The organism is Kribbella monticola, assembly GCF_003261635.1.
Lineage (GTDB): Bacteria > Actinomycetota > Actinomycetes > Propionibacteriales > Kribbellaceae > Kribbella > Kribbella monticola.
Map to the genome: position 1 here is coordinate 57,672 of NZ_QFXK01000037.1, position 55,541 is coordinate 113,212.

Sequence of the window (55,541 nt, forward strand, 5' to 3'; positions counted from 1 at the left end):
GTCCCGGGCAGGCCCGCGTTCGGATAGAGGTCGACACCGACGAAGCCGACCGCCTTCGCGAACCGCGCTCCCCCGAGCCTCGCCAGGTCCTGCCAGAAGGCGGTGAAGACGAACGGAGCCTCGATCTCGTCCATCCCGATCTGCAACCTGCGCAGGCCGATACGATCGGCGGCCGCCCGCGCGGCGATGACGCCTTCCACCAATGCCGTGTTGCCGTTGGGAACCGGCAGGTAGTTCTGCTCGAGTGTCACCGAGATCGTGTCGGTGACCGGACCGTACAGTCGCACCTTCTCCCGGAGGCAGGCCGTCCAGTCCGCCATGTTCTCACCCGAGTAGGAGACCACCAGATCAAGCCGGCGGCCGGGCTTCAAGAGAGCAGTGGTGGAATCCGGGTACGGCGAATCGCAGGCGATGTAATCGCGCAGCAAGAACGGCGCACGTCCGTTCTGCAGCCGCGCCAGCGCCTTGCCGATCTTCACCGGGTCGTCAGGTTTGCCATCGTGGAGCCGCCGCCCGCGTAGCCACCGGGATAGATCCCAAAGGTCAGCGGAGGCGGAGTGATAGCGCGCGGCGCCGCGCTCGCCGTACTCACCGTGGCCGGAGCCGTTGCGAGTACGGCGGCGGTAGTTGCCGCGATCATCCAGTTGCGGAGCTTTGTCATGGCTCCACTCTCGCTGCCCCACGGGTCCACAGCCGATGACAGATGTCATGTTCCAGCAGCGACATCCGCCACTGACGCATGATGTTGCTGTCAGCAACTAACGTGTCACGCCTGCTTAGGGTGGACAGCGAACATGACGGCCAGGATGAAGGACGGAACGATCAGGGCCCAGCGCTGGTTGATGCCGAGCAGGACGGGAGCGAGGCAGAGCAGCAGCAGGTCGAAGCCGCGGATCGGCTGAGAGAAAAGCCCTGGCGGGATCGCGCCCATCGGCGAGGCGACCAGCGGTCCGCTGTACGACGGTGGCCGCGCGGACGCTTGACGCACAACGCCGGTCAGGATGCCGACCCCCACCGCGAAGGCCGCCGAAGGACTCCCGATCGCCGGATAGGCCAGCAGCACCCACACCAGCACGAAGAGCGCCGGTACGACGGACATCGCGACCCGCAACTCGCGCAAGGTCATCCCGAGCGCGCGGACCAACCCGATGGAGCGGCAGACCGACCGCAGTCCATCCATCAGCGGCCGGACCGCTCCGAAGCCGGCCAGCCCCGCCGCGATCGGCACCAGTACGTCGTACCCGGTGCCCGCCACGGCGTACGGGACGACGAGCAGACCGAAGCCCACGATCAGCCGACGGGGCCAGCGCAGGATCCGGAGGAACTCGCGGTAGATGACGGCTTGCGCCAGCGAGCCACGACCGCGGCGCGAGTGCACCCGGCCCACCGTGCGCCAGTGGCGTCCGGCAACGACATCCGCCAACAGGCTGATGTCCATCGTGATCGCAGCACCAGCCATGCCTGCCAACAGCTCCCCACCGGCGATGACGCTCGTACGACTCAACCGATTGAGCGACCGCGCAGTGATCACCACCAGCAGTACGGCAAGAACCAAGCCGATGACACCAGTTACCAGCAGTCTGATCTGGTCAGAGGTCAGGAAAGGCTCAGTGACGCTGTGGCTGCCTAGAGCGCTGAGGCCGAGCGTGACGCCGCTGGAGCTCTCGTCCTGCGTAGACCGCAGGGCCAAGACGATCGCGGGGATCGCAGCGATCACCAGGAAGCCGTCGGCCACCCGCAACGCCCCCCGCGTTCGCCCAGCGGTCTGTTGCGCCCACACCGTCACGCAGGCCGTGCAGATCAACAGCACCGTTGTGAGCACGGCAGCCTCGCCGACAGCCGACCAAGCCGCTCCGAACAGCGCGAACCCAACCAGAGCAGCGACGGCACCTGCAATTGCCGAGACGATCATCACCAGCCGGTACGACGGTCGCAGGAGCGATGCGCGATCTACAGGTGTGGCTAGTAGCCAGAAGCCAGTGGCGCGCGATGCTGATACCGGGCCGACGCTGAGCAGGACTCGCAGCAGTGTCGACACCAGTAGCGGCACCAGGATCCACGGCACTGTGTCGAGGAGCCACGAGCACGATCCCGTAGTACAGGCTGCTGAGCGGTCGTTGAGCTTCAGCAGGACGTTGCCGCCGGTCGCGCCGAGCATCGCAAGAGCGAACGCGACGACGTAGATGTCCTCGAGCTGCTGCCAGATCGTGCGGTCCGCCTTGCCGCGGCGGACCTTCCGCATCCAGCGGCGCAGTTCCTTGGAGCGCGGGATCGCGCCGAAGTCCGCCGGATCGAAGACGACCGGCCCGTCCGCCGTGGTCATGGCAGCGGGGTGAGCGCGACGGTTTCGTCGGCGACGGCGTCCACCAGCGTCGTGTCGTGACTTGCGAAGAGGATCGACGTACCGGCCTTCTTCTCTTCCTTGAGCCGTTCCGCGAGCCATTCGACACCCGCGGTGTCCAGCCGCTGCTCCGGCTCGTCGAGCACGAGCAACTTGCGCGGCCGGACGAGCGCGGTCGCCAGCGCGAGGCGCCGGCGCTGACCCGACGACAGCGAACCCGGGAGCTGATCTGCCGCGGCCAGCAGGCCGACATCGTCGAGCAGGGTGTCGACGAGATCCTCCGGCTCCGGGTTGCCGTGCGCCCGGGCCAGCAGGTCCAGGTGCTCGGCCGCGCTGAGGTCCGGGAAGAAGTCGAGGTCGTCGAGCAACGAGGCGACGTCACGGCGTACCGCCTCGGCGCGCTCGTCGATCGGCAATCCGTCCAGCAGGATCTTGCCGGCCGCCGGCTCGGCCGAACCGACGATGCACTTGAGCACCGTGGTCTTGCCTGCGCCGTTCGGGCCGACCAGGGCGATCGCCCGGCCGGCCGCGAGGGTGAAGGTGAGATCCTCGATCACCGGGCGGTCGGCGTACAGGTGCCTGAGGCCCTGTACGGCGAGCCGGGGCGCGGCTTTGCTCATCGCTTGCGGACCAGGGTGAGCCCGTCGCCGATGCCGAGCATCACCACGTCGACGCGGTCGTCCTGGGCGATGTGCGCGTTGAACTCCTTGCGGTCGACCGGGTCCTGCTCGTGCTGGCCGACGACCCGGCCGCCGGCGAGCGTGTTGTCGAATAGCAGCAGGCCGTTCGGGCGGATCCGCGGGACGAGGTGCTCGAAGTACTCGATGTAGCCGGGCTTGTCGGCGTCCACGAAGGCCAGGTCGAACTCGCCCTCGAGCTCGGCGGCCGACTTGTGCGCGTCACCGATCCGCAGGTCGATCTTGTCCGCCACCCCTGCCCGCTGCCAGTAGCGGCGCCCGATGGAGGTCCACTCGTCGCTCACGTCGAGGCAGATCAACTGTCCGTCGGCCGGCAGGCCGCGCGCGATCGCCAGCGCGGAGAAGCCGGTGAAGGTACCGATCTCCACCGCGCGCCGGGCCGAGATCAGCCGGGTCAGCGTGGTCAGCAAGGCAGCCTGGTCGGCCGTCGTCAACATCTCCGCGACACCGCCGAGGGCCTGCGTCTCGGCCACCAGTTCGGTCGCGATCTCGTCCAGTGGCATCCCGTGCGCGACCATGTAGTCGTGCAGTTCACCGGTCACCTGTACCTGACTGCCCATCGAATCCCGCCGTCCTCTTCGTCGTGGTCCGTTCGCCTGTAGTCTCTACGGGTTGCCCCGACGCTCGACACCCACCCCTTGTAGGAGACCCCAGCATGCAGATCGCCGTCGCCGGATCGATCGCGACCGACATCCTGATGACGTTCCCCGGACGCTTCAAGGATCAGTTCCTCGAAGAGCAGATGCACAAGGTGTCGCTGTCGTTCCTGGTCGACGAACTGGTCGTGCACCGCGGCGGTGTCGGGGCGAACATCTGCTACGGGATGGCCCAGCTCGGCCAGCGGTCGCTGCTGATCGGGTCCGTCGGCGCCGACTTCACCGAGTACGGCGCGGCGCTCGCCGAGGCCGGCGTGGACGTGTCGCACGTCCGCATCTGCGACAACGTGCACACCGCTCGCTTCACCTGTACCACGGACCTCGACGCGAACCAGATCGCGTCCTTCTACACCGGCGCGATGGCCGAGTCCCGCGAGATCGACCTCGGTGCCATCCACGCCGCGACCGGCGGCATCGACCTGGTCCTGATCGGCGCGGACGACCCGGACGGGATGCTCAAGCACACCGCGCTGGCCAAGCAGCACGGCATCGACATCGCCGCCGACCCCTCGCAGCAGCTGGCCCGGATGGAGGGCGAGCAGATCCGCGAGCTGATCGACGGCGCGAAGTACCTGTTCAGCAACGAGTACGAGTCCGGCCTGATGGTGCAGAAGACCGGCTGGAGCCACGGCGAGATCCTGGCCCGCGTCGGTGTCCGGGTCACCACTCACGGCGGCGACGGCGTGGTGATCGAGAACGCGGACGGCATTCTCGCGAAGATTCCCGCCGTACCGACGCCGGGCCTGGTCGACCCGACCGGTGGTGGCGACGCCTTCCGCGCCGGGTACCTGACCGGCCGCGCCGCGGGCCTCGACCACGAGGCGGCCGCCCAGGTCGGCTGCACGCTGGCGACCACGGTGCTCGAGACCGTCGGCACCCAGGAGTACACGCTGGACCGCCCGGGCTTCCTGACCCGCCTCGCCTCGGCGTACGGCGACGAAGCGGCCGCCACCGCCGCCAGCACCCTCAAACTCGGCTGATCCCCCACCCGCTCAGACGGACGCCGAACGCGCCCGTCTGAGCGGAATCGCACCAGCTGCTCAGGCGGATCGGCATGCCCGCCTGGACCGCTGAGCTAGTTGCTCAGGCGGGCCAGGGCGCCTGTTTGGGCGAGCAGGGCGAAGCGGTCGGGGCAGCCCCAGTGTTCGACGATGCGACCGTCGACGACTCGCGCCACCTCGAACAGGCGGATGTCGACCTGCGCCCCACTCGGCGGCCCGAAGAACGGTCCCGTCGCGGTCCCCCGCGCCCGGCCACGCGCCCACACCGTGTCGCCCTGCGTGACCGAGTCCTCGATCGTGTAGACGACGTCCGGCATCATCGCGTGCACGTCCCGGATCGCCCGCTTGACCTGTGCGATCGCCTCCGCGCCCGTCCCGGCCAGCCCGAACTGGTGCTCGACCAGCTCCGGCGCGCACACCTCGTCGACGATCGCGTCGTTCCCGGTCGCGAACCCTTCCTGCAGGATCCGTTCCAGGACAGCCAGCGCCTCGGACTGCGCCGGCAAAGCCTTCGAAACTGACATCAGCCGTACCCCCTGATCATCTCGATGCACTATTCGTGCACTCGTTGCAGTAGTACTGCAGTGAACGCATTGATAGTGTGCCCGTATGGCCGAAGCTGTCAAGACCTACCGCCAGGAGCAGGCCGAGGCGACCAAGATCCGGATCGCCCAGGCCGCCCGGCGCCTGTTCGCCACGTTCGGGTACGGCGCCACGAGCATCGACGCGATTGCCAAAGAGGCCGGCGTGGCGACCCGGACGGTCTATTCGGCCTTCGGTACCAAGCGCGAGATCCTCTCGCTGATCTGCGACCTCTGGCTCAAGGACGCGGGAGCGGTCGAGTTCGCGGGCGAGGTGCTCGCGTTGGCCGAACCGGCTGCTCGGCTACGAGGCGCCGCGCAATGGCTGACCCGGCTCTACTCGGCCGGCTTCGACGTCGTACTGATCTTCGATGCCGCGACGGACGAGAGCGCCGAGACCCGCGCGCTGCTGCGGTCGAAGCTGGCCGGACGCAACCAGGTGATGGACGCGATCATCGCTTCCTTGGAAGCAGAGTTGAGGATTCCGCTCAAGCAGGCGCAGGCCGTCTACCGTGCGCTCGCCGCACCGGGGGTCTATCAGGAACTCGTCGACGAGTCCGGCTGGACGCCCGCGGAGTTCGAGCAGTGGGTCGCCGATTCGCTGGAGCGCCAACTTCTCTGAGCCCACGCCGTCGGGTTGGAGTCCGGACGATCTTTCGCTAGAGTGAACTGTACGTTCAGTTCAGTTAGGAGATCGACATGACCGATGCAGTTGCGGCGGCGTCCGGCGAGTTCACCATCGGCGGAGACCTGACGGTCCGCCGACTGGGATACGGCACCATGCAGCTCACCGGCGACGGCGTCTGGGGCGATCCACGAGATCCCGACGAGGCGGTCCGGGTACTGCGTCGTGCGGTCGAGCTCGGGGTGAACTTCATCGACACCGCCGATGCCTACGGCCCGTTCACCGCGGATCTCCTGCTGAAGAAGGCCCTGCATCCGTACGCCGACGATCTGGTGATCGCGACCAAGGCCGGCTTCGCCCGGACCGGTCCAGGCGGCTGGGAGCCGATCGGCCGCCCGGCGTACCTTCGCCAACAGGTGGAGCTCAGTCTGCGCCACCTCGGCCTGGAGCGGATCGACCTGCTGCAGTTGCACCGGATCGACACGGAGGTCCCGCTCGCCGACCAGATCGGAGAGCTGGCGACGCTCCAGCAAGAGGGCAAGATCCGGCACATCGGCCTCTCCCAGGTGAGCATCTCGCAGGTCGAGGAGGCCGCGGCCATCGCCCCGATCGTCTCGGTCCAGAACCTCTACAACCTCAGTCAGCGCGACGACGAGGACCTGGTCGAGTATGCCGAGAAGAACGGCCTGGGCTTCATCCCCTGGTTCCCCCTGGCCACCGGCGAGCTGGCGAAGGCCGGCGGACCACTCGCCAAAATCGCCGAGAGCCACCATGCTTCGCCCTCCCAGCTCGCGCTGGCCTGGTTGCTCAAGCGCTCCCCCGTGATGCTGCCGATCCCCGGCACTTCGTCGGTCGCCCACGTGGAGGACAACATCAACGCGGCGAAGGTCGAGCTGACGCAGGAGGAGTTCGACCAGCTCACGACGGCGGTCGGCCGATGAGCGTCTGGTTCGTCACCGGCGCGTCCCGCGGCTTCGGCGCCGGGATCGTCGCGGAGGCGCTTGCCCGTGGCAACCAATTGGTCGCCACGGCGCGCCGGCCAGAGGAGATCGAGCGGACGGATCGGTTGCTCCCGGTGGCGCTCGACGTCACCGACGAGGGGCAGGCCCGAGCAGCCGTTGACGCGGCCGTGCGCGAGTTCGGCCGGATCGACGTGGTCGTCAACAACGCGGGACGTGGCCTGCTCGGTGCGGTCGAGGAGGCTTCCGACTCGGCCGCACGGGCGGTCTTCGACACCAATGTCTTCGGCGTCCTCAACGTCCAGCGAGCGGTTCTTCCGGTACTGCGCGCCCAGCGCAGCGGCCGGCTCATCCAGCTCAGCTCGGTCGGCGGGTTCACAGGTACGCCGGGGTGGGGGCTCTACTCGGCGACGAAGTTCGCCGTCGAAGGGTTCTCCGAGGCGCTGCACGGCGAGCTCGCACCGCTCGGCATCCACGTCACCATCGTCGAGCCGGGGCTGTTCCGGACCGACTTCCTGGACGAGTCGAGCCTTCAGCAGGCAGGCGAGATCGCCGACTACGCCGACAGTGTGGGCACGATGCGACAATCGCTCGCCGACTGGAACCACGCCCAGCCGGGCGATCCGGTGAAGGCTGCTCGCGCGATCGTCGACCTGGCCGAACTGCCCGATCCGCCACTGCGCCTCCAGCTCGGCGGGGATTCGGTCGCCCGGGTCGAGGCCAAGCTCGACCAAGTGCGGACGGAGCTCGAGCGGTGGCGGAAGGTCTCGCTGTCGACGGATCACGACGATGCTTGAGCAGTCTTCGCATCCGCGCAGCGTGCGGGCGAAGGATTCGGTGCTCGCGGCAACGAAAGAGTTGCTCGACGAAGGTGGGCTCGGGGCGGCGACGGTTGACGCGATCAGTGCGCGCTCCGGGGTGAGCAAAGCGACGATCTACAAGCATTGGCCGTGCCGGACGGCGATCGCGGCCGAGGCGTTCGGGCGGCGGATGGCGGACTCGATCCCGTTGCCGAACGAGGGCAACGTGGTCGACGATCTCACCGAGCAGGTGCGCCGGGTGAGCAAGTTCTACGCCGGGCCGAACGGCAGGGTCTTCGCCCAGTTGCTGGCGGCAAGCGTCACCGACGAGGCGGCCGCGCCGTACTTCCGCGAGTTCTTCCTCGACGCCCGCCGCGCCAACGTCGCCGAACTCTGGGAACGAGCCCTGCGCCGCGGCGAGGTCAACCCGGCCATCTCGGCCGGCACCGCCACCGACCTCCTCTTCGGCCCGCTCATCTTCCGGCTGCTGACCGGGCACGCCCCGCTGACCGAGCAGCAGGCGGAGGCAATCGCCACGGCCGCCCTCCACGGCCTCCTCAAAGCCAACCCTGCAGACGACTAGTTGACCGGCTACTGATCCTGGGGGCCGGCCCAGAGGCCTCGGACGTGGCCTATGTGGCGGCGCATGAGGTGTTCGGCGCCGGCGGCGTCGCGGGCTTCGATGAGCTCCATCAGTTCGTGGTGTTCGGCGGCTGATTGGCCCAGGCGTCCGCTTTCCACCAGCGGGGTGAGGCCTAGTAGGCGGGTTTGGGACCGGAGGTCTGAGACGACGTCGACGAGGCGGCGGTTGCCGCTGTAGGCGAGCAGCGTGACGTGAAAGACCCGGTCCGCCTCGATGTAGTCGATCAGGTTGCCGGCCTCGGCAGCGACGACGATGTCCTGGGCGAGGGTGCGCAGGTGGGGGAAGTCGCCGGCGGGGATCACCGGTACGACGTCGCGGATCGTCGGTGGTTCGATCAGCTGCCGCAGCGCGGCCAGGTCGTCGAGGTCCTCGTCGGACACCTCGGTGACGCGGAAGCCCTTGTTCCGCAGCGAGATGACCAGGCCTTCGCGGACGAGATCGAGCATCGCCTCGCGGACCGGCGTCGCGGAGACGCCGAACCGGGCGCCGAGCGTCGGCGCGGAGTACACCTGCCCTGGTTCCAGCTCGCCGGAGATCACCGCCGCCCGCAGCGCGTTCGCCACACTGTCCCGCAAACTCTCCCGCTGCTCCAACGGCCGCACACTCGGCTGCACCCCAATCGACTGCGCCCCCATCCCGTCACCTCCCTCGCTCGAACCGTCCGTGGGACCACATTCTGATCCACCCCGCCACCACAACCACCAACGCCCTGCCGCTCCCCCCGATCGCCGCCGAACGAACGCCCACCAACCCGATCCGCCCAACTTGGACACCACCTAGCAAACGCAGATCAACCCGCCCAGCTCCGACACCCCCAGTAAATGCAGGTCAACCCGTCCGGGCCGGCACCACCGGGCAAAAGCCGGAGCGACTCGATCAGCCCGGGCGGACTCCGCCGCCGGTTGAGCGGACCAGGTCGAGCAGATGGGTGAAGACTCGGTCGGAGCCGATGCCGTCGTGTTCGTACTCGTTGGTGACCCAGGCCTGCAGGTTGCCGACGCGGGCGGCCGTCTCCAACTGCAGACCGGAGTCGACGTACATGTCGTCGTAGTACACCGCCGCCGCCACCGGAACCTCGTTCGCCGCGAGCCGGTCCAAGTCGTACAAAGAACTCCACCGGGGACGCGAGGCCAACAGTTCGACAGCTGCCCGGAACGGCCGTAGTACGCGGATCTCCTCGAACATCCACGGGTACATCATTTCGCCGGTGAACAGCAGCGGCCGGGCCGTCTCCGCGAACTGTGGTCGCGCCGACCGTTCCCGCTCGGCCGCCCAACCAGTTGCCCCCTCCCCCGACCCATAGCAAGCCTCCTGCAGCACAGCGAACAACGGCCCATCGCTGTACGACGAACGCACCATCACCTGGCTCAGGAACGTCTCGGACAACTCATCTCCCGAGAACGCCTCGTCGACGAGCCAATGCATCCGCTCGTACCCCGGCTTCATGCCGAAATCGATCCCGAGCGACTGCAAGCGTCGTACGGTGAGCAGGTCGCCGTCCGGCAGGCGTACCTCGCCTGCCGCGAGGCGGTCCGCGATCGCCGCGACGCGCTGCTCGTCGTGCGGATACCGCCGGTAGTACTCCCGGTTCTTCGCCTCGACCCGCGGATACGTACGCCGGTAGACCTCGGAGGCGTCCGGCTCGACCGAAGCCAGGCCGCCCGTGACATAACAGGCCGTCAAACCCTCAGGAGCCCTCGACAAGTAGGCCAGCGTGATGAACCCACCGAAGCTCTGGCCGAGCGTCGACCACTTCACCCCACCGAATACCGTCTTCCGCAGATGCTCGGCGTCGGCCACGATCGAGTCGGCACGGAAGTGCGCGAGATAATCCGCCGCCTCGCCAGCCGTGTCGAAAGACTCCATCCGGCGCCCGTCGACCGGCGTACTGCGGCCCGTGCCGCGCTGGTCGAGCAGGACCACCCGATAGGTCTTCAACGCCTGCCCGATCCAGCCCTTCGCGTCGATCGGCCGAGGTGACTTGCCTCCCGGTCCGCCCTGCAGGAACACCAGACACGGCAGGTCCTCGTCCCGGCGCACCGGATCGACCAACTCCCGCGCGAACACGCTGATCCGCTCGGAGCCATCCGGATCCGACCAGTCGAGCGGCACCGAGATCTCGTGCTCACGGACGTGCATGCCGGGGATCGTGTACGTCGTCATACGCTCGCCTTCCGCTCCGGTTGCGCCGATGCCAGTTCCGCTCCAGTACCGTGTGACATTGCACTGACCCTAAGACGCTCATCCGGTTACCGCCAGGCATTACCGGAAGTTGTCCGAAGGCTGACCATGAGGGACTGGGCAGCCTGCCGCCCGCTCAGTGGCAGGCGGCAGGTGGTCAGAGGCGTGGGTCTACCGGTTCGGACTCCAGGGCCAGGACGGCGAAGACGGTTTCGTGGATGCGCCAGAGAGGTTCGCCACGGGCGGCTCGGTTCAGCGATTCGAGGCCCAGGGCGTACTCGCGGAGCGCCATCGAGCGTTTGTGGCCGAGGTTGCGGTTGCGGAGGCGGTCGAAGTTGGCCGGCTCGGTGTAGTCCGGGCCGTAGATGATGCGCAGGTACTCCCGGCCGCGGACCTTGAGCCCCGGTTGCGCGAGGCCCTTCTTCGTGCGGACCAGGTTCGCGGCCGGCTTCACCACCATTCCTTCACCACCCGCGGCCGTGAGTTCCTCCCACCACGCGATCCCCGCCTCCCACGAATCGAGGTCGACGAACAGGCGCCGGGTCGCAGTGACCAACGCCGGACCGGCCGCGACGAGTCGGTCCGCGATCGCCAGATGCCAGGCGTGCGGCTTCTCCTCGTACGTCGTTCCTTCGGACGCGAGCACCTGGAACGGCGCGATTCGTACTCCGTCGAGTCCCTCGGTCGGCCAGCAGTACCGTCGATAGGCAGCGCTGAAGAGTTCGGCATTCACCGTACGGCGTTGCGTCCGGGCGAGCAGGTCGCCGACGTCGAGCCCAGCCGCTACGGCTGATTCCAGGCCGACCATTGCCGCAGGCAACGAAGTACGGGCTGCCGCGCCGACTGCGGCGTACTGGTTCTTGAGGAGTTCGATCGCCTTGGCGCTCCAGGGCAGGAGTTCGGCGTCGAGCAGCAGCCAGGAGGTGTCGAGTTCGTCGAAGAGCCCGGCCTCGGAGGCGACCGCTCGCAGGCGCAGGAGCAGTTCGTCGGTCAACGTGGTGTCGAAGAACGAACGGCCGGTACGGGTGTGGACCGCACCCCGCCCAGCAAGACCGAATCGCTTCTCCGCGACGTCGTCGTCCCGGGTCAGCAAGACGACGGCTCGCGAACCCATGTGCTTCTCCTCGCACACCAGTTCGGTCACGCCCTCTGCCTTGTACGCCTCGAAGGCCTGTACCGGATGCTCCAGCACGCCAGGGATCGGCGACGTGGCGACGGGGCTCATGGTCGGCGGCAGATACAGCAGGAAGCGCGGATCGATCGCGAACCGGCTCATCACTTCCAGCGCGGCACCGGCCTGCTCCGCGCGAATGCTCAACCGCCCGTGCGTCGCGGTCTCGATCACCCGGCGACCGGTGACATCGGTGATGTCCAGTACGTCGGGCTCGCGGCCGGGAGCGGTTGCCGTGTGCAACGGCTTCGCCGGCTCGTAGTACTGCTCGATGGCTTCGACCGAGACCAGTTCGCGCTCGGGGTAACGCAGGGCGGTCAGCGAGCCGCCGAAGACGCAGCCGGTGTCCAGGCAGATGGTGTTGTTGATCCACTCCGGGACGGGCGTCGGGGTGTGGCCGTAGACGACCATCGCGCGACCGCGGTAGTCGTTGGCCCACGGGTATCGCACCGGCAGGCCGAACTCATCGGTCTCCCCCGTCGTCTCGCCGTACAGGCAGAACGCCCGGACACGGCCGGAGGTGCGACCGTGCATCCGCTCGACCAGGCCCGCGTGTGACACGACGAGGTTGCCGCCGTCGAGGACGTAGTGTGAGATCAGGCCGTCGATGAACTTCTCGACGTCCGCGCGGAACTCCGCCGGCTCGGCGGCGAGCTGCGCCAGCGATTCCTCCAGACCGTGACTGAGCTTGACCTTCTTGCCCCGCAGGGCTTTGAGCAGCTTGTCCTCATGGTTGCCGGGCACACAGAAAGCGTTGCCCGAAGCAACCATCCCCATCACCAAGCGCAGCACCCCGGGCGTATCCGGGCCCCGATCCACCAGATCCCCGACAAACACCACCCGCCGCGCCGGATCGCCGGCCGGTTCCGCCTCCGGCTCCGCGCCGGCCACAGAAGCGGCCCCCGGATCGCCTGCCGGTTCCGCTCCCGCCCGACTCCCACCGTACGCGGCATCGATCGGTCGTCCGTCGGCATCGCGGGTGATGGTGTAGCCCAGCCGGCCCAGCAGCTGTTCGAGCTCGGCGCGGCAGCCGTGGACGTCGCCGATGATGTCGAAGGGGCCGGTCTGGTCGGTGAGGTCGTTGAACAGCCGGGTGCGTTCGATGCTGACGGCATCGATCGCCTCGACGCTGTCGAGGACATGGACGCTGCGGAAGCCTTCCCGCTTCAGGTTCCGCAGCCCGCGCCGAAGCTGCTGGCGCTGCCGTTGGACGACCTGTGGGCCGAACTGGCGATCCGGCCGCAGGGCGTTGCGGTCGATCGCCACCCGCTCGGGTACGTCGAGCACGATGGCGACCGGCAGTACGTCGTACTCGCGGGCCAGGGCGACCAGTTGCTTGCGCGATTCCGGTTGCACGCTGGTCGCGTCGATCACCGTGAGCCGCCCCGCCGCGAGCCGCTTGGCAGCGATGAAGTTCAGTACTTCGAACGCGTCCTTGCTGGCGGCCTGGTCGTTCTCGTCGTCCGAGACGAGGCCGCGGCAGAAGTCGCTCGAGATCACCTCGGTGCCGAGGAAGTGCTTGCGCGCGAAGCTCGACTTGCCCGAGCCGCTCACGCCGATCAGGACGACCAGGCTCAGCGCGGGGATGCCGATGCGGTCCATCAGACGGCCTCCTTCAGGCGGAACAGGGCGAGCTGGGTCGGCGGGCCCACCTCGGGGTCGTCGGGTCCGACCGGGCGGAACGACACGTCGTACCCGTAAGCCGCGCAGACCGACGTGGCCCAGTCCTGGAACTCGGCGCGGGTCCATTCGAACCGGTGATCCGGGTGGCGGAAGGCGCCGGCCGGCAAGGTCTCGAAGCGCACGTTGTGCTCGGAGTTCGGTGTGGTGACGACGACGTTGCCCGGCCGGGCCGCGCCGAAGACCGCGTGGGCGAGAGCGGGCAGGCGTGGCGGGTCGACGTGCTCGATCACCTCCATCAGTACGGCGGCGTCGAGGTCGGCCAAGCGCGCGTCGGCGTACGTGACGGAGGACTGGAACAGCCGTAGGCGCTCACGTTTGCGGTCGGACATCTCGTCCACGTGCAGGCGGCGCTCGGCGTACGTGAGTGCTCGCGCGGAAACGTCCGTGGCCACGACCTCGGTGAACGACGAGTCCTTCAGCAGTTGGGCAACCAGCACTCCCTCGCCGCACCCGAGATCCGCGACCCGCCGCGCCCCGATCTCGCGCAGCAGCTCGACAACCGCAGTACGCCGCTGCACCGCCAGCGAAACCGGCTGCTCCGAATCGCCGGCGAGGTCGTCACCTACTTCCGCTATGGGCTCGTCGGGAGACGTCTCGACCTCGACGCCGTCCGATTCGACGAGGCGGTCCAGGGCCTCCAGGGCGGAGTCGGTCAAGCGTTTGCGATGGGCCAGGTAGCGCCGCGAGATCAGCTCGCGATCCGGGTGGGCGCCGAGCCATCCCTCACCGGCGCGGACCAGTTTGTCGACCTCGTCGGATCCGACCCAGTAGTGCTTCGCGTCGTCGAGCACCGGCAGCATCACGTAGAGGTGGTGCAGCGCGTCGGCGAGCCGGAGCTCACCACGCAGCCGCAGATCGACGTACCGCGAATCTCCCCACGCCGGGATCTCGGGGTCGAGCGGCACCGGCTGGGCGTCGACCGACCAGCCGAGAGGGCTGAACAGCCGCTCGGCCATCGTCGCACCACCGCGACACGGCAGCGCCGGCACGTGGATGTCCAGCAGGATCGGCCGGGTGGTGAGCTCGGGACGCGCGTCGCAGCGGCCGATCATCGCAGTACGGAAGAGTTTGCCGACCGCGACGGCGAGCAGGCTGGACGCGGCGTACGGGCGGTCGTTCACGTACTGCCCGAGGGTGAAGCCCTCGGCGGCGCGGCCTCTGCCGGAGCGGACCAGAGCGATCGGATCGACCTCGAGCAGTACGGCGACCGTGCATCGCTCGTCGGTCGCCTCGGGGTAGAACACGTGGACCGTGCCACCGGCCACCTCCATCGACTGCGGTCGCGCCGGATTCTTGTGCAGCAGGAATCCGAGGTCGGTCGCAGGGGCGCCGAGGCCGGCCGAGGTGGTACCGATCGTCAGGAACACGTCCGCATTCGATCACGCCTGCCGTCCAACGGCTCGTCATTTGATCTGCGGCCGGACGCCGAGACACGCGGCGAGAGGTCTGGCGCGCGAGCGGATTTGGTTCTAGCTTGTTTTGCAGCAGAAAAGTCGCTACAGACCGTCCTTCCCCGCTGACAGTCCGTACCGGTCCCCGGTTTGTGGCGAAGCCATCCCACCACGCCGACACGGGGAAAGGACCATGGCATCTCCCTCAGGCCAACCCAAGGCCGACCAGCCCAACCCAGTACTCACCACCAGGACCGCAGCGCACCTCGCCCGCAGCAGAGGGGCCCGCCGGTGAAACCCCAGACCTTCGAACTCGTTCGGTACGCCGACGTCAGCGGAGTCTCCGGCACCGGGACAGTGGCCGAAGGATGCGTCTTCACCGACGGATCGGTCGCCCTGCGCTGGCACGGCCAGAACCCCTCGACGGCGGTCTGGCCGGACCTCGACTCCATCCTCGCCGTCCACGGCCACTGCGGCGCCACCGTCGTGCGCTGGCTGGACGTCTCCGAGATGGAGACCGTCCCGGGCACGGACCTCCTGCCGGGCGAGGTCTCGCACATCCTCGCCACCGGCCGGCACACACACCATCCACCGGTGGTCGCCACAGCCTGACAGCCCGTACTACGTGCCGCGCGCCGCTCGAGTTGGCGCCGGGTGACGACTCAGGAGTTGCTGCCGGCCAGCCTCTTGAGGTCGGTCAGGAGTTGATTCCGGTCAGGGCGAAGAATTCCTGGCGGGAGCTCGGGTTGTCGCGGAGCATGCCGTGCAGGGACGACGTGACCGTCAGGGCACCCGCGGCACGGACGCCGCGCAGCGACATGCAGAGGTGCTCGGCTTCGATCACGACGCCGACGCCCTTCGGCGCAAGCTGGCCCTGAAGCCAGTCGGCGACCTGCTTGGTGAGCCGCTCCTGCACCTGGAGGTCGCGCGCGAAGAGTTCGACGACGCGGGCCAGTTTGGACAGCCCGAGGATGCGGTCACCCGGCAGGTAGCCGACGTGCGCGACGCCCTGGAACGGCAGCATGTGGTGCTCGCAGAGCGACTGCACGGGGATGTTCCGAGCCAGCACGAGCTCGTCGTACCCCTCGTCGTTGGGGAACGTGGTCAGCTCGAACTCCCGCGGCGTCAGCATCTCGGCGTACGCGTGCGCCACCCGGCGCGGCGTATCGGCCAGGTGCACGCTGTGCGGATCGCGACCGAGCGCCGTCAGCAGATCCGCGACGGCGCGTTCGGCCGCCGGAAGGTCGATCTCGGCGCGTCCTGCCACCACGTGCAGCGGCACCACCGCATCGGGCAGGCCGACCACCTCGTCGGTGAACGGCTCCGCCTCTGACCGGATCATCGTCATCTGCGCTCCTCACAGCGTCAGTCAGGCTGAGCCGCCTACGGTAGGACCCCGCCAGCTATTCCGTCAACGAGAGTTGTCGATACAATACCTCGGTGGACCCCAACCACCTCGCCGGCGTCCAGGCGATCGCCGCGCTCGAGGAACCGACCAGGCGACAGCTGTACGAACTCGTCGTCCGCAGCCCCACGCCGGTCGGCAAGGACGAGGCGGCCGCCGCAGCCGGTGTCCCTCGGACCACCGCCGCCTTCCACCTCGACAAGCTGGTCGGCGAAGGACTGCTGAGCGTCGTGTACGAGCGCCGCTCCGGCCGGCACGGTCCGGGCGCCGGCCGGCCCGCGAAGCTCTATCGCCGCTCGGACCTCGAGGTCGAGGTCTCCCTCCCCGAGCGCACGTACGACGTGGCTGGTCGCCTGCTCGCCGCGGCGCTCGAAGATGCCGAGTCCACCGGAGAGTCGCCGGTCCGCGCCCTCGGGCGGCATGCTGCTCGTTACGGCAGAACGCTCGGCGAAACGGCGCGCGGGACCGGAGATGTCGTCCAGGTGCTGGAGCGGCAGGGCTTCGAGCCACGGCAGGACGGCCCGGACATCCTGCTGGGCAACTGTCCCTTCCATCAACTGGCGAGCGAGCACCCGCAGTTGGTCTGTGGAATGAATCTGCAGCTGATGGAGGGTTTGCTGGACGGCCTGGGCGACGCCGACCGCGAGGCACTGCTGGCTCCCAGTGCGGGGCATTGCTGTGTGCGGCTCAATCAGAAAGCCTCCGCCGACTAGGCTGTCGCGGTGGCAAAGAGCAAGCAGATCGGCCAAGGCACCCCGGCGACCGTCGCACTGACCAAGGCCGGCCTGCCATTCACGACACACACCTACGATCACGACCCAGCCGCCAAGTCGTACGGCCTGGAAGCCGCCGAGGCGCTCGGACTCGCGACGGCTCAGGTGTTCAAGACATTGCTCGTCGAGGTCGACGGCAAGCTAGCGGTCGGCGTTGTGCCGGTCGACAGGCAACTCGATCTCAAGGCCGTCGCCGCCGCACTCAACGGCAAGAAGGCCACGATGGCCGACCCGGCAGCCGCCGAACGCAGTACGGGCTATGTCGTCGGAGGCATCAGCCCGATCGGACAGAAACGAAACCTGCCCACCGTCGTGGACAGCTCCGCCACCGAACACGACACCGTCTACGTCTCCGGCGGCCGCCGCGGCCTCGACATCGCCCTCACCCCCACCGACCTCCTCACAATCACCAACGCCCACACCGCCCCGATCGCCCGCTGAGGGTCTACCCGGTCCAGATCGAGCTCAGGTGATGCAGGCGCAGGGACTCCAGGTGGAGCCGGCCGTTGGTGAACAGCTCCACGCCGTGCCCACCGGGCAGGCTGTCGAAGTTCACGTTGTGGCTCTGATAGACCTCGCCGTCGTTGCCGAAGACCTCGAGCTGACCCCGATCCACCAGCAATCTCACAGCGATTCGGCCGTCGTGCGGGATCAGCGTTGCACCGTCGAGCTCGTTGGCCGAGGCGTCGTAGGTGACCCCGCGAGCTGACCGGCCACCCGGACCTGTGCGCAGCCGGAAGCCCAGGCGCGTCGCTTGCTGGATGTCGATCACGGCCTCGATCTCGTAGGTGTCGGCGGTGATTGCTGCCAGCAACCGTTGCGCTGCGGCGCTGTCCAGCGTCAGGTTGTCCCAGCTCTGCGTGGCGATCCGCAGTGAGGCGATCTCCGGTACCGGGGTGCTCAGCAGGCGCGGACCGGACGGCGTCGACTGCAATCGTTGCTCGACCGGGAACGTCGCGTTGCCGGTCCACCTCGAGCCCTTGTTGCCGCCCTGCCAGGCCATCGACACGACCCGGTCGGTAGGCAGGTTCGCGAAGGTGAGTGCCGCGTAGTAGTCGCTCCCGGCGTACGTGTCGATCTGGTTGATCTTCTGCGGCGCCGGCCAGGACGTCCTGAACGTCGTGCCATCGAAGTCGCCGACGACGTACTTGCCGCTGCCTGCGCTGAGCACCCAGGAGAAGGCGTCGGCGAGCGGCATCCGGACCAGGTCGGGGCACTCGAAGAGCCAGTCCGCTTCGTACCGCGATGCGAAGGTCCAGTCGAGCAGGTTGACCGAGGTGAAGAAGTCGACGCCGTTGCCGCCCTGATCCGACCACACCACCATGCCCCAGCGCTGCGAGCCCGGATCCCAGAACACCTTGGGATCACGGCTCGTCTCCGCTGCCGGCTTCACGACCTTGCGGCCGTTGTCGAAGGAACTGAAGGTGTTACCGCCGTCGAGGCTGTAGAAAAGGGTGACGCCGTTGGTTCCGGAGTACACCAGGATCGGGTCGTCGTCCCCCGCCTTCAGCCCGGTCACGTTGCCGAGGTCAACGACCCCGCCGCCGGACCAGAGGTCGCCGGGGTGCACGGCTGGATCGAGCGCGATCGGTTTCTGCTGCCAGTGCACGAGATCCGGGCTCGTCGCGTGTCCCCAGTGCATGGTGTCCCAGGCCAGCCCGTGCGGGTTGTGCTGGTAGTAGAGGTGGTAGACACCGCGGTAGTACAGCGGCGCGTTCACGTCGTTCATCCAACCGGCGCGCGAGCTGAAGTGGAACTGCCCGCGATTGTCCTCCTGATAGTTCGTCTCAGGATAGGGAAAGTCCGGGTGATCCACAGTCGCTCCCTGCTCGAACGCCTACGTCCGAAGAACTGTAGTTGCCTTCGGACGTAGGCGCTCTGTTCAGCCTGTGACGCTGGGACGACCTGTTTCCAGGTGGCCGGTGAGGCGGCGGCGGTAGGTGGGGTCTTCGGCGGTGGTGACCTCGACGTCGTACCAGCCGTGGTCGGTGGGCCAGGTGAGGGTGCGGAGGTGCCGGCCGCGGAGGTGTTCGTTGAGTGTGCGGCCGCCGTAGCCGCGGGCCTTGAGCTTCACGGTCAGCGGTTTGGTGCCGGTGTTCTCGAGCTCCACGTGCAGGGAGCTTCCGGCACGGCTGATCCGTACGTCGAGACCCGCTGCGACGCCGTCGGTCGAGCCGGCCAGCTCGACCCAGAAGCGGTTCGGTCCTTGAACGGAGAGCTCGTACGGACCGGACACCGCGATGTCGCGGAAGAGTTGTCCGCGGACGTCGACGTGGGCCGGCGCGGGCAGCTCACCGCCGTACGGATAGATGGTGAAGTGCGCGGCCTGGTCCGCTTTGTTGCCCAATCGCAGTTTCAGCTTGCCATCGGCAACAAAGCCCGAAACCGACGGCTGATAAGGCAGAGCGCGAGCCGGACGCCGACCGGGCTCCTGCAGCGGCAGGGCCTGGGTGGTGGGCGGAGTCGGCTTCCAGCGGCTGACCGGAGCCGGTACCGGACCGGGTGCGTCGACCGTCGGCTGACGGTACGACTTCGTGAAGTCGAACGCCGACAGCAGGTCGCCGCAGACTGTCCTGCGCCACGAGCTGATGTTCGGTTCCCGTACCCCCGTCCAGCGCTCCAGGAACTGGATCACCGAGGTGTGGTCGGCGACCTGCGAGTTCACGTGGCCGCCGACGGTCCACGGCGACACGACGGTCATCGGCACGCGCGGGCCGAGACCGATCGGCCGCCCGGAGTACCAGTCGTCGCCCTCACCCGAGGCGGGCCGCGGGGCGACGGGCGGCGGGACGTGGTCGAAGTACCCGTCGTTCTCGTCGAAGTTGATCAGCAGCACGGTCTTCGACCAGGTCTCCGGATCCGAGGCGATCGCGTCGAGCAGGTCGTAGACGAGGTTCGCACTGCCGACCGGTGTCGACACGCTCGGGTGCTCGGAGTCGACTGCCGACGGGACCAGCCAGCTGACCTGGGGTAGCTTGCCGGCCTGGATGCCCGCGCGTACCCGGCGTACGAGTGACTCCGGCTCGCTGCGGTACATCGCCTGGTAGAACAGCTTCTGGTCCTTGGCCGGCTGCAACGCGACAGCAGCCTTCAGTTGAGCGAGCGCCTCGGCCCGCTCGGCCGGAGTCTTGTCGAACAACCGGTCGTAGAACTCCTCGGTGGTCCGGTAGCCACCCGGAACGGTACTGAGGATCCGGTGCCCGAGCTCCTTGAAAGTCTTGAAGTACTCGACGGCGTTGTCGGTGAAGTTGTCCCATTCCTGGTAGATCTGCCAGGACACCCCGGCCGCTTCCAGCCGTTCCGGGTACGCCGTCCACTCGTAGCCGGCGTGGTCGTAGTCGTACGCCGCGTTGGTGACCGCGCGCTGCGTAGTACCCGGTTCGTAGCCGGTCGTACCGGACCACAGGTAGTTCCGGTTCGGGTTGGTCGAGCCGTTCACCGAGCAGTGGTAGGCGTCGAGGATCGTGAAGGTCTCGGCCAACTCGTACTGCATCGGGATGTCGCGACGCTCGTAGTGCGTCATCGTGGCGGCGGTCTTGGCCTGCACCCAGTCGTCGTTCCAGCCGTTGTTCCAGGCCTGGGTCGCGTCACCGAAGCCGTGCGCGAGCGCGCCGAGGTACTGAATGTCGTCCGCCTTCCGGCCCGCGTCGGCGGCGGCCTGGCGGATCGAGAACGGGAGCACCTCGCCGCCGCCGGTGACCGGCTGCCGGAAGACCGGCTTGCCGTTGCGAAGGCGGAGCGGCTGACGGTCGCCGTACCCGCGCACGCCGCGCAGCGTGCCGTAGTAGTGGTCGAACGAGCGGTTCTCCTGCATCAGGACGATCACGTGCTCGACAGCCCGCAGGCCGCCCGGTCGCATCGGTTGGGCCATCGCGGTGTGCAGCGACGGTGGGAGCAGCGAGAGCGCTGCCCCACCGGCAGCTGAACCAAGCACGAGACGGCGGGAGATCTCAGTCATGCGTCGGACGCTAATTCACCATCACAGCCTGGCGGGATGGCTGTGAGCGTTGATTCGCCTGAAGTTCACGCGCCCGTACTGCGGGGCGCTGACACCGTGTCGGCGAAGTCACCTCACGCATTCGTGGTGCGTCGGGCGAGGACCGCGTCGTGGAGGTTGGTGAGGGTGGTTTCGGTGGTGTCCCAACCCATGCAGGCGTCGGTGATCGACTGGCCGTAGGTGAGTTCGCGGGTCGGGTCGAGATCCTGGCGGCCCTCGACCAGGAAGGATTCCAGCATCACGCCGACGACCGCCTTGTTGCCATTGGCAACCTGTTCGCCGATCTCGGTGGCGACCTCGGGCTGACGGCGGTGGTCCTTGCGGCTATTCCCGTGGCTCGCGTCGATGACGACCCGCTCGGGCAGACCGGCCTTGCGGAGCAGTTCTTGAGCACCCGCGACGGAGTCGGCGTCGTAGTTCGGGCCGGCGTCCGAGCCACGCAGTACGAGATGGCAGTCGGGGTTGCCGCGGGTGTGCAGGATCGCGGGCGCGCCGTCGTGGTCGATGCCGGTGAAGACGTGCGGTACGGCGGCCGCCTTGATCGCGTCGACCGCGGTACCGATGCTGCCGTCGGGCCGGTTCTTCATCCCGATCGGCATCGACAGGCCGGACGACAACTGCCGGTGCACCTGGCTCTCGACGGTCCGCGCGCCGATGGCACCCCAGCCGACGGTGTCCGCGATGTACTGCGGCGTGATCGGGTCGAGGAACTCGCAACCGACCGGGAGCCCTTGGGCCAGTACTTCGAGCAGCAGGGCGCGGGCGGTGCGGAGGCCCTTGTTCACATCGCCGCTGCCGTCGAGGCCGGGGTCGTTGATCAGGCCCTTCCAGCCGAGGGTGGAGCGCGGCTTCTCGAAGTACACGCGCATCACCACGAGCAGGCCGTCGGAGAGTCGCTCGGCGATCGGCTTCAGGCGCTCGGCGTACTCGAGGGCGGCCTTGGCGTCATGGACGGAACAAGGGCCGACGACAACCAATAGGCGGTCGTCGGTGCCGTTGAGGACGTTCGTGACGGCCTGTCTTTGCGCGACGACCGCCTCGGCGAGGCTGTTGCTCAGCGGGAGTTCGTCGTGCAGGGCCAGCGGGGTGATCAGGGGGACGGTTTTCTCGATCCGTCTGTCCACGACCGCTGGTGGGGTGGCCTGCGTGGGGAGGGTGTTCATCGGTGGGGACCTTTCCGCCGGACTTCCGCGGTCGATCCCGTGGTCAGCGCCGGCTGCGAATGAGAAAAGGCAAGGACGGATGTCCTTGCCTCGAGCCGGCTGGGTGGATCTTGTCAGGCGTCAGCGATCGGCTGAGTCGCCCGGCACCACAGCCGGCCACTCAAAAAATCGCCAATAGCAACGCTTCACGCCCGAAACGATAGCACCCACCCAGCAACGCACATCCCCAACGCCCCCGCCTTCCCTGCCCCAGCCCTCGCCTGTTGGCTCCCCTTCGTCTCCCGCCTTCCCTCAGGTCAGCCAACAGCCCACCCGCCTTTGGCGGTCGTGAGTAACCGGGGGTGTTCGTTCGTCGTTGAGGGTCGCAACGACATGTTGATGTTCTAAGGGGTGCAGTGAGGCCGCGAACGTTCGAACTGGTCAGGTACCACGACCTCAGTGGGGTCTCGGGGACCGGTGTGGTGGCCGAGGGTTGCGTGTTCACCGACGGCTCGGTGGCGCTGCGCTGGCGGGGCAACAATCCCGCGACTGCGGTGTGGCCCGATCTCGACTCGGTGCTCGCGGTGCACGGGCATCACGGCGCGACCGAGGTCCGCTGGCTCGAGCCCGAGCGGCCGGAGCCGGACATCGACCAACTGTTCGGCACCTCCCACACCGTCCGCCCACCGACCGGCATCGCCGATCCCGCCGGCCTTCCGGCACCCCACCCCCGCGGCTGGGCCGCCGCCCGCCACCTCCGCTGACCCGCCGCCCTCCGATCCCGCCACCTCCGCTGACCCGCCGCCCTCCGATCCCACCGCCTCCGCCGGCCCGTCCGCTCGGCGGAGCAACCGACCCGCCGTACCACCGACCGCAGTACCACCAACCGCACGGGAGCCACCGCCATGGACCTCACTGCCGATCGGCCGCGCCTGCTGCCCACCCTCGACCCGTCCTGGACGACACCACTGGGCAACCAGCGGTTCGGGACTTTGTCAGGTAGAACTGGGCTCGTGACACAGATCTACCTGGTCCGGCACGGTGAGCCGGACTACACGCCCGTCGACAGCCGGGGCTGGCCCGGTATGGCGGCCGACACCGCGCCGCTCAGCCCCGACGGCGCCAAGCAGGCCGAAGCCGTCGCGGACCTGCTCAGCGGCATCGGCGCGACGTACCTGGTCACCTCACCGTTCACCCGGGCACTGCAGAGCGCCGCGATCATCGGCCACCGCCTCGCGCTCGGCGTACGGGTCGACTACGACCTGCGCGACTGGCTCCCGGACAGCACGGGCTCCTGGCGCGGCGCGGCCGACGTACGGGCTGCTCGGGCGGAGTTCGACGAGTACGGCGGGGAGTGGCCGGAGGGGATCCGGCGGCCCTGGGAGCCACTGTCGCGGGTACGTGAGCGCGCGCGGGCTGCGCTGGCCCGGCATACGGCGAGCACGGACGGCCCGGTGCTGGCGATCACGCACGCCTTGGTGATCGAGGCGCTCACCGGCGTACCGAACACGGCGCACGGCACCCACGAGTACTACCGCTACGACCCGGCCGACGACGCCTGAGCGCTATTCTCGACCGGTGCCTGCCGACGGTTCAGCCGAGTCCGTGGCCGCGTCGTCGGCTCTGGAACGCGCCGGCCGCGTAGCGCCACCACTGGCCGCAGTACTCGCGGTGATTGCACTGGGCGGCGTGGTCGGGTCCCTGGCGCGCTACGGGCTCGCTGAGGCGTTCCCGCACGGTGCCGGGAGCTTCCCGTGGGCGACGTTCGGCACGAACGCTCTCGGGTGCTTCCTCATCGGCGTACTGCTCGCGACGCTCACACCGCTGTCGCACCCTTTGCTGCGGCCGTTTCTGGGGACGGGGATCCTCGGTGGGTTCACCACCTTCTCGACCTTCGCTGTGGACACGGATCGCTTGTTGCCGGACCACGTGGTCGTGGCGTTGTTGTACTTCTTCGGGACGGTGTTGACGGCTCTCGTCGCGACGGTTCTCGGTGAGCTGGCAGCCAAGGCCGTACGCCGGTGAACCTGCTGCTGATCGCCGCCGGAGCCGCAGTAGGCGCTCCCCTGCGCTACCTGACCGACAAGCACCTCGTACACCGGCTACTGGTCGGCACCACCACCGGTACGCCGTTCCCGTGGGGCACCCTGACGGTGAACGTCCTCGGCAGCTTCGTCCTCGGCCTGATGACCGGCACCACTAACCACCCGATCACCCTCCTGATCGGCGTCGGCTTCTGCGGCGCCTTCACGACGTACAGCACCTTCGCCGCCGAAACCACCGCCCTAGCGACCACCGGCCACCTCACCAAGGCAGTCCTCAACGTGGCCCTGAATCTCGCAGCGGGGCTCGCCGCCGCAATCCTCGGTGCCGCACTCACCTAGCCGTACGACGACCTGGTGGGTCCAGCGCCCGACCTAGGAGGGCGCGGCGTGGGCGGAAAGCTACCGGTGGACGGCGGTTACCAGGGCGTCTACGGCTTCGGCGAGGCTGGCGACCCAGCCGGTGGGGGTGCCCAGGGCTTGCCAGCCGGGGCCGCCTATGACGAGGGAGTAGGACGGGCGGGTGCGGGCGAGGGTTTGGAGCGCCTCGGCGTCGGCGGTTCGGGGGGCGCTGGACCAGATGAAGACGGCGGCCGGGCGGATTCGGCGTACGGCGGCCGACAGGGAGCTGATCGGGGTCGCCGCGCCGAGGGTTTGCACGCGTACGCCTCGCTCGGCCAACGCAGCCGCCAGTGCGAGCAGAGGCAGCGCGTGGTCCTCCAGCTCAAGACATGCCAGTACTACGGGGCGCGTGCTCTCGTCCGGCTTGTGGCGCTCGACTGCTCGGCGGGTGTGGTACCTCAGGCCGCCGGCGACCGCGTCGGAGGCCAGGTGCTCGACCTCGATGCATTTGCCGGTTCGCGCCCACTGGTCGCCGACGCCGACCAGCAGCGGCACCAGCCTGCTGGTCCAGGCCTCGACGGCGCCGGACCGGTCGAGGCTGCGGGCGATCTCGTGGGTCAGTCGCATGCCGTCCATCTCGTTCGCGAGCTGGAACAGGTCGGCCGCCTCGACCGGCTTGGCGGCGCGGGGCCGACGGAGGAGGGTGCGGGGGCCTTCGGCAACGGAAGTGGCCGATGTCACATTGGGTGATCGCACGGGGTAGATCCGGTCACGAACGGTCGAGGCGGCCTCGGCGGTCGGGACACCGGAGTTCACCAGTTTGACCATCGCCCGGAGCCGGGCGAGATCTTCCGGGCTGTACCGGCGATGACCGCCTGCCGAGCGTGCGCTCGGGCTCAATCCGTACCGCCGCTCCCAGCTTCGCAGGGTGGGTGCGGCGATCCCGAGGCGTCGGGCGGCCGCGCTGACGGTGAGCGTTTCGGAGTCGGTCGGCACGTCGTTCATGATGCCTGCCCCGCGCCTCCGGACGGCAGAAATCGCCACTTGCTGATAACAACTCGACCGAGTTTCGAGACAACAAGGGTTGAACTACGCATGAGTTGAGCATAGTTTTCACCGAGCGCCCGTCCGCGCTCACGGTGAGTCAAGGAGGTTGCCATGTCGAGAGGGATGCCTCGCCTACCCCGCCCGCTCATGGATCTGTGGGACTGGCAGTCGCAGGCCGCGTGCCGCGACGTCAACCCGGAGCTGTTCTTCTCCCCCGAATCGGAGCGTGGCGTTCGCAAACGCGCTCGCGAGATGGTGGCCAAGTCGCTCTGCGGTACCTGTCCGGTCCAGCCCGAGTGCCGTCAGCACGCTCTCTCCGTCGGAGAGCCGTACGGCGTCTGGGGTGGCACCACGGAATCCGAGCGGGACAACGTGGTACTTGCCGAACACAGGAAGTCCGCCTGACGGCCCGCGCGGGAAGCGGCACTCCGGTGCCCCAGTAGACCCTCCCGGGTCCGGTTGCTCGGCCAGAGCAGCCGGACCCGGGCCCCCACCACCGGCCGACATCAAACCCCGGAAATTCCGGGGCGGTAGTGCGGCGGTGAGTGGAATCGATGCCAGGCAGAGCGTTCGATGACCCGCGCCGGCTGCCGGCGCGGGTCATGGCGAAGCGTCGGGTCAGGTCGAGCGGGTGAGGCCGCGGGAGCGCAGTACGGAGTTCTCCAGCGGCCGGAAGACCAGCAGTTCGATGCCCACCCCGACCACGAAGATCAAGATGATGCCGGCGAAGACCAGCGAGATGTCCGACAGCGACATGCCGTTGTGCAGGTACTGACCGAGGCCTTCGCCCAGGTCGGGCGAGGTCGCGATCAGTTCGGCCGCCATCAGCGAGCGCCAGGAGAACGCCCAGCCCTGCTTCAGCCCGCCCAGGAAGCCCGGCAGCGCGGCCGGCAGCAGGATGTACCTGATCCCGCCGAGCCGCGAAGCTCCGAGGGCCTGGCCGACGCGCGGCAGGATCGGCGGCACCTGGTCGAGACCGGACACCAGGCCGTTCGCGATCGACGGTACGGCGCCGAGCAGGACGACCCAGTAGATCGCGCGGTCGTTCAGGCCGAACCAGAGGATCGCCGCGGGCACCCACGCCACCGAGGGCAGGCTCTGCAGACCCGACACGAGCGGACCGATGCCGCGCCGGACCACCTTGAGGTTCGCGATCGCGAGGCCGAGCGGCACCGCGATCACCAGCGAGATGGCGAACCCGATCACGGCCCGGTGCACCGAGACCCAGAACAGGTCCACGATCTTGCCGGTGGTGACGAGGCTCCAGATGTTGGCCCAGACCGCCGACGGCGCCGGGAGCTTGTACTCCTCCCAGATCGCCGCCGCCCAGAGTGCCTGCCAGATCCCGATCATCAGCGCGATCGCGACGACCGGCGGCAGTACCCGGGCCGCGAGTCGCTTGGCCACCGCTGCCGGGCCGGTCGCCCGCTCGGACAGCGGCGTGTCGAGGGCATCCAGGCCGGCTCCGACGGACTCGGCGTCGGCCCGTGCGACCCGCTCCTCCAGGCTCGCCTCAGGCTGCATGACTGCTGATCACCCTTCGCAGCTCGGCGTTGATCTCGTCGACCGTCGACACCTCGGACCCGCCGGTGAGACCGTCGACGTTCCACTCCCGGACGACGCGACCCGGCCGCGACGACAGCAGGACGACGCGCTGCCCGAGCCGGACGGCCTCGCGGACGTCATGGGTGACGAAGAGGATCGCCGTACCGGTGGCTCGCCAGATTCGTAGGAGTTCGGCCTGGAGTACGTCGCGGGTGATCGCGTCGAGGGCCGAGAAGGGCTCGTCCATCAACAGCAGCGACGGTTTTTGCGCGTCGCCGTTGGAGGTGTGGTCGGCCGTCGAGGCCAGCGCGCGGGCCAGAGCAACGCGCTGACGCATGCCGCCGGACAGTTCGTGCGGCCGCTTGCCACCCAGTCCACCAAGGCGGACCAGGTCGAGCAGGGCGGCTGCCTTGCGCCGGCGCTCGGAGCGGCCGACTCCGGCCATCCGCAGCGGCAGCTCGACATTGCCGGCGGCGGTGAGCCAGGGCATCAGCGCCGGCTCCTGGAACACCACGGCCGGCCGGGACGAGCTGAGGTCGATCGTCCCGGACGACGCGTTGTCCAACCCGGCGACCAGGTTGAGCAGCGTCGTCTTCCCACAGCCCGAGGCCCCGAGAAGGCAGACGAACTCACCGGCCTCGACCTGGAGATTCACCTGGTCCAGAGCGACGACGGACTGCTTGCCGTTGCCGAACACCTTGCCGACGCCGTCGAACCGGACGGCTTGCTGAGCTTCGGTACGAACCCGTTGTGCCTCGACTGTCGCGGTCATGTTCGCCTGCCTCTCGATGGCTCCGGGTCCTACTTCTTGTCCAGGCCGGCGGGGTCGACCTCCGGCTTACCCGCGGCTTTCAGTACTTCGTTCAGCAGCGTCAGGTTGGCGAAGCCGGCCACGTCCGGGGCGTCCTTGGCGATGCCGGCGGTGACCTGATCCTTGGCCAGCTGCGGGAAGTCGGCCGCGACCGGGTCGGCGGTGAGCTCGATCTTGCTGAACGCGCGCTCGATCACCGGAGCCTTCAGCGCCTTGCCGGTCAGGCTGAGCAGTTGCGCGTTGACCGTCTTCTCGGCGGTGGCCTTGTCGGCCGTCCCGGCGTCGATCGCGGCGACCAGGCCGGCCAGCAACGCCTTCACCGTGGCCGGGTGCTCCTGCAGGAACTGGGTCCGGACGATCAGGACCGTGGTCGGGAACTTGCCGCCCGGCCACAGCTCGGCCTCGTCGACGAGCACCTTCGCGCCGGCATCCAGGATCAGCCGCGACGACCAGGGCTCGGGCAGCCAGGCGCCGTCGACCTCACCCTTCTTGAAGGCGTCCAGGGTGGCGGCGTTCTCGAGGTTGGTGACCTTCACCTTGCCGGTCAGGTTCTTACCGGCCAGCCACTTCTTCAGCGACACGTCCTGGGTGTTGCCGAGCTGCGGCGTCGCGATCGTCTTGCCGGCCAGGTCCTCGGGCTTGGTGATGGTCGGCTTGACCACGAACTGGGCACCACCCGACACGGTGCCGGCGATTAGCCGTACCGCGTCGCCCTTGGACTTGGCGTAGGCGTTGATCGCCGGGCCGGAGCCGATGAACGAGGCGTCGAGCGAGCCGCCGAGCAGCGCGGTGACCGCCTCCGGGCCGGCGTTGAACTTGGTCGGCACCAGCTTCGTGCTGCCGAGTTCCTTGGCGAACAAGCCCTCGCCGAGCCCGATCAGGGCCGGTGCGTGGGTCACGTTCGGGAAGTACCCGAGCCTCAGCTCGGTGGCCGCCCCCTTGTCGGCAACCGGTGCCGCGTCGTCGCTGGCCTTGTCGGCGCGCGAGCAGCCGGCCGCGACCAGCAGCGCGACGGCGACAGCGGCGGCCGCGACCAGGCGCGGAGTACGAGTGAAGTGCTTCATTCGGCGGATCCTTCGGTCTCAACGAGACGCGCCGTCTGACCGGCCCGTCCCGTCTGTGCGATCGGAAGAGATTGGGCCGAGGTCCCCCCTGGGCTACCGCTCTCGACCTTGAGTAAACAGCAGAAATTGAACCAACTCAATAGCCTTAGAGCGCATTGCTGTCCGCTTCGTGAGACGAGGCAGGCCGGTTTTGGACAGGAATCGACGCGCTGTCACCACAACCGCACAGAAATGCCGATCAGCCCGTCCGGATATCGGAGACGGGCTGGTCGGGCAGAGGCGATCAGCCGCGCGGACCCTCGTCCGGCTTGGCGTCGTCGACCGGCGTCTCGCTGTCGGCAGGATCCGGTTCCGGCGCGGGCTCCGGCTCGGCCTTGGCGGCCGGCGTGGTCGGCGTGCCCGGCGCGGTCGGGGGGCCCGGGCGCTCCGGCTTGTCGTCCGCGGCGGGGTGGTTGGACAGCCGCGGGTCGCGGAACGGCTCCAGTGAGGCGAGGAAGTCCGGGTCGTCGTCCGGGGCCAGTGGGCGCGAACTGGTGCGCTTCGGCGCGGGACGGGTCACGGCGACCTGCTGACGGTCGTAGTACCGGACCATCAGCAGCCAGACGATCGGGCCGGCAAACGGGACGAAAACGATCAACAGGATCCATACCAGCTTGGGCAGGTAGGGCACGTCTTCGTCCCGCGTCTGGATGCAGGAGAACAACGCATAGATGGTGAGCGCCAGGCTGATCAGGAAAGGCAGATAACGAGCCACACCCCCACAGTACGGCTCCCCCGCACGCCGCGTCGCCGAACCGCTCCGAACCTCGCACCGATCAACTCGCCGATCGGCTCCGAACACCTGCCGACAACGCGGGTCCGGCCGCCCGGTCACCCCGGGCGCCGACGGAGGGATGATCGTTAAATTGTTCAGAACTTATGCACCGGTGAGGCTTTGAAGCATGAACGGTCAACGCCGAGCCGTCGCGGTCCTCGGGTCCGGTATCGCCGGCCTGACGGCGGCCCACGTCCTCAGCCGGACCGACGACGTCACGCTTTTCGAAGCCGATGACCGTCCCGGCGGTCATGCCCATACCCACGACGTCACCGACTCGGCCGGCCACGCGCTGCGGATCGACACCGGCTTCATCGTGCACAACGAGCGCACCTACCCGAACCTGCTCCGCTTGTTCGCCGAGCTCGGGATCCGCACCCAGCCGACCGAGATGAGCATGAGCGTGCACTGCGACGGCTGCGGCCTCGAGTACGCCGGTGGTCGCGGCGCCGGCGCGTTGTTCAGCCAGTGGCGGCGGACTCTCGATCCGCGCTTCCTGCGGATGCTGGCCGAGGTGCCGCGGTTCCATCGGGAGGCACGGGCCGTGCTCGCGGCCGGGGACGACACGCTGACCTGGGGCGACTTCCTGCGCGACCGGAAGTTCTCGCCGTACTTCGTGTGGCACTTCGCCGTACCGCTGGTGTCGTGCGTCTGGTCCGCCGGTTCGGCCGACGCCATGCTCTACCCGGCCCGCTATCTGTTCCGCTTCCTCGAGCATCACGGCATGCTGACCGTCGGCGGCTCGCCACGCTGGCGAACCGTCACAGGTGGTTCGCGCTCGTACGTCGATGCCGTTGTAGCCCAGATCAGCACAGTGCTGACCTCGACGCCCGTCCGCACCGTACTGCGGCACGACGACGGGGTGGAGGTGGTCACAGCCGACGGCCGCAGTACTGAGTTCGACCGCGTCGTCGTGGCTACGCATGCCGACACCGCGCTGGACCTGCTCGGCGACGCGACTCCTGAGGAGAAGACGCTCCTGGGCGCCTTCCGGTACTCGGGCAACCCGACCTGGTTGCACACCGACAGCTCGGTGCTGCCGGAGTCCGCCAGAGCACGGTCCTCCTGGAACTACCGGATGCGCGGCTGCCAGACCGACGAGCCACAGGTCCTCGTCAGCTACTGGATGAACCGTCTGCAAGGACTGGACTCGCCGGACGAACACCTGGTCACGCTGAACCCTGAGGGCTGGGTCGACCCGGCCACCGCAGTACGGCGGATGGACTACGCGCACCCGGTGTTCACTCCCGAGTCGGTGGCTGCAGCTCCGGTACTGCGTACTGCCGGTGGCCCGCGTCTTGCTTTCGCTGGAGCCCACCTCGGCTGGGGTTTCCACGAGGACGGGTGCCGCTCGGGCGTCGAAGCCGCCGAAAGGCTCGGCGGCTCATGGTGAAGCCGGAGCTGCCGGTGTTGCCTGCCGTCGTACCGGGCCGGGTCAGTCATACGCGGCGGGTTCCACTGCGCCACCGGTTCGCCTACCGCACGTACCAGTGGCTCGTGGATGTCGACGAGGTTCCGCGTCACGGCGTACTGGCGTCCTTCTCCCCTGCTGACCATCTCGGATCACCGGACTGCACTCTGCGCGAGAACGTGGCTGCCGTCGCTGCAGCACACGATGTGGTGCTCGAGCAGGACGACCGAGTGCTGATGCTGGCGAACGCCCGCAGCCTCGGCTACGTCTTCGATCCGCTCAGCGTCTTCTGGTGTCTCAAGTCGACCGGTGAGCTGCGCTGCGTCGTACTGGAGATCCACAACACCTACGGCGAGAGGCATGCGCAACTGGCCCTGCCGGACGACAGCGGACGCTTCTCACTCGGCAAGGAGTTCTACGTCTCGCCGTTCTTCACAGTGCACGGCCGGTACGACGTGGTGCTCCGACTGACTCCCGAGAAGGTGACAGTGGCGATCGACCTCGTGCAGGACGACGTACGAGTGTTCACGGCCGCCTTCAGTGGACAGCCACGCACGGCCAGCAGCAAGGCCGTTCTTGCCGCAGCCCTGCGCACTCCCCTGGTGACGTACCAGGTATGGGCCCTGATCCGCCTGCACGGCATAGGCCTGTGGCTGCGCCGGCTTCCCGTGGTTCCGCGCCGACCGCACATTCCTCCGAAGGGAGTCTGATGAGCACGCTGCAACTCGTGGAGACCGACCGCTGGCCAGGCATCGCCCGTACGCCGAACAGCCCGGTGCGGGCCGCGGTCGCGCGGCAGATCCTGCGCCGGGCGGTCCGCGACCTCCCGATCGTCGTCCTGCTGCCCGACGGCACCCGGCTCGGCTCGGGTGGCATCGGCGCACCCGTGATGGAGGTCGTCTCCGAGGCGTTCTTCCACCGGATCGGGGCCCACCTGAAGATCGGCTTCGGGGAGGCCTACATGGCCGGCGACTGGCGGGCGGATCGTAGTACCGATCTCGCGGACCTGCTGACGGTCTTCGCGAGTCGGCTGACTGACCTCGTTCCGCCTGTGCTGCAACGGTTCCGGAAGCTGATCGAACCGCGGCTCGCCGAGCAGAACGACCGGGCCGGCGCACGGCAGAACATCGCCCGGCACTACGACCTGTCGAACGAGCTCTTCGCCGCCTTCCTCGATCCGACGATGAGCTACTCGTCCGCCTGGTTCTCCCCGGCCGACGACGACCTGGAGTCCGCTCAGCTCCGCAAGATCGACGGGATCCTGGACCTCGCTGGCGTGCGGACGGGATCGCGGGTGCTCGAGATCGGGACCGGTTGGGGACAGCTCGCGATCCAGGCGGCGCAGCGAGGCGCGACCGTCACCTCGATCACGCTGTCCGCCGAGCAGCGCGACCTGGCTCGCAAGCGGATCGCCGAGGCCGGCGTCGACGCGACCGTCGAGCTCCGCGACTACCGCGAGACCGAGGGACAGTACGACGCGGTGGTCAGCGTGGAGATGATCGAGGCGGTCGGCGAACAGTACTGGCCGGCGTACTTCGCGACGATCGACCGCCTGCTGGCTCCGGGCGGCCGGTTCGGACTGCAGTCGATCACGATGCCGCACGACCGGTTGTTGGCCACCCGGCACGCGCAGGGCTGGATCCACAAGTACATCTTCCCGGGCGGTCTCATCCCATCGCTGACCGCGATCGAGCAGATCGCCTCGACGGCCGGCGGGCTCGTGGTCGAGACCCGGCGCGATCTGGGGGCCGACTACGCCCGCACCCTGCAGTTGTGGCGGGAGCGGTTCGTCGCGCAGGCTCCCGCGGTGGCGAATCTGGGCTTCGACGCCGTTTTCCGGCGGATGTGGGAGTTCTATCTGGCCTACTCCGAAGCAGGCTTCCGGGCCGGCTACCTCGGCGTTTCCCAACTGGCCCTGGTCAGGAGCTGACCCCATGGATCTCGCCGGGCGGAAAGTCTGGATCATCGGTGCTTCGACGGGGATCGGCGCGGCGCTCGCCTCCGAGCTCGCCGACCGGGGTGCGGCGGTGGCCGTTTCCGCCCGGCGGGTGGACGGGTTGCAAACGGTCGCCGGTGACCGGATGGCGGTGGTGCCGCTCGACATCACCGACGCCGACCGGGTGCCGCACGCCCTGGCCGAGGTCGTCGACGCGCTGGGTGGGCTCGACATCGTCGTACTGAGCGCGGGCTACTGGAAGCAGATGGGCGAGGACTTCGACGTCGAGTCGTTCCACCGGCATCTCGACGTGAACCTCGGTGGCTTCGCGAACTGCCTCGGCGCGGTGATCCCGTACCTGCGCGAGCGTGGCGCGGGGATGATCGTCGGGATCTCGTCTGTCGCGGGGTATCGCGGGCTGCCCGGTTCCGAGGCGTACGGCGCGACGAAGGCCGCGCAGATCAATCTGCTGGAGGCGCTGCGGGTACGGCTGCGCCCCGACGGGATCGACGTACTGACCGTGTGTCCCGGGTTCGTCGAGACCGAGATGACCGAGCAGAACACGTTCCCGATGCCGTTCATCGTGTCGGCTCCCGCTGCGGCCCGGGCAATCGCGGACGGAATGGCGAAGCAGTCGGCGCGGATCGTCTTCCCGTGGCAGATGGCTTGGCTGATGAAGGCGGCCAAGCTGGTTCCCGACCGGCTTTGGGCGTTGGCTCTCACTCCTCGGTCGTAGCTGACCGGATCCGGTCGCGGGTGTTGCGTTGGATCGTGCCCGGTACGTACCGTCCTGCGGGATTGTGCCGACTCGAGAGCAGGAGCCTGCCCGATGGCCGAACTGACCGATGACGGCTGGACCGCTGGTGGACCGCTGGCGGTGACCAGGCCCACGGTCGAGTACGCCGAGGAGCCGCTGGGCACCGATGTCGACCGGCCCCGGTTGGCCTGGATCGCCACGGCACCCGGCTACGGCGCCACCCAGTCGGCGTACCAGGTCGTCGTCGCCTCCTCGGCAGAACTCGCCGCGGCCGGCACCGGGGACGTCTGGGACTCGGGGCAGGTGTCGTCGGACGCGTTCCGGATCACGTACGACGGGCCTGCACTGGCGCCCCGGACTCGCTATCACTGGTCCGTCCGGCTGTGGGACGGGCTGGACCGGGTTGGGCCCTGGAGCCGGCCGACCTGGTTCGAGACCGGGCTGCGGGAGGAAGGGTTCGGCGCCGAGTGGATCGGCGCCGGGACCGAGGCGGCTCCCCTGCTTCGCCGTACATTCTCTGTTGATCGGCCGGTGGAACGCGCCCGCCTGTACGTGAGTGGGCTGGCGTATGCCGAGCTGCGATTGAACGGTCGCCGCGTCGGCGACGCCGTCCTCGATCCGGGCTTCACCGACTACGACGAGACCGTGCTCTATGTGACTCATGACGTCACCGACCTCGTCCAAGCGGGCGAGAACGTCGTCGGTGCCGAACTGGGCCGCGGGTTCTACGGCATGACGACGCCGAACGTCTGGCGCTGGCACCAGGCGCCCTGGACCGGCGACCCCAGATTGCTGGCCCGCTTGGTGATCACGCACACGGACGGCACCGAGACCGCGCTGGTCTCAGACGGGTCGTGGCGCGTGACGAGCGGACCGACGGTCTCGGATTCCCTGTATGCCGGGGAGACCTACGACGCGCGACTGGCGTTGCCGGGATGGGATGGACCCGGCTTCGACGATGCGGCCTGGTCCGACGCCGTCGTACTGGCTGCTCCGCGGGGTGTCGTGCGTGCACAGGAACACGAGCCGATCCGGGTGATCGAAGAGGTCGCGCCGGTCGAGCTCACCGCGCCGCGGGACGGCGTACAAGTCGTCGACTTCGGGCGGACCACGGCCGGCTGGGTGCGGCTCAGGGTCAGCGCGCCGGCCGGTACGAAGGTCACCTTGCTGTACGGCGAGACGCTGTTGCCGGACGGAACGGTGTCGGCGGTCAACCGGCATGTCGAGGGCGGCCGGTTCCAGCTGGACGAATACGTTGCTGCTGGCAACGGAGTCGAGGAATGGGAGCCGCGCTTCTCGTACAAGGGTTTCCGCTACGTGCAGGTCGAGGGCGCGGCCGCCGAACTGACCCTGCGGGTGGCGCATTCGGAAGTCCGCTCGGTCAGCCGGTTCCATGCGAGCGCGCCGCTGTACGAGCAGATCGAGCAGGCAATGCGGCGGACCGTGCTCAGCAACCTGCACGGCATCCCGACCGATACCCCCGCCTTCGAGAAGAACGGCTGGACCGGCGACGCGCAGGTCGGCGCACCGACGATGGCCGGCCAGCTCGACCTGGCCCGGTTCTTCACCAAGTGGCTCGGCGATCTGCGCGACAGCCAGCACGACGACGGGCAACTGCCGGTGATCGTGCCGAGTGCGGGCTGGGGTTTCGAGGAGCTCTCCCCCGCGACCGAGTGGTCCACTGTCTACCCGTTCCTCCTCCGCGAGATGCACCGCTGGTACGGCGACGACCGCCTCCTGTCGGAGCACTGGGAGCCCGTACTGCGCTACCTCGACTGGGAGCTCGCCCGGGTCGAAGACGGGCTCTCGCTGAGCGTCCTCGGGGACTGGATCCCACCGGGTTACCCGGCCGGCCCGCCACCTGAGGACCGACGGCTCACCGGTACGGCGTACCTGTACCGCGCGTTGCTCGCGGCCGTCGAGATCGGTGAACTCCTCGGCCGATCCGAGGCAGTCGAGCGATTGCGGAAGTCGGCGGAATTGCTGGCCGATGCCTTCAACCGGGACTTCCTGGATCGATCGGCCGGGCTCTACCGGACCACGAAGGATCCCGACTACCGGCAGACCTCGAACGCGGTGCCGCTCGCTTTCGGGCTCGTCCCCGACGATCAGGTGGAACGGGTGGTGGCGAACCTGGTCGCTGATGTCGAGGCGCGCGGGTTCCACCTGAACACCGGGTGCCTCGGCGTCGGGCTGCTGTTGCCGGTACTCACGGCGTACGGGCACAGCGATGTCGCGGCGAAGATCGCGTTGCAGCGGACGTATCCGAGTTGGGGGTACTGGTTCGACCAGGGCGCCGACACGATGTGGGAGATGTGGGAGACCGACACCCGGTCGCGCAACCACTACTTCCAGGGGACGGTCACGCAATGGCTGTTGGAGAACGTTGCCGGTCTGCGGAATCTCGCGAACGGCTGGGAGCGCATTCTCGTCCGGCCGGACGCCCGGGATCAGGTCGATTCGGCTTCCCTGCGGATGGATACCGTGCGCGGCCGGGTCTCGGTGTCGTGGCGACGGATCGGGCGGGTGTTCCACCTCGAAGTCCAGGTGCCGGTGGGATCGACGGCAACGATCCATGTGCCGTCAGCGGGTGACGTGACCGCAGTACCGGCTCCGTACGCCGGGGAGCCTTCCGTGACGGACGGCTACGCGATCTTCACGGTGGGGTCGGGGCACTGGTCCTTCACGAGCCGGACTTCGTGAAGATCAGGTCGCGGCAGATGCGCCCCTCGGCGTGGGCGCGGCGCTCGAACTTGGTGACCGGGCGCCAGTCGGGCCGTGGGGCCCAGTCGGCGTACTGGTTGGCGAGCAACGGTTCCGCCGTACAGATCTCCAGCATGCGGTCGGCGTAGTCTGCCCAGTCCGTTGCCAGATGCAACGTTCCGCCCGGGACCAGGCGCGACGCGATCAACCGAACGAACGGCGCGGTGACGAGGCGCCGCTTGTGGTGCCGCTTCTTCGGCCAGGGATCGGGAAAATAGATCCGTACGCCGTGCAGCGAATCCGGTGCCAGGTGGTCGCGGAGGAAGTCGAGCGCGTCGCCCTTCAGCAGGCGGACGTTGGTGAGTTCGTGCTTCTCCACCCACAACATCAGCTGACCGAGACCGGCCGGGTAGACCTCGGCGGCGAGGTGGTTGACCTCCGGGCTGTCGAGCGCGAGCTGGGCGGTCGCGTCGCCCATACCGGTCCCGATCTCGAGAATCGTCGGCGCCTGCCGCCCGAACCACTCGGCCAGGTCGACCTGCCCCTCGATCTCCTCGAGTCGCCGGCCGAGCCCGTCCCAGTTCGTCCGCCAGACCCGTTCCTGCCCGACCGTCATCCGAACACTCCGCCGGACATGACTGAACACCCCAGCCTGCCGAACCAGTTCCCCCGTCTCCACCCCCCAACCCTAAACGCCCGCCCACCCGGCCCTCGCGGGGAGGGCCGGGTGGGTAGCCGGGATCAGTTGGCGATCCAGGTGAGGCCTAGGTGTTTGACGGTTTGGGGGCCGGCGATGCCGTTGGCGTCCGCGCCGGTCCAGCCCTGGGCGTGCTGGAACTTCTCCACCGCGCCGCGGGTGCCGTCGAGGTAGTTGCCGGTCGGCTTGGGGGCACCGATCGACAGGCCGTGGCGGATCAGCGCGAGTTGCAGGTTCCAGACGCTGTCGGAGTCCAGTTGGCCCAGGTGCATCTTCGACGCGAAGACCTTCCCGTCCTGCCGGAACCCCGGCGCCGACGCGTTGCCCGCCACCTTTGCGATGCCGGCCATCTTCGCGTGGCCCGCCTCCAACGGCAGGTCCCGGCCCTGCAGCACCGTGCTCCAGCCGAGCCACTTCGCGTGACTCCACTTCTCGGTGATCCGCGACAACGGCACCAGATCGATCCGGTCGGGCTTCACGATGTCGTTGCTCGCGATGTACGGCACGTCGCCGCGGTACTCGATCACGATCGCGACGTGTCCCTCGTCCGACGGGCCGTGCCAGAAACACGGTGCACCGATCGGCGGCCGCTTGTCCGAGTGCCGGTCGATCGCCGGGATCGAGTTCCACTCCAGTTGCGCCGACCCGTCCTGCGCCGGCAGGTCCCACGCCGTACGGACGAACACGAGGCACTTCCGCCGCCAACCGGTCGCGCCTTTCTTCCCCTTCGCCCACTCGGCGGCTTTCGTTGCTGTTCTCATGACGTTCCCCCTGGCTCGGGGCCGTCCACCCTGGACGACCCACAAGACCAGCGTCGGCCGCCACCTTCAGAAACCCTTAAGGCAACGCCTCACCGCGCGGCCCGGCCGCCGGTCGCTCACCAACACGAGCCGGGCGACTCAGAGGTCGATCTGCAGGGTGTGCCCGGTTTCGAGATACGTCTTCAGGTTGGCCAGGATCGGGCCCCAGCCGTTGCGCCAGCCCTCGACCTGGTCGGCGTCGATCCGGTCGTGGACGACCTGCAGCTTGACCACCTTCGGCCCGGCCGGCTCGATCGTGAACGTCACCCGGCCCGGCTCGTCGTCGCGGCGTTCCTCCAGGAACTCGTTCTTGAAGGTGTACGCGAGCGTCTTCGGTTCGTCGTACACCAGCACCTCGCCGGAATCGGTCAGGCTGTCGTCGGCGCTGTCGTAGAACCGCACCGGCGAGCCGACCTTCCAGTCCGACTCGATCCGCCGGCCGAACCAGTACAGCTTGGTGAAGGCGCCCGAGGTGAGCGCTGCCCACAACTTCTCCGGCGTCGTCTCGATGTAGGTGACGTGCACCATCGCAGGGTTGTTCATGATTCCTCCTCCAAGGCCGCCTTCAGCGCACTGAGGGCGCGCAGCTTGTCCTTTTCGTAGTTGCTGATCCAGCGCTCGGCGATCTCGTTGATCGGCACCGGGTTCAGGTAGTGGTACTTGTGCCGCCCCCGCCGCATCGTCACCACCAGCCCGGCCTCCTCGAGCAGCCGCAGATGCTTGGTGACGCCCTGCCGGGTCAGCTCGGACAACTCGTCACACAGCTCGCTCAGCGTCTGCCCGTTCCGCTCCCGCAAGGCATCCAGCAACTGCCGCCGCCCCGCATCGGCCAGCGCCTTGAACACCAGATCCACGCCCCCACCATAGGCAACCAAAAGGTTGCCTGTCAATCGGTACTGCGCCCCGCCGGGCGTCGCGAGGGAAGGTCAGTCGCCCCAGAAGAGGTGGTCGACGGTGTTGCGGGCCCGGCGGGTAGCGCGCAGGTAGGCGTCGGAGAAGTGGGAGCTCTCGCCGGGTGGGTAGCCGCAGATCTGGGCGACCGCGGCGAGGTCGCGCGGATCGCGGGGTAGCGAGTCGCTCGGCCGGGCCCGGACGAGCATGATCGCGTTGCGGATCCGGGTCGCCATCCGCCAGGCCGTGGCGAGTACTTCGGCGTCGCTCGATTCGACCAGGCCTGCCTCGACGGCTGCTCGCAAAGCGCCGAGCGTTCGCGTCGTGCGCAGACCGGCGACGTGGTGCGCCTCGCGCAACTGGAGCAACTGGACCGTCCACTCGATGTCCGCAAGGCCGCCGCGACCGAGCTTCGTATGGGTCGCCGGATCAGCACCACGCGGCAACCGCTCCGCGTCCACGCGCGCCTTGATCCGGCGGATCTCCGTCACGTCGCGTTCCTGGATCCCGCCGGCCGGGTACCGCAACGGGTCGATCAGTGCGCGGAACGCCTCGCACAACGAAGCGTCCCCACACAGCGGATCCGCCCGCAGCAACGCCTGCGCCTCCCACACGGCCGACCAGCGCGCGTAGTACGACTGGTACGACGCCAGCGTGCGAACCAATGGCCCCTGCCGACCCTCCGGCCGCAGGTCCGCGTCGACCGCGACCGCCGGATCGGCACCGGGCAACGCGAGCAACCGGCGCAACTCCGTGGCCACCTGCGTCGCGAAGTCCGTCGCCGCCTTCTCTGTTGCCCCCGGCAACGGATCGTGGACGAACATCACATCCGCGTCGCTGCCGTAGCTGAGTTCGTGGCCACCGAACCGGCCCATCGCGACGATCGCCATCCGGGTCGGTTCCTCGCCACCCTTGGCGATCGTCCGCCGGGCGACCTCGAGCGCCGCGGTCAGCGTCGCGACCGAAATCGTCGTCAGTGCTTCACCGACGACCTCGACATCGACGAGCCCGGACAGGTCGGCCGCCGCGACCCGGAACAGCTCGCGTCGCCGTACCGCGCGGATCGCGGCCACCGCCGCCTCGGCCTCGTCCTTGCGCCGGCCCGCCGCGGACATCTCGGTCAGCAACGCTTCGGGGGTCCGGGGCGTCAGTTCGCGCTCATCGGCCAGCATCGCGGTCGCTTCGGGCGCCCGCTGCAGCAGATCCACGGCGTACCGGCCGCTTGCGAGCAAGTGCGCGAGCCGCTCGGCGGACGCGCCTTCGTCGCGGAGCTGGCGCAGGTACCACGGGGTCGAGCCGAGCGCGTCGGAGATGGTCCGGAACGCGAGCAGGCCGGCATCGGGATCGGGCGATTCGGCGAACCAGCCGAGCATCGCCGGCAGTAACGCCCGCTGGATCGACGATCGCCGCGACACCCCTTCGGACAGCGCCTCGATGTGCCGCAGCGCGGACGCGGGATCGTCGTACCCGAGCGCGGTCAGCCGTTGCTTCGCCGCCTCCGGTGTCAGCCGCACCTCGCCACCCGGGATCCGTGCCACCGCCGACAACAGCGGGCGGTAGAACAGCTTCTCGTGCAAACGCCGTACTTCGAGGGCGTGCTTCTTCCACGCCGCGGTGAGGTCCGCGACCGGATTCTTGGTGAACCCCAACGACCGCCCGAGCCGGCGCAGATCGGCCTCGTCATCGGGAACCTGATGCGTACGCCGCAAGCGATACAGCTGGATCCGGTGTTCCATCGACCGCAGGAACCGGTACGCGTCCGCGAGCACCGCCCCGTCGGTCCGGCCGACATACCCGGAGTTGGTCAGCTCCTCCAGCGCGATCAGCGTCGTCCCGCTCCGCACCGACTCGTCACTACGACCGTGCACCAGCTGCAGGAGCTGTACTGCGAACTCGACGTCCCGCAACCCACCAGGACCGAGCTTGAGCTGCCGATCCGCATCGGCTGCGGGGATGTGGTCGACGACGCGGCGCCGCATCGCCTGGACGTCGTCGACGAAACCGTCGCGGTCGGCGGCCGACCAGACGAGTTCGGCCGTCTTCTCGGCATAACTGCGGCCGAGCTCGGCGTCGCCGGCGACCGGGCGGGCCTTGAGCAACGCCTGAAATTCCCAGGTCTTCGCCCAGCGTCCGTAGTACGCGAGGTGGCTGTCGAGGGTCCGGACGAGCGGGCCGGCCTTGCCCTCCGGGCGCAGTGCGGCGTCGACCGGCCAAAGCGTGCCCTCGGCGGTGTGGATCGAGCAGATCCGCATGGCTGCCGATGCCAGTTGGGTCGCGGTCTTCAAGGCCGGCGCCTCGGGCTCGCCCGGCAGTGGTTCGGCGACGAAGAGGACGTCCACATCGCTGACATAGTTGAGTTCCCGGCCACCACACTTGCCCATGGCAATGATCGCCAGGCGGCAGTCGGCAGCGCCGGGGTGGGCCTTGAAGTAGTCGTTGCGGGCGATCCGGAGCGCCGTCTCCAGGGCACCGCCGGCCAGATCGGCCAGTACTGCGGCGGTCTCGTCGACCAGCAATCCCTCGGCGAGGTCACGGGCCGCCAGCCTCAGCAACAACCGGCGGTACTCCACTCGCAGCGCGTCCACCGGATTCTCGGCGTCCACCGCCGTCGCCAAACAGGCCGCCACATCGTCCGGCGTCGGCCGGGCCGCCGCCAGCGCAGGATCGGCCAGGTCGTACCAATGCCGCGGATGCACACTGAGATGCCGCCCGAGCGCCTCACTGGCCCCCAGTACTGCGGTCAGCCGGCGCCGGAAGTCGCCATCCATCTCCAACGTGCGGGCGAACACCGCGACGTCGAAGCCGTTCTGGTCGAGCGACTCGACCGTGCCGAGCAGCCCGGTCAGAGCGAGATCGGGATCGGCCGACTCGGACAGCGAGGCGACGACCTGCTCGCTCCCCATCGGACTGTGCGCGTCGAGCGCGTCCAACCGGTCGAGCATCCGCCCGGCCTTCTGCGGATCCGCGAACCCGGCCCGCACCAGCCGGCCCTCACCCGAAACCCTCCGCACTTCCGCCACACCCGTCAGGCTATCCATTCCGCCCGACGGCCGCCGCGCCGCTACGCCGCTACCGGCCCGGCGACGGCAAGACCCTTGCGTCCGGAGCCCGGTCCGGCTCCGGACGCAAGGGGAGTATCAGCTGGCGTCGGCGTGATCCGGCGCCGACCAGCGGGCCGCCGCGGTCGAGTGCCGGTACGGCGATTCGGTCTCCGGCAGCGGGTCGATCGCACTGAGACCGGTGAGGTGGAGATCCACGGCCGGCTCGATCACCGGCGTACCGTCCGGGGCCAGCGCGGTCACCTCTTCCACCGTGAGCAGGCCGACCGGGCGCACCCCTTCGGTGATCACCACGATGCCGCCGGGCACCACCTGCTGGGCCCGGTTGCCCTTGGCGGGCACCAGGATCCCCTCGGCCGGCGTACGCCAGGCGCCGGGCGCGAAGCGGCGCAGGGCGATGCCTGCCTGACCGTCCTCGGCCGTGCGCGGCGGCAGGTACGCCGTGGCTGTGTAGTCGTAGTCGTAGTCCGGCTCAGGTGGCCCGGACACCCGCCCACCCTGCTGGGGCGTCAACCAGACCACCGTGCCCCGAACAGCAAGCGACCCCGTCATCATGACCATAAGGAGTCATCATGCCGACTACAGCCCGAATATGCCAGGCGACTCCGTGTGTTGGCCGCAATCGGTTCGTGATCCGGTCGAGATTTGTCTCGGCGCCTTCAGAGCACCGGCAGCAGTTTGTTCAGTTCGAACGGGGTGACCTGCCGGCGGTAGTCCTGCCATTCCGCGCGCTTGTTGCGGAGGAAGAAGTCGAACACGTGCTCGCCGAGCGTCTCGGCGACCAGTTCACTCTCCTCCATCGCCTGGATGGCTTCGGCGAGGCTGCTCGGCAGCGGCTTGATGCCCAGGGCCTTGCGCTCGCGCGAGGTGAGCGACCAGACGTCGTCCTCGGCCTCGCGGGGCAGTTCGTACCCCTCCTCGATGCCCTTCAGCCCGGCCGCGAGCATCAGCGCGAACGCCAGATACGGGTTCGCGGCCGAATCGAGCGAGCGGAACTCGACCCGCGAGGACTGGCCCTTGTGCGGCTTGTACATCGGCACCCGGACCAGCGCGGACCGGTTGTTGTGCCCCCAGGAGATGAACGACGGGGCCTCGTCGCCGACGGCGAGCCGCTTGTACGAGTTCACCCACTGGTTCGTCACCGCGGTGATCTCCGAGGCGTGATGCAGCAGCCCGGCGATGAAGGCGCGCCCGGTCTTGGACAGCTGGTACTGCGCGCCGCCCTCGAAGAACGCGTTCCGATCGCCCTCGAACAGCGACATGTGGGTGTGCATCCCCGAGCCCGGCTGGTCGCTCAGCGGCTTCGGCATGAAGGACGCGTAGATGCCCTGCGACAGCGCGACCTCCTTCACCACCACCCGGAACGTCATGATGTTGTCGGCGGTCGACAGCGCGTCGGCGTACCGCAGGTCGATCTCCTGCTGACCCGGGCCGCCCTCGTGGTGGCTGAACTCCACCGAGATGCCCATCGACTCCAGCATCGTGATCGCCTCGCGGCGGAAGTCGTTGCCGATGCCCTGCGGGGTGTGGTCGAAGTACCCCGACGAGTCGACCGGCTCGGGGTACGTGCCCGGCGCGCCGGTGAGCGACTTGAACAGGTAGAACTCGATCTCGGGGTGGGTGTAGAACGTGAACCCGAGGTCGGCCGCCTTCGACAGCGTCCGCTTCAGCACGTGCCGCGGGTCGGCGAACGACGCGGACCCGTCCGGCATGTTGATGTCGCAGAACATCCGCGCGGTACCCATCGTCTCGCCGCGCCAGGGCAGGATCTGGAACGTCGACGGGTCCGGCTTGGCCAGCATGTCCGCCTCGGTCACCCGGGCGAACCCCTCGATCGCGGAACCGTCGAACCCGATCCCCTCGGCGAACGCGCCCTCCAGCTCGGCCGGCGCCACCGCCACCGACTTGAGGAACCCGAGCACATCGGTGAACCAGAGCCGCACGAACCGTACGTCGCGCTCCTCGAGCGCGCGCAGCACGAACTCCTGCTGCTTGTCCATCGGCGAGTCCACCTCTCCAGGGGTTCCAACGATTGTCTTGCGGGACCTCACACAGTCTGCCCCGGCCTTGTTAAGCGCACGTTACGTGTTGCGGCAGACAACCCGCGCACGCAGCCCCGGCGTACGGCGAACTCGGGCCCGACACGCCGAGCTCGATCTGCGGCGCTGCCCGCGGCTCCGGCGGCTCGATGTTCACGCTATCGGCGCAGGTCGTGACCCAGACATGCCGGATTCGTCACCTGCTCGCGACCCGGAGGGCCTAAGTTTCTCCCGTGCAGACGATCTTCCAGGCCGCCCTGATCGTCGCCGCCGTGCTCTGCGTCAGCGACCTGCTGCTCAGCACCGCGCGCTTCATCCGGTCGGTGCAGGACCGCCGGCCCGCCGAGTTGGACGTCCTCGGCCGGCGCTGGCTGCCGATTCCGGAACTCGGCTTCGGCATGTTCGCGTTCTGCTGCCCGGGCCTGGTCACGCTCGGCCTGACCCACGAGAACCGGGCGCTGCCGACGATGCAGATCCTGCTCGCGGCCCTCATCTTCGGGTACGCCGGTGCGGTGCTGTCCCGCGTCGTCCGGACCCCGGGCCCGGGCGGTCGCCGATTCCGGCTACGCGCCGGCCTGCTCCTTGGCCTGCCCGCGATCTTCGGCCTCGTCTTCGGCCTCTCCGGCGTCGCGAGCTGATCCCGCGGTCGCTTCGGCTGCTCCGGCTGCTCCGGCCTCTTCGGCTGCTCCGGCAGCTTCGGCTGTTCGGCGGGCTCGCCACCAGGGCACGATCCGCTCGAGCGGAGCGAAGGCGAGCCAGCACACGACCGTGGGCAGGAAGTGGATCAGCAGGATCGCCGTGTTCGCGGCGTGGAAGCCGAGGAAGAACAACGCCCCCATCAACTGCCAGCGGCCCTTCAGCCACAGGATCGCCGGCGACAGGAACTCACCGATGATGCCGACCCACTGCATCACGTGCAGCAGCCACGGGTGGTGCAGCAACCACTCCCCGACCGGATGCGGCCGCCGCACGATCGCCCAGGTCAGAATCGCGCTGTTCGGCCAGGCCAGCGTCCAGCCCGCGCCGCGGAGCTTGGCGATCGAGGAGAGGAAGTACGTGCAGATCACCGAGATCTGCACACACCGGATCACCCATCCCGCCGCCTCGGATCTCGTCTGATCCGCGTACGGGTTGCCGGCTTTGGTGGGTGCGACCGTCGGCAGGACCCAGAGCGCGACCGTCAGCGCGAGGTGGTCGTGGTCGACCTTGCCGTCGCTCATCCCGATCAGCACCCACCAGGTGAAGGCGGGTGCGACCACCCAGCCGGCGATCCGGGGGAAGCGGTTCGTGGCGCCGACCAGGCAGGCGACGAGCAATACGTAGTACAGGGCTGTCGTGTTCGCGACCGACGGGGTCGGTAGGTGGAAGAGGCGCTCGAGCAGCAGCGGCTTGTAGAGGTCCGGGTGCTCGCCCTTGAGTCGCGTGTCGCGGACGAACGCGTGCATGTCGAGGATGACGAACAGGTACAGGATCGTCCGCAGCCAGGCGATCCGGGCGAGCGCGATCGGGGCCGTGAACCAGTTGGCGACCGTCTTCATCGGCGTACCTGCCAGGTGGCCAGTACTTCGGACTTCGGCGGGCCGACGACGCGGCCCTTGACCAGCGTGGTGGTGTCCCGGATCAGCTCGAGTTTCACGTACTTCGGTTTGTCGGGGTGCTTCTTGGCCCAGCCGTCCGCGACCGCCTGCAACTTCGACGGATCCGCGACGATCTCGCCGGTGCGGGCCTCGATCTCGGCGCGCGCGACCCCGGCGCCCTCGATGTTCAGCGGTACGTCGACCGTCGTACCGGCATCGGTCTGCGCGCTGATCCGGGTATAGGTGATCGAGGCGTCGTCGGCCACGCTGCCGGCGTACTGCGACATCGGCCCGAACGGCCAGGCGTCGTCGCTGGCCTGCACCGAACCGTTGATCAGCAGCCCGATCCCGGCCAGTGCGACCAGGACGCGGACGCCCTTGCCGATCCTGCCAAGCCGCACGTCCCCCGCGCGGTCGTCGCTAACCTTCACGCCGGTCATTACACACCAAGGCGGTGCCGCGCCCACCCCAGGCCGGTGCCACGATCGCGGCCCGGCGCAGTGAGAATATCGGCAGACGTTTACCGGAAGGGACACTTGATGGCGACGATCCAGCAGGTCGCGGAGGCCTTCTCGGCGCACCGGTTCCGGGAGGTCTACGACTTCTTCCACCCCGACATCCAGTGGATCCTGGTCGGTGCCGCGAAACTGGAGGGCCGCGACCAGGTGGTGGCCGCCTGCGAGGGATCGCTGCGGGAACTGGCCCGGACGACCACCCAGTTCCTCCGCTTCAAGACCGCAGCCGGGCCCGAGGTGGTCGCCGTCGACGCGATCGCCCGCTACGTGGACACCAAGTGGAAGAGCACCTTCGTCTCCAGTTGCGACATCTACGAGTTCACTCAAGGCGCCCTGACCAAGATCACCACCTACACCGTCGAGGTCGATTCCTCCGCCGTGAAGTGAGCCGGCCTTCGGTAGGTGATGCGGCGGATCAGGATTTCGAACGGGCCTCGGTAGCCGGCGCGGCGCATCAGGTCGGCGAGTAGGACGGTCAGGAGCCAGGTCGCCGTGGCGAGGAGGGCCGTGGCGGTGATCGAGAGGTTGTCGGCGAGGCCTGCCAGGTAGGGGGTGAAGGCAACGGTCCAGATCACCGACTGGGTGAGATAGCAGGTCAGGGACCGCTGGCCGACCGCGGAGATCGCTCGTGTCATCCGGCCGGGGTGGTCCTTGAGTTTGATCGCGATCAAGGCGATCAGGGCGGCATACCCGAAACCGCCGAGCGTGCCGCAGGCGTCGTGCAACGGGCCGAAGCGGTCGAGTGGCTGCGGTTCGGCGGTGAAGCCGGCGATCCAGAGCGATACCGGGAGTGCACCGGCGATGGCGGCGCCGATACCTAGTACTGCGGTTGCTTGCAGCAGGGTCTTGTGTTGCTCGGGGCGCTCGAGGATGCGGCGACGACCGGCCCAGACGCCGACGAGGTACGGGCAGGCGAACCCGATCGGGCCGAGCAGCGCGATCACCGGCTGGACGGGGAGGCGGGCTTGCAGGCCGGCGAGGAAGTTCGGTGGCAGCATCGAGGGGTCGGGCGGATCCGCGCCGACCGCCATCGACCCGTCGCTCGGCAATGCGGTCAGCAGAAGAAAGAAGAGCGCGGTCAGCAGGAGCCAGCGGTCCTTCCAGCGGAGCACCCAGACGCCGACGAACAGCAGTACGCCGTACGCGGCGAGGATGTCGCCGATGTAGAGCAGCATCGCGTGCACGAACCCGAGCGTGACGAGCACCAGGCTCCGCCGCCAGAGCAACCACCGGACCGACCGCCAGGCGACCCCTTGCCCGGTCTGCCGCGCCGCGATCCGCGCCACGCCGTACCCGAACAACACCCCGAACATCGGAAACGCCCGCCCGTCCACCACCGCCGACACCCCACCCGCAACCACCCGATCGAGTCGCGACCCATCGGTCGGGAACCCACCCCGAACACCCGCCCCTTCCAAGAAGTAGTGCGAGTTCGCCAGCGCGATGAACAACAACATGAACCCCCGGGCCAAATCCGGCCCCAACGCCCGCGTCTTGATCGGGCCACCTGAGCTAGTCACGCACCCAGCCAACCCGCACCGGCCGCCCCCGGAAATCAGCCGAAGTAGCCACGCCCGCAACGAAGGTATCCCCCACACCGAGCCGGACCCACCCCCACAGCACGCCCGCCGCCAACGCGCTCCGACGCGAGAAGCGACACCAGGCCAGCTTTGCGCAGGGTGCGCAGGGTGAAGGGGTGATGAGGTGGTGGGGTGGTGGGGTGTACCGACCGACAGGTAGTGCACTGCCTGTACGCCGTACGCGGGTGCCCGACTGCGCTCAGCCGCACTAGTTGCCGTCGGCTACCTCCTGTCCTCCGGGACGCCACACCGATGCCCAACGCCCACCAGACACTGTTCAAGCGGCCACCGGATGCTCCGCCCCCATCGGCGAAGCTGGTCAGTGCGCATGGACCCTCCCCCGCGCAGACTGGCTGGAGGCCGGAGGGGGAACGATGCTTGACGAGTTGGCGCGACGGTGGCAGGCGGGGTGGTCTGTGAGCCGCGGGTGGACCGACGTCGATGAGGATCGCGGCGTGACCGTGCTGCGGATCGGGGATCCGGAGCGGATGGTGTCGTACTTGGTCGCCGATGCGAGGCTCGAGTATGCGGCTCGGCTCGCCCGCGCCGACGAACATGCCGGTGGGCTGTCCTGGTTGAGCGTGGTGACAACAGAGGCGAATCGGGTGCTGCCGCGGATACAGGCGGAGGGGCTGGAGTATCGGCGTACTGAATGGTTGATGACGATTGCCCTCGATCAACAGCCCGTACTTCGGGCGCCCGAGCCGTGCGTGGTTGAGGTCGGTCGCCGCGACGGGGCGATCGTCGCGGAGGTTCGTGTCGGAGACGACGTCGGCGCGAGCGGGCGGATGGTCGTCATCGGCAAGGACGCGGTGGCAGACCTGATCTGGACCGAGCCCGGGCACCGGCGCAGAGGGCTGGGCAGTGCGGTGATGTCGGCGTTGGTTGCTGAGGCGCGGCGGGACGGCGCGACGACGGGGTTGCTGACCGCATCCGGTGATGGGCGCGCACTGTACGAGCGGTTGGGGTGGGTGACCTACGGGGAGGTCGTGGTGGCTCGGACGAGGGTCAGGTGAGGCGGACTCGGGGGTCTATGAGGCTGTAGGTGATGTCGACTATGAAGTTCATGGCTACGAGGATGACCGAGGCCAGGAGGACGGTGCCCATGATGACGGGGAGGTCGTAGTTGCTGACGCTGTCGACGACCAGGTTGCCGAGGCCGGGGAGGTCGAAGATCTTTTCGGTGAAGATCGCGCCGGAGAGGCTGCCGGCGATGTCGAGGCCGAAGATGGTGATGACGGGGATGAGGCCGGCGCGGAGTGCGTGCTTGTAGGTGACCTTGCGATCCGACAGTCCCTTGGCGCGCGCCGTACGGATGAAGTCCTCGCTGAGCGTTTCGACCATCGAGCCGCGCGAGTAGCGCGCGTAGTCGGTGCAGCTGTAGATGCCCAGCACGAGCCACGGCGTGAGCAGGCCGCCGAACCATTTCGCCAGGTTCTCCGATGGTGGTGTCCAGCCTCCGCGCGGCAGGATCGGATAGAGGATGGTCAGGTACAGCGCGACCATCAGACCGACGATGTAGTACGGCACCGAACTGACCACCAATGTGGTGCTCATCAGGAACCGGTCGCTCGCGGTACCTCGCCGCTTCGCCGCCATCGCGCCGACCGAGACGCCGATCGTCAGTACGAGGAATGCATACCCGCCGACCAGCGACACCGTCACCGGCAGCCTGCTGGAGAGCATGTCGTACACCGGCCGGTCGTTCTTGAAGGAGAAGCCGAGGCACGGCGCCGGGCAGTGCTGGCTGAAGCCCGACGTCACGAAGTCCCGGCCCACCACGATGCCTTCGACGTACTCCGCGAACTGCTGCACCTTCGGCCGGTCCAGATGCAGGTTGCGCTTGATCTCGTTGTAGCGCTGCTGGGTGCAGTTGCGCTCACCGCAGATCGCGCCGGCCGGATCGGTCGGGGCGACGAAGAACAACGTGAAGGTCGCGACCAGTGTGACCAGGACGACGCTGAGGGCGCTGACCAGCCGACGAGCAACGAAATGCACCACGAGTTGACTCCTGCATCTGCTGACGGATCCGAGGGCGACCCCCAGCCGCCGCGACATAGTTCCATACCCACCCGCCGGCAGTGGCCATCGACCGGACGATTTGCCGCCGAAGGGTCAGACCGCGCCGAATCGTTCGGTATGGATGCGGCGCAGCGGGACGCCGCGGGCGGAGAGTTCGTGGCTGACGGCGTGGACCATCGGCGCCGGCCCGCAGAGGAAGTAGTTGAGCCGGGCGGGGTTGCGCGGCAGGTAGCGGTTGAGCAGTTCGCCACTGATCCGGCCCGCCTCGCCGATCCACTCCGGCCCCGGCCGGCTGATCACCTCGACGACCTTGAGGTTGAGGCGTTGGCGGACTTCCTCGATCTCCGGCCGGAGCATCAACTCCTCGACGGTCCGGGCGGCGACGATCAGCCAGTGCCGACGGCGGTCGCGGCGATCGGCGAGAGTCCGGAGCATGCTCAGCAACGGGGTGATGCCGACGCCGGCCGCGATCATCACGAACCCCGAGGACCCGTCGTACCCCTCGATCGTGAAGCCGCCGTACGGACCGTCCAGGAACACCCGGCGCCCGGGTCGCAGCCCGCTGAGCAGCTCGGTGTAGTCACCGAGTGCCTTGATCGTGAACTGCTTGACCTGCGGGCGCTGCGCCGTCGAGGAGATGCTGAACGGATGCTCCTCGAAGACGAAGGCGGTGGACCCGAACTTGAGCCAGGCGAACTGCCCGGCGTTGAACGGTACTCCGGCATGCCGGTCGGCGCGGATCGTCAGGGTGACGCCGTCGCCGGGCTCGTGCCGTACTTCGTCGAGCAGGTAGGACCGTCGGCTGGCGCGCAGCGGCAACCACAGCCAACGGCGTACGGTCAGCGCCGCCACCAGCAGTCCCGTTCCGCAGAACCAGATCGTCAGCAGCGGTTTCGAGATCAGGTGCCGAAGCCACCAGACGTGCAGCCAGGCAGTCAGCAGCACGATCCATGCCAGCGCGTTGTGGACGAGCCGCCAGCCTTCGTACCGCGGTTGGCGGGTGGGCCTGGTGATCGCGAGGCCGACCATCAGGACCAGCGCCAGCGTCGAGCAGGTCGCAGCGCGAGCCGCCCAGGTGGTGTGCGCCAGGTCGAAGACGGCGAAATGGCGCCGGTCCTCGATCAGCACCGCGACCAGATGCAGTACCACCAGGACGACCGCCGCCTTCGCGATCGATCGATGGATCCGCAGGATCGTCTCGATCCCGAACGCGGCGATCAGCGGCGACACCCGGGCCGGGAGGATCACGGCGACGACCAGCGCCGAAAAGGCGACCAGGCCGAGGCTCAACGCGACCGCCTCCCCCGGTTTCGGGTCGCGCGGGCCGAGTGACAGCCAGGTGAGGAACAGCGGGACCAGGAGTGCTTCGAGGTAGAGCAGGAACCAGCCGATCCGGGCCGCTGGTCCGTGCACATGCGTGGTGACAGGTTTTCGGCGGATCATCTCGGTTCCCATCCGCATCCTTCGGGGCTTGACTGGAACCTACGCCCCGGCGCACCCGGTCCGGAATGCCCTATTTCGTTAAGAAATAGCCCTTCCTGCCGTGCCTTGCACCGACTTTACAAACTAGTTGCCACAGGCAACTAGATGACCTGACGCACTCCTCCTGACAAAGTCGTCCGGGGAGTTGGCTGAGGGACGGGCCGGGGTGGCAGTAGGGTTCGGGGCGTGCCTCAGCTTCGGGTTGCTCTTGCTCAGCTCAACGTCACGGTCGGTGATGTGGACGGGAACCTCGACAAGGTCGTCACCTGGACCCGCAACGCCGTCGACCGCGGCGCCCACCTGGTCGCCTTCCCCGAGCTCGCGCTGACCGGTTACCCCGTCGAGGACCTCGCCCTGCGCGGGTCTTTCGTCGACGCCTCGCAGGCCAAGGTGCACACGCTGGCCGAGCGCCTGGCGGCCGAGGGCCTCGGCGAGATCGTCGTCGTGGTCGGGTATCTGGACCGCGCCACCGGTACGGCGATGGGCGTCGACCGCCTCGGCCGGCCGAAGGGATCGCCGACGAACTCCGCGGCCGTGATCCACCGCGGCAAAGTGGTCACGTCGGCGGTCAAGCATCACCTGCCGAACTACGGCGTCTTCGACGAGTTCCGCCACTTCGTGCCCGGCGACTCGCTCCAGGTCGTCCGCATTCACGGCATCGACGTGGCCCTGGTCATCTGCGAGGACCTCTGGCAGGACGGCGGCCCGGTGGCGGCCACCCGCGCTGCCGGGGCCGACTTGCTGCTGGTGGTGAACAGTTCGCCGTACGAGGCCAACAAGGACGATGTCCGGGGCGAGCTGGTCACCCGGCGGGCCCGCGAGGCCGGCTGCGCGCTGGCGTATGTGAACCTGGTCGGCGGTCAGGACGAGCTCGTGTTCGACGGCGACTCACTGATTGCCGATGCCGAGGGCAAGGTGTTCGCGCGGGCCCCGCAGTTCGAGCAGGGCAGCATGGTCGTCGACCTGGACCTGCCGGCCGCAACCGGTACGCCGGGTGGCGAGCACGAGGGCATCCGGATCGTGCACACCGTGCTGCACGAGGACCCCTTGCCGGCGTACGAGCCGATCGCGGCGGCGGTGGCGCCGCGGCTGTCGGACGAGGCGGAGATGTACGGCGCGATCGTGACCGGATTGCGCGACTACGTCCGCAAGAACGGGTTCAAGTCGGTGCTGCTCGGGTTGTCGGGTGGGATCGACTCGTCGCTGGTCGCGGCGATCGCCTGTGACGCGATCGGTCCCGAGCACGTGTTCGGCATCTCGAATCCGAGCGTCTACTCCAGCGAGCACTCGCGCGACGACGCGGCCGAACTCGCCGCCCGGACCGGCCTGAACTACCGCGTCGTGCCGATCCAGCCGATGGTGCAGCCGTTCCTGGACACGCTCGGTCTGACCGGGCTGGCCGAGGAGAACCTGCAGGCGCGGGTGCGGGCCGTCATCTGGATGGGCCTGTCGAACGCGGACGGCCACCTGGTACTTGCCTGCGGCAACAAATCGGAGCTGTCCGTCGGCTACTCGACCATCTACGGCGACTCGGTCGGCGGATACGCGCCGCTCAAGGACGTCCCGAAGACGGTGGTCTGGCGGCTGGCCAAGTGGCGGAACGCGGACGCCAAGGAGCGCGGCAAGCAGCCGCCGATCCCGGAGAACTCGATCGTGAAGCCGCCGTCGGCGGAGCTGCGCCCCGGCCAGGTCGACACCGACTCGCTGCCGCCGTACGACCTGCTCGACGACATCCTCGACGACTACGTCGAACAGGATCGCGGCAGCGCCGAACTGGTCGCCGCGGGATTCGACCCCGAGGTCGTGTCCAAGGTGATCCAGCTGGTCGACAAAGCGGAGTACAAACGGCGACAGTATCCTCCGGGTCCGAAGATCACCCACAAGGCGTTCGGCCGGGACCGCCGGCTGCCGATCACCAACGCGTGGCGTGAAGATGCAAGAAAGGCGACCGAGAGCTGAGTGGATCGTGGCGTAACCGCCCTTACTCCGACGACTCCTTCCCGGCCACGGGCGGGTTCGGCCTGCCCGAAGACGACGACGACGATGTGAGGGATCCCTCACCGACAGCCGGTGGCGCTCACTCACCGCAACGGTGGGACGATGAGGCCATGGTTGACAACTTCATGTCGGCCGGTACCAACGGCGACGCCGACGACGAGCTGCCGGCGCCGTACGGGACCGGACCGAAGAACCGGACAACCGAGGAGCACCACCGCTCGGACTACAGCTACACCGAGCCGGAGCGATCCGGCGACGGGTGGCGCGATCGGTCGACCGCCCTCGACGGGCTCGACCCGGCGCCGTCACTGCCGAACGCACCCCGGTCGTACGAGCGCGGCCCGGTGCCGCAGCAGCCGTACGTACCGAAGCCGCCGTTCCTGCCCGGTCCCCCGCCGGCCGCGCCGCCGCGCGAGCAAGGCGGCTATCAGGGCCAGCAGCAATCAGGTCAGCAGTACGGCGAGCAGCCGTACTCGGAGCCGTCCCGTTCGTACGGCGACTCCTACACCGAGTCCAGCTCCGACCGGTACGACGAGTCGCCCTTCGCCCCGCGTACGCCGTACCAGGAGCCAACGTCGTTCCGGCCACAGCAGCAGCCGTCTGCACCGTCGCAGGGTTCTCCGCAGCCGCCGTCGCAGAACCCGTTCGCGCCGAACCGCAACGGGACCAGCGGCCACCCGCCACAGCCCGCGGCGCCTTCCACTCCCCGCCCGAGCACTCCGGCTTCCAACGGCCTGAGCTCCAACGGCCTGAGCTCCAACGGACCGAGCTCTAACGGGCTGAGCTCCAACGGCACGGCCGGCTCCAGTTCCGCGCAGGGGCCCGCGCAGTCGGCGCCGCGGCCGCCGCAGCAGCAGTCCAGCAACGGTTCGACGGCGCACGGTGCCGGCAGCAACGGGTGGAACCAGTCGTCGCCTCCCAGCACGCCGCAGTCGTCGCAGTCACAGCCGTCAGCGCAGTCCCAGACCGGCGCACTCAGCAACGGTCTTTCGCAGCAACCACCACCGCCGCGCGCCGGTGGGCCGGCACCGACCAGGCCGACCCCGAGCGCCCCGAGCGCACCAACTGCGCCGAGCCCGGCGGCTCCTGCTGCGTCGAGTGCGCCGACCGGTTGGAGTGGACAGGCGCCGAGCACCGGCCAGACTCCGAACGCCTCCAACGGCTACCCGTCCGACCCATCAGCGGAGTACGAAAGCAACGCGCCGATCAGCTCGGCCGCCACTCCGTCGACACGCCCCCCAGCGCAGAGCCCAACCACACCCCAGGCTCCGGCTGCACAGCAAGGCGGTACCAGGCCGGTCGGCGCCCGCCGTCGCGCCGACGTACAGCAGGACGCACCGAGCCAGGTCCCCGAGCCGGCCGCATCCCACCGTGCCGCCCGCCGCGCGCAACCGACCGCAAGCACAGCAGCAGGCGAATCAGCCGGTACTGCGTCGTCGCCGTCCACCCCGAGTGCGCCCGGCGACTCCCCGAACCGTCCACGCAGGTACAGGATTCACCACCTGCGGGACATGAAGAACCGCGGCGAGAAGTGGGCCATGCTCACGGCGTACGACCAGTACACGGCCGAGATCTTCGACGAGTCAGGGATCCCGGTGCTGCTCGTCGGCGACTCTGCCGCGAACAACGTCTACGGCTATGACACGACCCTGCGAGTGACCGTCGACGAACTCATTCCGTTGGCGCGTGCAGTCGCGAGTGCCGTACAGCGCGCGTTGGTGGTAGCCGATCTTCCGTTCGGTTCCTACCAGGGATCACCAGAGCAGGCGTTCCACACTGCCGTGCGCTTCATGAAGGAAGCGGGCGTGCACGCGGTGAAGCTGGAGGGCGGGCGGACCGTCGTACCGGCTGTGGAGAAGCTGACGCAGGCCGGCATCCCGGTGATGGCGCACATCGGTTTCACCCCGCAGAGCGAGCACAGCATCGGCGGGTATCGCGTGCAGGGTCGCGGTGACCAGGCGGCCGGACTGATCGACGACGCGGTCGCGCTCGCCGAAGCCGGGGCGTTCTCGGTGGTGCTCGAGATGGTGCCCGGCGATGTGGCGGCGGAGATCACCAAGCGCATCTCGGTACCGACGATCGGCATCGGCGCCGGTCGCGACACCGACGCGCAGGTGCTCGTCTGGCAGGACATGGCCGGCCTCCGCTCCGGCCCGATGCCCCGCTTCGTCAAGCAGTACGCCGACCTGCGCAGCATCCTCACCACAGCCGCCACGACGTATGCCGCCGAAGTAGCCAACGGCGCCTTCCCGACCGACGATCACACCTTCTAGATGTACCCGGCCGAGACGTTGGTGACGTTGGGGTTGGTGGGTTGACGTAGGGAAGACCTCCGGAGTGCGGTGGAGATAGCCGTCTTCAC

General features: G+C 68.5%; 54 protein-coding genes (1 of these 54 only partly in view). 23 read left to right on the forward strand and 31 right to left on the reverse strand.

Translation table 11 applies throughout. The features are described 5' to 3' along the window. The 5 genes from DIZ26_RS29885 to DIZ26_RS29905 form a co-directional block, all read right to left on the reverse strand. Positions 1-479 carry the 5' portion of a hypothetical protein gene (locus DIZ26_RS29885; protein ID WP_112247606.1) on the reverse strand. The gene continues 367 nt to the left of window position 1, outside the view, so only the first 479 of its 846 coding nucleotides appear in the window; the start codon lies at positions 477-479; its stop codon lies off the left edge, out of view. Beyond that, positions 476-661 (reverse strand): hypothetical protein, encoded by a 186-nt coding sequence (locus DIZ26_RS29890; RefSeq protein ID WP_112247608.1) that lies wholly within the window; start codon positions 659-661, stop codon positions 476-478. The genes DIZ26_RS29885 and DIZ26_RS29890 overlap by 4 nt, the downstream gene beginning before the upstream one ends. A gap of 105 nt (positions 662-766) precedes the next feature. After that, positions 767-2,323 (reverse strand): DUF6297 family protein, encoded by a 1,557-nt coding sequence (locus tag DIZ26_RS29895; RefSeq protein ID WP_112247610.1) that lies wholly within the window; start codon positions 2,321-2,323, stop codon positions 767-769. Beyond that, positions 2,320-2,961 carry an ABC transporter ATP-binding protein gene (locus DIZ26_RS29900; protein WP_112247613.1) on the reverse strand — a complete coding sequence of 214 codons (642 nt, stop codon included), beginning with the start codon at positions 2,959-2,961 and terminating at the stop codon, positions 2,320-2,322. Before DIZ26_RS29900 ends, DIZ26_RS29895 begins: the two co-directional genes overlap by 4 nt. Beyond that, positions 2,958-3,599 carry an O-methyltransferase gene (locus tag DIZ26_RS29905; protein ID WP_112247615.1) on the reverse strand — a complete coding sequence of 214 codons (642 nt, stop codon included), beginning with the start codon at positions 3,597-3,599 and terminating at the stop codon, positions 2,958-2,960. Before DIZ26_RS29905 ends, DIZ26_RS29900 begins: the two co-directional genes overlap by 4 nt. A gap of 95 nt (positions 3,600-3,694) precedes the next feature. Between DIZ26_RS29905 and DIZ26_RS29910 the strand changes: the two genes are divergently transcribed. Continuing rightward, positions 3,695-4,675: a carbohydrate kinase family protein gene (locus tag DIZ26_RS29910; protein WP_112247617.1), complete on the forward strand. Its 981-nt coding sequence runs from the start codon at positions 3,695-3,697 to the stop codon at positions 4,673-4,675. 95 nt (positions 4,676-4,770) lie between these two features. Here the strand turns inward: DIZ26_RS29910 and DIZ26_RS29915 are convergent, their stop codons facing one another. Then, complete coding sequence (locus DIZ26_RS29915) at positions 4,771-5,220, reverse strand: ester cyclase (RefSeq protein ID WP_112247619.1); 450 nt, start codon at positions 5,218-5,220, stop codon at positions 4,771-4,773. Between the two features lie 85 nt (positions 5,221-5,305). Here DIZ26_RS29915 and DIZ26_RS29920 point away from each other — a divergent pair, with 85 nt between their 5' ends. The 4 genes from DIZ26_RS29920 to DIZ26_RS29935 all read left to right on the forward strand — a co-directional run bounded on the left by DIZ26_RS29920 (position 5,306) and on the right by DIZ26_RS29935 (position 8,244). After that, positions 5,306-5,899, forward strand: coding sequence for a TetR/AcrR family transcriptional regulator (locus DIZ26_RS29920; RefSeq protein WP_112247621.1), 594 nt, complete (start codon positions 5,306-5,308; stop codon positions 5,897-5,899). 77 nt (positions 5,900-5,976) lie between these two features. Beyond that, entirely contained in the window at positions 5,977-6,843 is an 867-nt protein-coding gene (locus tag DIZ26_RS29925; RefSeq protein WP_112247623.1) for an aldo/keto reductase, read from the forward strand. Then, positions 6,840-7,658: an oxidoreductase gene (locus tag DIZ26_RS29930; RefSeq protein ID WP_112247626.1), complete on the forward strand. Its 819-nt coding sequence runs from the start codon at positions 6,840-6,842 to the stop codon at positions 7,656-7,658. Before DIZ26_RS29925 ends, DIZ26_RS29930 begins: the two co-directional genes overlap by 4 nt. Next, positions 7,651-8,244: a TetR/AcrR family transcriptional regulator gene (locus DIZ26_RS29935; protein WP_112247628.1), complete on the forward strand. Its 594-nt coding sequence runs from the start codon at positions 7,651-7,653 to the stop codon at positions 8,242-8,244. Before DIZ26_RS29930 ends, DIZ26_RS29935 begins: the two co-directional genes overlap by 8 nt. 8 nt (positions 8,245-8,252) lie before the next feature. On the opposite strand, the gene DIZ26_RS29940 is transcribed toward DIZ26_RS29935, so the two are convergent. From DIZ26_RS29940 to DIZ26_RS29955, 4 genes are all read right to left on the reverse strand, one after another. Then, on the reverse strand, positions 8,253-8,939 hold the full coding sequence (locus tag DIZ26_RS29940) for a GntR family transcriptional regulator (RefSeq protein ID WP_112247630.1): 687 nt from the start codon (positions 8,937-8,939) through the stop codon (positions 8,253-8,255). Between the two features lie 241 nt (positions 8,940-9,180). Beyond that, the gene (locus tag DIZ26_RS29945; protein WP_112247632.1) at positions 9,181-10,467 is read right to left on the reverse strand and encodes an alpha/beta fold hydrolase; all 1,287 of its coding nucleotides are present in this window, start codon (positions 10,465-10,467) and stop codon (positions 9,181-9,183) included. A gap of 175 nt (positions 10,468-10,642) precedes the next feature. Continuing rightward, a complete protein-coding gene (locus tag DIZ26_RS29950) occupies positions 10,643-13,258 on the reverse strand; it encodes a polynucleotide kinase-phosphatase (protein WP_112247634.1) in 2,616 nt (871 codons plus the stop codon). Further along, positions 13,258-14,706 (reverse strand): 3' terminal RNA ribose 2'-O-methyltransferase Hen1, encoded by a 1,449-nt coding sequence (locus tag DIZ26_RS29955; protein ID WP_112247636.1) that lies wholly within the window; start codon positions 14,704-14,706, stop codon positions 13,258-13,260. The genes DIZ26_RS29950 and DIZ26_RS29955 overlap by 1 nt, the downstream gene beginning before the upstream one ends. A 315-nt stretch (positions 14,707-15,021) precedes the next feature. Here DIZ26_RS29955 and DIZ26_RS29960 point away from each other — a divergent pair, with 315 nt between their 5' ends. Continuing rightward, entirely contained in the window at positions 15,022-15,342 is a 321-nt protein-coding gene (locus tag DIZ26_RS29960) for a hypothetical protein (RefSeq protein WP_112247638.1), read from the forward strand. A gap of 85 nt (positions 15,343-15,427) precedes the next feature. Here the strand turns inward: DIZ26_RS29960 and folE are convergent, their stop codons facing one another. After that, positions 15,428-16,078 (reverse strand): GTP cyclohydrolase I FolE, encoded by a 651-nt coding sequence (gene folE / locus DIZ26_RS29965; RefSeq protein ID WP_198676357.1) that lies wholly within the window; start codon positions 16,076-16,078, stop codon positions 15,428-15,430. 92 nt (positions 16,079-16,170) lie between these two features. Here folE and DIZ26_RS29970 point away from each other — a divergent pair, with 92 nt between their 5' ends. Both DIZ26_RS29970 and ybaK read left to right on the forward strand, forming a co-directional pair. Beyond that, a complete protein-coding gene (locus DIZ26_RS29970) occupies positions 16,171-16,848 on the forward strand; it encodes a helix-turn-helix transcriptional regulator (protein WP_112247640.1) in 678 nt (225 codons plus the stop codon). A 9-nt stretch (positions 16,849-16,857) separates the two neighbouring features. After that, positions 16,858-17,349, forward strand: coding sequence for a Cys-tRNA(Pro) deacylase (gene ybaK / locus DIZ26_RS29975; RefSeq protein ID WP_112247642.1), 492 nt, complete (start codon positions 16,858-16,860; stop codon positions 17,347-17,349). Between the two features lie 4 nt (positions 17,350-17,353). Here ybaK and DIZ26_RS29980 read toward each other — a convergent pair whose 3' ends face one another. The 3 genes from DIZ26_RS29980 to DIZ26_RS29990 all read right to left on the reverse strand — a co-directional run bounded on the left by DIZ26_RS29980 (position 17,354) and on the right by DIZ26_RS29990 (position 22,068). Then, positions 17,354-18,724, reverse strand: coding sequence for a glycoside hydrolase family 32 protein (locus DIZ26_RS29980; RefSeq protein ID WP_112247644.1), 1,371 nt, complete (start codon positions 18,722-18,724; stop codon positions 17,354-17,356). A 66-nt stretch (positions 18,725-18,790) separates the two neighbouring features. Beyond that, positions 18,791-20,866 (reverse strand): phosphocholine-specific phospholipase C, encoded by a 2,076-nt coding sequence (locus DIZ26_RS29985; RefSeq protein WP_112247646.1) that lies wholly within the window; start codon positions 20,864-20,866, stop codon positions 18,791-18,793. Positions 20,867-20,979: 113 nt separating this feature from the next. Beyond that, entirely contained in the window at positions 20,980-22,068 is a 1,089-nt protein-coding gene (locus DIZ26_RS29990) for a 3-deoxy-7-phosphoheptulonate synthase (RefSeq protein ID WP_112247647.1), read from the reverse strand. A 395-nt stretch (positions 22,069-22,463) separates the two neighbouring features. On the opposite strand from DIZ26_RS29990, the gene DIZ26_RS29995 reads away from it, so the two are divergent. The 4 genes from DIZ26_RS29995 (at position 22,464) to crcB (ending at position 24,431) form a co-directional block, all read left to right on the forward strand. After that, a complete protein-coding gene (locus DIZ26_RS29995; protein WP_112247649.1) occupies positions 22,464-22,811 on the forward strand; it encodes a hypothetical protein in 348 nt (115 codons plus the stop codon). A 141-nt stretch (positions 22,812-22,952) separates the two neighbouring features. Continuing rightward, positions 22,953-23,609: a histidine phosphatase family protein gene (locus tag DIZ26_RS30000; RefSeq protein WP_232828692.1), complete on the forward strand. Its 657-nt coding sequence runs from the start codon at positions 22,953-22,955 to the stop codon at positions 23,607-23,609. 16 nt (positions 23,610-23,625) lie between these two features. Further along, on the forward strand, positions 23,626-24,072 hold the full coding sequence (locus tag DIZ26_RS30005; RefSeq protein ID WP_232828693.1) for a fluoride efflux transporter FluC: 447 nt from the start codon (positions 23,626-23,628) through the stop codon (positions 24,070-24,072). Next, the gene (gene crcB, locus DIZ26_RS30010; protein ID WP_112247651.1) at positions 24,069-24,431 is read left to right on the forward strand and encodes a fluoride efflux transporter CrcB; all 363 of its coding nucleotides are present in this window, start codon (positions 24,069-24,071) and stop codon (positions 24,429-24,431) included. The genes DIZ26_RS30005 and crcB overlap by 4 nt, the downstream gene beginning before the upstream one ends. Before the next feature lie 60 nt (positions 24,432-24,491). Here crcB and DIZ26_RS30015 read toward each other — a convergent pair whose 3' ends face one another. Then, positions 24,492-25,436 carry a MerR family transcriptional regulator gene (locus DIZ26_RS30015; protein WP_112247653.1) on the reverse strand — a complete coding sequence of 315 codons (945 nt, stop codon included), beginning with the start codon at positions 25,434-25,436 and terminating at the stop codon, positions 24,492-24,494. A gap of 153 nt (positions 25,437-25,589) precedes the next feature. Between DIZ26_RS30015 and DIZ26_RS30020 the strand changes: the two genes are divergently transcribed. Further along, entirely contained in the window at positions 25,590-25,883 is a 294-nt protein-coding gene (locus tag DIZ26_RS30020) for a WhiB family transcriptional regulator (protein WP_012920258.1), read from the forward strand. A 213-nt stretch (positions 25,884-26,096) separates the two neighbouring features. Here DIZ26_RS30020 and DIZ26_RS30025 read toward each other — a convergent pair whose 3' ends face one another. The 4 genes from DIZ26_RS30025 to DIZ26_RS30040 form a co-directional block, all read right to left on the reverse strand. Next, positions 26,097-27,002 (reverse strand): ABC transporter permease, encoded by a 906-nt coding sequence (locus DIZ26_RS30025; RefSeq protein ID WP_112247657.1) that lies wholly within the window; start codon positions 27,000-27,002, stop codon positions 26,097-26,099. Further along, the gene (locus tag DIZ26_RS30030; RefSeq protein ID WP_112247659.1) at positions 26,992-27,795 is read right to left on the reverse strand and encodes an ABC transporter ATP-binding protein; all 804 of its coding nucleotides are present in this window, start codon (positions 27,793-27,795) and stop codon (positions 26,992-26,994) included. The genes DIZ26_RS30025 and DIZ26_RS30030 overlap by 11 nt, the downstream gene beginning before the upstream one ends. A 29-nt stretch (positions 27,796-27,824) precedes the next feature. Then, the gene (locus DIZ26_RS30035) at positions 27,825-28,898 is read right to left on the reverse strand and encodes an ABC transporter substrate-binding protein (protein WP_112247661.1); all 1,074 of its coding nucleotides are present in this window, start codon (positions 28,896-28,898) and stop codon (positions 27,825-27,827) included. Positions 28,899-29,181: 283 nt separating this feature from the next. Continuing rightward, positions 29,182-29,652 carry a PLD nuclease N-terminal domain-containing protein gene (locus DIZ26_RS30040; RefSeq protein ID WP_112247663.1) on the reverse strand — a complete coding sequence of 157 codons (471 nt, stop codon included), beginning with the start codon at positions 29,650-29,652 and terminating at the stop codon, positions 29,182-29,184. 187 nt (positions 29,653-29,839) lie between these two features. On the opposite strand from DIZ26_RS30040, the gene DIZ26_RS30045 reads away from it, so the two are divergent. From DIZ26_RS30045 to DIZ26_RS30065, 5 genes are all read left to right on the forward strand, one after another. Continuing rightward, entirely contained in the window at positions 29,840-31,105 is a 1,266-nt protein-coding gene (locus DIZ26_RS30045) for an NAD(P)/FAD-dependent oxidoreductase (RefSeq protein WP_112247665.1), read from the forward strand. Beyond that, positions 31,099-31,833 carry a DUF1365 domain-containing protein gene (locus tag DIZ26_RS30050; RefSeq protein ID WP_112247667.1) on the forward strand — a complete coding sequence of 245 codons (735 nt, stop codon included), beginning with the start codon at positions 31,099-31,101 and terminating at the stop codon, positions 31,831-31,833. The genes DIZ26_RS30045 and DIZ26_RS30050 overlap by 7 nt, the downstream gene beginning before the upstream one ends. Next, positions 31,833-33,053, forward strand: coding sequence for an SAM-dependent methyltransferase (locus DIZ26_RS30055; RefSeq protein ID WP_198676358.1), 1,221 nt, complete (start codon positions 31,833-31,835; stop codon positions 33,051-33,053). The genes DIZ26_RS30050 and DIZ26_RS30055 overlap by 1 nt, the downstream gene beginning before the upstream one ends. 4 nt (positions 33,054-33,057) lie before the next feature. Next, positions 33,058-33,795 carry an SDR family NAD(P)-dependent oxidoreductase gene (locus tag DIZ26_RS30060; RefSeq protein ID WP_112247671.1) on the forward strand — a complete coding sequence of 246 codons (738 nt, stop codon included), beginning with the start codon at positions 33,058-33,060 and terminating at the stop codon, positions 33,793-33,795. A 93-nt stretch (positions 33,796-33,888) separates the two neighbouring features. Then, positions 33,889-36,519: a family 78 glycoside hydrolase catalytic domain gene (locus tag DIZ26_RS30065; protein WP_112247673.1), complete on the forward strand. Its 2,631-nt coding sequence runs from the start codon at positions 33,889-33,891 to the stop codon at positions 36,517-36,519. Here the strand turns inward: DIZ26_RS30065 and trmB are convergent. The 7 genes from trmB to glnA all read right to left on the reverse strand — a co-directional run bounded on the left by trmB (position 36,500) and on the right by glnA (position 43,966). Next, positions 36,500-37,135, reverse strand: a complete 636-nt coding sequence (gene trmB, locus DIZ26_RS30070) for a tRNA (guanosine(46)-N7)-methyltransferase TrmB (RefSeq protein ID WP_232828694.1) — start codon at positions 37,133-37,135, stop codon at positions 36,500-36,502. The genes DIZ26_RS30065 and trmB overlap by 20 nt on opposite strands. A 125-nt stretch (positions 37,136-37,260) precedes the next feature. Continuing rightward, a complete protein-coding gene (locus DIZ26_RS38030; RefSeq protein ID WP_198676359.1) occupies positions 37,261-37,977 on the reverse strand; it encodes a peptidoglycan-binding domain-containing protein in 717 nt (238 codons plus the stop codon). Between the two features lie 138 nt (positions 37,978-38,115). After that, complete coding sequence (locus DIZ26_RS30080; RefSeq protein ID WP_112247677.1) at positions 38,116-38,559, reverse strand: SRPBCC family protein; 444 nt, start codon at positions 38,557-38,559, stop codon at positions 38,116-38,118. Beyond that, positions 38,556-38,870: an ArsR/SmtB family transcription factor gene (locus tag DIZ26_RS30085; RefSeq protein ID WP_112247679.1), complete on the reverse strand. Its 315-nt coding sequence runs from the start codon at positions 38,868-38,870 to the stop codon at positions 38,556-38,558. Before DIZ26_RS30085 ends, DIZ26_RS30080 begins: the two co-directional genes overlap by 4 nt. A 72-nt stretch (positions 38,871-38,942) precedes the next feature. Beyond that, positions 38,943-41,927 (reverse strand): bifunctional [glutamine synthetase] adenylyltransferase/[glutamine synthetase]-adenylyl-L-tyrosine phosphorylase, encoded by a 2,985-nt coding sequence (locus tag DIZ26_RS30090; RefSeq protein WP_269815412.1) that lies wholly within the window; start codon positions 41,925-41,927, stop codon positions 38,943-38,945. Positions 41,928-42,044: 117 nt separating this feature from the next. Then, on the reverse strand, positions 42,045-42,455 hold the full coding sequence (locus tag DIZ26_RS30095; protein ID WP_232828695.1) for a hypothetical protein: 411 nt from the start codon (positions 42,453-42,455) through the stop codon (positions 42,045-42,047). A gap of 170 nt (positions 42,456-42,625) precedes the next feature. Further along, positions 42,626-43,966, reverse strand: a complete 1,341-nt coding sequence (gene glnA / locus DIZ26_RS30100; protein WP_112247685.1) for a type I glutamate--ammonia ligase — start codon at positions 43,964-43,966, stop codon at positions 42,626-42,628. 272 nt (positions 43,967-44,238) lie between these two features. Between glnA and DIZ26_RS30105 the strand changes: the two genes are divergently transcribed. Next, positions 44,239-44,643 carry a hypothetical protein gene (locus DIZ26_RS30105; protein WP_112247687.1) on the forward strand — a complete coding sequence of 135 codons (405 nt, stop codon included), beginning with the start codon at positions 44,239-44,241 and terminating at the stop codon, positions 44,641-44,643. Here the strand turns inward: DIZ26_RS30105 and DIZ26_RS30110 are convergent. Together DIZ26_RS30110 and DIZ26_RS30115 are read right to left on the reverse strand one after the other, a co-directional pair. After that, complete coding sequence (locus DIZ26_RS30110; RefSeq protein ID WP_112247690.1) at positions 44,569-45,543, reverse strand: HTTM domain-containing protein; 975 nt, start codon at positions 45,541-45,543, stop codon at positions 44,569-44,571. The two genes, DIZ26_RS30105 and DIZ26_RS30110, sit on opposite strands and share 75 nt — an antisense overlap. Further along, a complete protein-coding gene (locus DIZ26_RS30115; protein WP_232828696.1) occupies positions 45,540-46,013 on the reverse strand; it encodes a hypothetical protein in 474 nt (157 codons plus the stop codon). The genes DIZ26_RS30110 and DIZ26_RS30115 overlap by 4 nt, the downstream gene beginning before the upstream one ends. 108 nt (positions 46,014-46,121) lie before the next feature. On the opposite strand from DIZ26_RS30115, the gene DIZ26_RS30120 reads away from it, so the two are divergent. Continuing rightward, positions 46,122-46,484: a nuclear transport factor 2 family protein gene (locus DIZ26_RS30120; RefSeq protein WP_112247694.1), complete on the forward strand. Its 363-nt coding sequence runs from the start codon at positions 46,122-46,124 to the stop codon at positions 46,482-46,484. On the opposite strand, the gene DIZ26_RS30125 is transcribed toward DIZ26_RS30120, so the two are convergent. Next, complete coding sequence (locus tag DIZ26_RS30125; protein ID WP_232828697.1) at positions 46,448-47,617, reverse strand: DUF418 domain-containing protein; 1,170 nt, start codon at positions 47,615-47,617, stop codon at positions 46,448-46,450. The two genes, DIZ26_RS30120 and DIZ26_RS30125, sit on opposite strands and share 37 nt — an antisense overlap. A gap of 434 nt (positions 47,618-48,051) precedes the next feature. Here DIZ26_RS30125 and DIZ26_RS30130 point away from each other — a divergent pair, with 434 nt between their 5' ends. Beyond that, the gene (locus DIZ26_RS30130; RefSeq protein ID WP_112247696.1) at positions 48,052-48,693 is read left to right on the forward strand and encodes a GNAT family N-acetyltransferase; all 642 of its coding nucleotides are present in this window, start codon (positions 48,052-48,054) and stop codon (positions 48,691-48,693) included. Here DIZ26_RS30130 and DIZ26_RS30135 read toward each other — a convergent pair. Continuing rightward, complete coding sequence (locus tag DIZ26_RS30135; RefSeq protein WP_112247697.1) at positions 48,686-49,678, reverse strand: ABC transporter permease; 993 nt, start codon at positions 49,676-49,678, stop codon at positions 48,686-48,688. The two genes, DIZ26_RS30130 and DIZ26_RS30135, sit on opposite strands and share 8 nt — an antisense overlap. A 114-nt stretch (positions 49,679-49,792) precedes the next feature. Continuing rightward, complete coding sequence (locus DIZ26_RS30140; protein ID WP_198676360.1) at positions 49,793-51,154, reverse strand: ferredoxin reductase family protein; 1,362 nt, start codon at positions 51,152-51,154, stop codon at positions 49,793-49,795. 213 nt (positions 51,155-51,367) lie between these two features. Between DIZ26_RS30140 and DIZ26_RS30145 the strand changes: the two genes are divergently transcribed. Both DIZ26_RS30145 and panB read left to right on the forward strand, forming a co-directional pair. Continuing rightward, positions 51,368-53,140 (forward strand): NAD+ synthase, encoded by a 1,773-nt coding sequence (locus tag DIZ26_RS30145; protein WP_112247701.1) that lies wholly within the window; start codon positions 51,368-51,370, stop codon positions 53,138-53,140. A gap of 149 nt (positions 53,141-53,289) precedes the next feature. After that, positions 53,290-55,452 carry a 3-methyl-2-oxobutanoate hydroxymethyltransferase gene (gene panB / locus DIZ26_RS38440; protein WP_232828698.1) on the forward strand — a complete coding sequence of 721 codons (2,163 nt, stop codon included), beginning with the start codon at positions 53,290-53,292 and terminating at the stop codon, positions 55,450-55,452. The last annotated feature ends 89 nt before the right edge of the window (positions 55,453-55,541 follow it).

Excerpts from the sequence above, each read along its gene's own strand:
- DIZ26_RS29890 (WP_112247608.1), bottom strand. The coding sequence starts at position 661 with ATGACAAAGCTCCGCAACTGGATGATCGCGGCAACTACCGCCGCCGTA.
- DIZ26_RS29895 (WP_112247610.1), bottom strand. The coding sequence starts at position 2,323 with ATGACCACGGCGGACGGGCCGGTCGTCTTCGATCCGGCGGACTTCGGC.
- DIZ26_RS29900 (WP_112247613.1), bottom strand. The coding sequence starts at position 2,961 with ATGAGCAAAGCCGCGCCCCGGCTCGCCGTACAGGGCCTCAGGCACCTG.
- DIZ26_RS29905 (WP_112247615.1), bottom strand. The coding sequence starts at position 3,599 with ATGGGCAGTCAGGTACAGGTGACCGGTGAACTGCACGACTACATGGTC.
- DIZ26_RS29910 (WP_112247617.1), top strand. The coding sequence starts at position 3,695 with ATGCAGATCGCCGTCGCCGGATCGATCGCGACCGACATCCTGATGACG.
- DIZ26_RS29915 (WP_112247619.1), bottom strand. The coding sequence starts at position 5,220 with ATGTCAGTTTCGAAGGCTTTGCCGGCGCAGTCCGAGGCGCTGGCTGTC.
- DIZ26_RS29920 (WP_112247621.1), top strand. The coding sequence starts at position 5,306 with ATGGCCGAAGCTGTCAAGACCTACCGCCAGGAGCAGGCCGAGGCGACC.
- DIZ26_RS29925 (WP_112247623.1), top strand. The coding sequence starts at position 5,977 with ATGACCGATGCAGTTGCGGCGGCGTCCGGCGAGTTCACCATCGGCGGA.
- DIZ26_RS29930 (WP_112247626.1), top strand. The coding sequence starts at position 6,840 with ATGAGCGTCTGGTTCGTCACCGGCGCGTCCCGCGGCTTCGGCGCCGGG.
- DIZ26_RS29935 (WP_112247628.1), top strand. The coding sequence starts at position 7,651 with ATGCTTGAGCAGTCTTCGCATCCGCGCAGCGTGCGGGCGAAGGATTCG.
- DIZ26_RS29940 (WP_112247630.1), bottom strand. The coding sequence starts at position 8,939 with ATGGGGGCGCAGTCGATTGGGGTGCAGCCGAGTGTGCGGCCGTTGGAG.
- DIZ26_RS29945 (WP_112247632.1), bottom strand. The coding sequence starts at position 10,467 with ATGACGACGTACACGATCCCCGGCATGCACGTCCGTGAGCACGAGATC.
- DIZ26_RS29950 (WP_112247634.1), bottom strand. The coding sequence starts at position 13,258 with ATGGACCGCATCGGCATCCCCGCGCTGAGCCTGGTCGTCCTGATCGGC.
- folE (WP_198676357.1), bottom strand. The coding sequence starts at position 16,078 with ATGACGATGATCCGGTCAGAGGCGGAGCCGTTCACCGACGAGGTGGTC.
- DIZ26_RS29985 (WP_112247646.1), bottom strand. The coding sequence starts at position 20,866 with ATGACTGAGATCTCCCGCCGTCTCGTGCTTGGTTCAGCTGCCGGTGGG.
- DIZ26_RS29990 (WP_112247647.1), bottom strand. The coding sequence starts at position 22,068 with ATGAACACCCTCCCCACGCAGGCCACCCCACCAGCGGTCGTGGACAGA.
- DIZ26_RS30000 (WP_232828692.1), top strand. The coding sequence starts at position 22,953 with ATGGACCTCACTGCCGATCGGCCGCGCCTGCTGCCCACCCTCGACCCG.
- DIZ26_RS30015 (WP_112247653.1), bottom strand. The coding sequence starts at position 25,436 with ATGAACGACGTGCCGACCGACTCCGAAACGCTCACCGTCAGCGCGGCC.
- DIZ26_RS30020 (WP_012920258.1), top strand. The coding sequence starts at position 25,590 with ATGTCGAGAGGGATGCCTCGCCTACCCCGCCCGCTCATGGATCTGTGG.
- DIZ26_RS30025 (WP_112247657.1), bottom strand. The coding sequence starts at position 27,002 with ATGCAGCCTGAGGCGAGCCTGGAGGAGCGGGTCGCACGGGCCGACGCC.
- DIZ26_RS30030 (WP_112247659.1), bottom strand. The coding sequence starts at position 27,795 with ATGACCGCGACAGTCGAGGCACAACGGGTTCGTACCGAAGCTCAGCAA.
- DIZ26_RS30035 (WP_112247661.1), bottom strand. The coding sequence starts at position 28,898 with ATGAAGCACTTCACTCGTACTCCGCGCCTGGTCGCGGCCGCCGCTGTC.
- DIZ26_RS30045 (WP_112247665.1), top strand. The coding sequence starts at position 29,840 with ATGAACGGTCAACGCCGAGCCGTCGCGGTCCTCGGGTCCGGTATCGCC.
- DIZ26_RS30050 (WP_112247667.1), top strand. The coding sequence starts at position 31,099 with ATGGTGAAGCCGGAGCTGCCGGTGTTGCCTGCCGTCGTACCGGGCCGG.
- DIZ26_RS30055 (WP_198676358.1), top strand. The coding sequence starts at position 31,833 with ATGAGCACGCTGCAACTCGTGGAGACCGACCGCTGGCCAGGCATCGCC.
- DIZ26_RS30060 (WP_112247671.1), top strand. The coding sequence starts at position 33,058 with ATGGATCTCGCCGGGCGGAAAGTCTGGATCATCGGTGCTTCGACGGGG.
- DIZ26_RS30065 (WP_112247673.1), top strand. The coding sequence starts at position 33,889 with ATGGCCGAACTGACCGATGACGGCTGGACCGCTGGTGGACCGCTGGCG.
- trmB (WP_232828694.1), bottom strand. The coding sequence starts at position 37,135 with ATGACGGTCGGGCAGGAACGGGTCTGGCGGACGAACTGGGACGGGCTC.
- DIZ26_RS38030 (WP_198676359.1), bottom strand. The coding sequence starts at position 37,977 with ATGAGAACAGCAACGAAAGCCGCCGAGTGGGCGAAGGGGAAGAAAGGC.
- DIZ26_RS30080 (WP_112247677.1), bottom strand. The coding sequence starts at position 38,559 with ATGAACAACCCTGCGATGGTGCACGTCACCTACATCGAGACGACGCCG.
- glnA (WP_112247685.1), bottom strand. The coding sequence starts at position 43,966 with ATGGACAAGCAGCAGGAGTTCGTGCTGCGCGCGCTCGAGGAGCGCGAC.
- DIZ26_RS30110 (WP_112247690.1), bottom strand. The coding sequence starts at position 45,543 with ATGAAGACGGTCGCCAACTGGTTCACGGCCCCGATCGCGCTCGCCCGG.
- DIZ26_RS30120 (WP_112247694.1), top strand. The coding sequence starts at position 46,122 with ATGGCGACGATCCAGCAGGTCGCGGAGGCCTTCTCGGCGCACCGGTTC.
- DIZ26_RS30130 (WP_112247696.1), top strand. The coding sequence starts at position 48,052 with ATGCTTGACGAGTTGGCGCGACGGTGGCAGGCGGGGTGGTCTGTGAGC.
- DIZ26_RS30140 (WP_198676360.1), bottom strand. The coding sequence starts at position 51,154 with ATGGGAACCGAGATGATCCGCCGAAAACCTGTCACCACGCATGTGCAC.
- panB (WP_232828698.1), top strand. The coding sequence starts at position 53,290 with ATGGTTGACAACTTCATGTCGGCCGGTACCAACGGCGACGCCGACGAC.